This window comes from Streptomyces sp. NPDC048142 (assembly GCF_043202835.1).
Classification (GTDB): domain Bacteria; phylum Actinomycetota; class Actinomycetes; order Streptomycetales; family Streptomycetaceae; genus Streptomyces.
In genome coordinates this window covers 137,052-194,722 of record NZ_JBIDBC010000013.1, presented here as the reverse complement: position 1 = coordinate 194,722, position 57,671 = coordinate 137,052, and the positions used below count along the sequence as shown (strand labels likewise).

Annotated in this window: 42 protein-coding genes (1 of these 42 only partly in view); 14 read left to right on the top strand and 28 right to left on the bottom strand. The window is 72.8% G+C overall.

All coding sequences use genetic code 11. The annotated features are described in order from the left end of the window. On the bottom strand, window positions 1-445 hold the 5' portion of the coding sequence (locus ACGF2Y_RS19100; RefSeq protein ID WP_392948616.1) for a hypothetical protein. Its footprint begins 11 nt before the window's first position; the window shows 445 of its 456 coding nt (coding positions 1-445); the start codon lies at window positions 443-445; its stop codon lies beyond the left edge, outside the window. 269 nt (window positions 446-714) lie between these two features. Here ACGF2Y_RS19100 and ACGF2Y_RS19095 point away from each other — a divergent pair, with 269 nt between their 5' ends. Further along, entirely contained in the window at window positions 715-1,692 is a 978-nt protein-coding gene (locus ACGF2Y_RS19095) for a DUF3048 domain-containing protein (protein ID WP_392948613.1), read from the top strand. A 133-nt stretch (window positions 1,693-1,825) separates the two neighbouring features. Here the strand turns inward: ACGF2Y_RS19095 and eno are convergent, their stop codons facing one another. Then, window positions 1,826-3,127 (bottom strand): phosphopyruvate hydratase, encoded by a 1,302-nt coding sequence (gene eno, locus ACGF2Y_RS19090; RefSeq protein ID WP_392948611.1) that lies wholly within the window; start codon window positions 3,125-3,127, stop codon window positions 1,826-1,828. Window positions 3,128-3,366: 239 nt separating this feature from the next. Between eno and ACGF2Y_RS19085 the strand changes: the two genes are divergently transcribed. Then, a complete protein-coding gene (locus ACGF2Y_RS19085) occupies window positions 3,367-3,789 on the top strand; it encodes a MarR family winged helix-turn-helix transcriptional regulator (protein WP_392948609.1) in 423 nt (140 codons plus the stop codon). Between the two features lie 38 nt (window positions 3,790-3,827). Here ACGF2Y_RS19085 and ACGF2Y_RS19080 read toward each other — a convergent pair whose 3' ends face one another. Continuing rightward, on the bottom strand, window positions 3,828-4,046 hold the full coding sequence (locus ACGF2Y_RS19080; protein WP_392948606.1) for an MbtH family protein: 219 nt from the start codon (window positions 4,044-4,046) through the stop codon (window positions 3,828-3,830). 247 nt (window positions 4,047-4,293) lie between these two features. Here ACGF2Y_RS19080 and ACGF2Y_RS19075 point away from each other — a divergent pair, with 247 nt between their 5' ends. Beyond that, a complete protein-coding gene (locus tag ACGF2Y_RS19075; RefSeq protein ID WP_392948604.1) occupies window positions 4,294-5,403 on the top strand; it encodes an alpha/beta hydrolase-fold protein in 1,110 nt (369 codons plus the stop codon). 74 nt (window positions 5,404-5,477) lie between these two features. Here ACGF2Y_RS19075 and ACGF2Y_RS19070 read toward each other — a convergent pair whose 3' ends face one another. From ACGF2Y_RS19070 to ACGF2Y_RS19035, 8 genes are all read right to left on the bottom strand, one after another. Continuing rightward, window positions 5,478-7,178: an ABC transporter ATP-binding protein gene (locus ACGF2Y_RS19070; protein WP_392948601.1), complete on the bottom strand. Its 1,701-nt coding sequence runs from the start codon at window positions 7,176-7,178 to the stop codon at window positions 5,478-5,480. A gap of 5 nt (window positions 7,179-7,183) precedes the next feature. Further along, the gene (locus ACGF2Y_RS19065) at window positions 7,184-18,094 is read right to left on the bottom strand and encodes an amino acid adenylation domain-containing protein (RefSeq protein WP_392948599.1); all 10,911 of its coding nucleotides are present in this window, start codon (window positions 18,092-18,094) and stop codon (window positions 7,184-7,186) included. 59 nt (window positions 18,095-18,153) lie between these two features. Beyond that, window positions 18,154-19,941, bottom strand: coding sequence for an ABC transporter ATP-binding protein (locus ACGF2Y_RS19060; RefSeq protein WP_392948597.1), 1,788 nt, complete (start codon window positions 19,939-19,941; stop codon window positions 18,154-18,156). 46 nt (window positions 19,942-19,987) lie between these two features. Then, window positions 19,988-21,037 carry an iron-siderophore ABC transporter substrate-binding protein gene (locus tag ACGF2Y_RS19055; protein WP_392948594.1) on the bottom strand — a complete coding sequence of 350 codons (1,050 nt, stop codon included), beginning with the start codon at window positions 21,035-21,037 and terminating at the stop codon, window positions 19,988-19,990. A 232-nt stretch (window positions 21,038-21,269) separates the two neighbouring features. Beyond that, a complete protein-coding gene (locus ACGF2Y_RS19050; protein WP_392948591.1) occupies window positions 21,270-22,112 on the bottom strand; it encodes an ABC transporter ATP-binding protein in 843 nt (280 codons plus the stop codon). Between the two features lie 37 nt (window positions 22,113-22,149). Further along, complete coding sequence (locus ACGF2Y_RS19045) at window positions 22,150-23,244, bottom strand: FecCD family ABC transporter permease (RefSeq protein WP_392948588.1); 1,095 nt, start codon at window positions 23,242-23,244, stop codon at window positions 22,150-22,152. After that, complete coding sequence (locus ACGF2Y_RS19040) at window positions 23,241-24,299, bottom strand: FecCD family ABC transporter permease (RefSeq protein ID WP_392948585.1); 1,059 nt, start codon at window positions 24,297-24,299, stop codon at window positions 23,241-23,243. Before ACGF2Y_RS19040 ends, ACGF2Y_RS19045 begins: the two co-directional genes overlap by 4 nt. A 165-nt stretch (window positions 24,300-24,464) precedes the next feature. Beyond that, window positions 24,465-25,811 (bottom strand): lysine N(6)-hydroxylase/L-ornithine N(5)-oxygenase family protein, encoded by a 1,347-nt coding sequence (locus ACGF2Y_RS19035; protein ID WP_392948582.1) that lies wholly within the window; start codon window positions 25,809-25,811, stop codon window positions 24,465-24,467. Window positions 25,812-26,071: 260 nt separating this feature from the next. On the opposite strand from ACGF2Y_RS19035, the gene ACGF2Y_RS19030 reads away from it, so the two are divergent. Both ACGF2Y_RS19030 and ACGF2Y_RS19025 read left to right on the top strand, forming a co-directional pair. Continuing rightward, on the top strand, window positions 26,072-26,236 hold the full coding sequence (locus ACGF2Y_RS19030; protein ID WP_392948579.1) for a hypothetical protein: 165 nt from the start codon (window positions 26,072-26,074) through the stop codon (window positions 26,234-26,236). 87 nt (window positions 26,237-26,323) lie between these two features. Next, window positions 26,324-27,421: an NAD-dependent epimerase/dehydratase family protein gene (locus ACGF2Y_RS19025; RefSeq protein WP_392948577.1), complete on the top strand. Its 1,098-nt coding sequence runs from the start codon at window positions 26,324-26,326 to the stop codon at window positions 27,419-27,421. Here ACGF2Y_RS19025 and ACGF2Y_RS19020 read toward each other — a convergent pair. Further along, window positions 27,402-28,508 (bottom strand): sensor histidine kinase, encoded by a 1,107-nt coding sequence (locus ACGF2Y_RS19020; protein WP_392948575.1) that lies wholly within the window; start codon window positions 28,506-28,508, stop codon window positions 27,402-27,404. The genes ACGF2Y_RS19025 and ACGF2Y_RS19020 overlap by 20 nt on opposite strands. Then, window positions 28,505-29,368: a response regulator transcription factor gene (locus ACGF2Y_RS19015; protein WP_392948572.1), complete on the bottom strand. Its 864-nt coding sequence runs from the start codon at window positions 29,366-29,368 to the stop codon at window positions 28,505-28,507. The genes ACGF2Y_RS19020 and ACGF2Y_RS19015 overlap by 4 nt, the downstream gene beginning before the upstream one ends. Before the next feature lie 125 nt (window positions 29,369-29,493). Here ACGF2Y_RS19015 and ACGF2Y_RS19010 point away from each other — a divergent pair, with 125 nt between their 5' ends. The 3 genes from ACGF2Y_RS19010 (at window position 29,494) to ACGF2Y_RS19000 (ending at window position 31,993) form a co-directional block, all read left to right on the top strand. Continuing rightward, window positions 29,494-30,255, top strand: coding sequence for a glycosyltransferase family 2 protein (locus ACGF2Y_RS19010; RefSeq protein ID WP_392948569.1), 762 nt, complete (start codon window positions 29,494-29,496; stop codon window positions 30,253-30,255). Between the two features lie 170 nt (window positions 30,256-30,425). After that, window positions 30,426-31,049, top strand: coding sequence for a DUF2064 domain-containing protein (locus ACGF2Y_RS19005; protein ID WP_392948567.1), 624 nt, complete (start codon window positions 30,426-30,428; stop codon window positions 31,047-31,049). Next, window positions 31,046-31,993: a class I SAM-dependent methyltransferase gene (locus ACGF2Y_RS19000; RefSeq protein ID WP_392948565.1), complete on the top strand. Its 948-nt coding sequence runs from the start codon at window positions 31,046-31,048 to the stop codon at window positions 31,991-31,993. Before ACGF2Y_RS19005 ends, ACGF2Y_RS19000 begins: the two co-directional genes overlap by 4 nt. A 394-nt stretch (window positions 31,994-32,387) precedes the next feature. On the opposite strand, the gene ACGF2Y_RS18995 is transcribed toward ACGF2Y_RS19000, so the two are convergent. Then, entirely contained in the window at window positions 32,388-33,662 is a 1,275-nt protein-coding gene (locus ACGF2Y_RS18995) for a molybdopterin-dependent oxidoreductase (RefSeq protein ID WP_392948562.1), read from the bottom strand. Between the two features lie 241 nt (window positions 33,663-33,903). Between ACGF2Y_RS18995 and ACGF2Y_RS18990 the strand changes: the two genes are divergently transcribed. Next, the gene (locus ACGF2Y_RS18990; RefSeq protein ID WP_392948560.1) at window positions 33,904-35,346 is read left to right on the top strand and encodes a hypothetical protein; all 1,443 of its coding nucleotides are present in this window, start codon (window positions 33,904-33,906) and stop codon (window positions 35,344-35,346) included. Between the two features lie 59 nt (window positions 35,347-35,405). Here ACGF2Y_RS18990 and kdpC read toward each other — a convergent pair whose 3' ends face one another. The 7 genes from kdpC to ACGF2Y_RS18955 all read right to left on the bottom strand — a co-directional run bounded on the left by kdpC (window position 35,406) and on the right by ACGF2Y_RS18955 (window position 42,962). After that, window positions 35,406-36,023 carry a potassium-transporting ATPase subunit KdpC gene (gene kdpC / locus ACGF2Y_RS18985; protein ID WP_392948558.1) on the bottom strand — a complete coding sequence of 206 codons (618 nt, stop codon included), beginning with the start codon at window positions 36,021-36,023 and terminating at the stop codon, window positions 35,406-35,408. Window positions 36,024-36,029: 6 nt separating this feature from the next. Continuing rightward, window positions 36,030-38,183 carry a potassium-transporting ATPase subunit KdpB gene (gene kdpB / locus ACGF2Y_RS18980; protein WP_392948556.1) on the bottom strand — a complete coding sequence of 718 codons (2,154 nt, stop codon included), beginning with the start codon at window positions 38,181-38,183 and terminating at the stop codon, window positions 36,030-36,032. After that, on the bottom strand, window positions 38,180-39,844 hold the full coding sequence (gene kdpA / locus ACGF2Y_RS18975; protein ID WP_392948553.1) for a potassium-transporting ATPase subunit KdpA: 1,665 nt from the start codon (window positions 39,842-39,844) through the stop codon (window positions 38,180-38,182). The genes kdpB and kdpA overlap by 4 nt, the downstream gene beginning before the upstream one ends. A gap of 8 nt (window positions 39,845-39,852) precedes the next feature. Further along, a complete protein-coding gene (gene kdpF, locus ACGF2Y_RS18970; protein ID WP_392948550.1) occupies window positions 39,853-39,942 on the bottom strand; it encodes a K(+)-transporting ATPase subunit F in 90 nt (29 codons plus the stop codon). Then, window positions 39,939-40,112: a hypothetical protein gene (locus ACGF2Y_RS18965; protein ID WP_392948548.1), complete on the bottom strand. Its 174-nt coding sequence runs from the start codon at window positions 40,110-40,112 to the stop codon at window positions 39,939-39,941. The genes kdpF and ACGF2Y_RS18965 overlap by 4 nt, the downstream gene beginning before the upstream one ends. A 214-nt stretch (window positions 40,113-40,326) precedes the next feature. Next, a complete protein-coding gene (locus ACGF2Y_RS18960; RefSeq protein ID WP_392948545.1) occupies window positions 40,327-41,988 on the bottom strand; it encodes an ABC transporter permease in 1,662 nt (553 codons plus the stop codon). Further along, on the bottom strand, window positions 41,985-42,962 hold the full coding sequence (locus tag ACGF2Y_RS18955; RefSeq protein WP_392948543.1) for an ATP-binding cassette domain-containing protein: 978 nt from the start codon (window positions 42,960-42,962) through the stop codon (window positions 41,985-41,987). Before ACGF2Y_RS18955 ends, ACGF2Y_RS18960 begins: the two co-directional genes overlap by 4 nt. Before the next feature lie 140 nt (window positions 42,963-43,102). Between ACGF2Y_RS18955 and ACGF2Y_RS18950 the strand changes: the two genes are divergently transcribed. Beyond that, window positions 43,103-43,612 carry a GbsR/MarR family transcriptional regulator gene (locus tag ACGF2Y_RS18950; protein WP_392948540.1) on the top strand — a complete coding sequence of 170 codons (510 nt, stop codon included), beginning with the start codon at window positions 43,103-43,105 and terminating at the stop codon, window positions 43,610-43,612. Between the two features lie 23 nt (window positions 43,613-43,635). Here the strand turns inward: ACGF2Y_RS18950 and ACGF2Y_RS18945 are convergent, their stop codons facing one another. The 5 genes from ACGF2Y_RS18945 to ACGF2Y_RS18925 form a co-directional block, all read right to left on the bottom strand. Next, window positions 43,636-46,851, bottom strand: a complete 3,216-nt coding sequence (locus ACGF2Y_RS18945; protein ID WP_392948537.1) for an error-prone DNA polymerase — start codon at window positions 46,849-46,851, stop codon at window positions 43,636-43,638. Further along, window positions 46,844-48,352, bottom strand: a complete 1,509-nt coding sequence (locus ACGF2Y_RS18940; protein WP_392948534.1) for a DNA polymerase Y family protein — start codon at window positions 48,350-48,352, stop codon at window positions 46,844-46,846. The genes ACGF2Y_RS18945 and ACGF2Y_RS18940 overlap by 8 nt, the downstream gene beginning before the upstream one ends. Window positions 48,353-48,390: 38 nt before the next feature. Then, window positions 48,391-48,999 carry a hypothetical protein gene (locus tag ACGF2Y_RS18935; protein WP_392948531.1) on the bottom strand — a complete coding sequence of 203 codons (609 nt, stop codon included), beginning with the start codon at window positions 48,997-48,999 and terminating at the stop codon, window positions 48,391-48,393. 174 nt (window positions 49,000-49,173) lie between these two features. Continuing rightward, window positions 49,174-50,283 (bottom strand): trypsin-like serine peptidase, encoded by a 1,110-nt coding sequence (locus ACGF2Y_RS18930; protein WP_392948528.1) that lies wholly within the window; start codon window positions 50,281-50,283, stop codon window positions 49,174-49,176. Window positions 50,284-50,716: 433 nt separating this feature from the next. Further along, entirely contained in the window at window positions 50,717-51,667 is a 951-nt protein-coding gene (locus tag ACGF2Y_RS18925) for a bile acid:sodium symporter (protein WP_392948656.1), read from the bottom strand. 292 nt (window positions 51,668-51,959) lie between these two features. Here ACGF2Y_RS18925 and dhaK point away from each other — a divergent pair, with 292 nt between their 5' ends. The 4 genes from dhaK (at window position 51,960) to ACGF2Y_RS18905 (ending at window position 54,665) form a co-directional block, all read left to right on the top strand. After that, window positions 51,960-52,952 (top strand): dihydroxyacetone kinase subunit DhaK, encoded by a 993-nt coding sequence (dhaK, locus tag ACGF2Y_RS18920; protein ID WP_392948526.1) that lies wholly within the window; start codon window positions 51,960-51,962, stop codon window positions 52,950-52,952. Window positions 52,953-53,062: 110 nt separating this feature from the next. After that, window positions 53,063-53,674, top strand: coding sequence for a dihydroxyacetone kinase subunit DhaL (gene dhaL / locus ACGF2Y_RS18915; RefSeq protein ID WP_392948524.1), 612 nt, complete (start codon window positions 53,063-53,065; stop codon window positions 53,672-53,674). Continuing rightward, window positions 53,671-54,081, top strand: a complete 411-nt coding sequence (locus ACGF2Y_RS18910) for a PTS-dependent dihydroxyacetone kinase phosphotransferase subunit DhaM (protein ID WP_392948521.1) — start codon at window positions 53,671-53,673, stop codon at window positions 54,079-54,081. The genes dhaL and ACGF2Y_RS18910 overlap by 4 nt, the downstream gene beginning before the upstream one ends. A gap of 80 nt (window positions 54,082-54,161) precedes the next feature. Then, a complete protein-coding gene (locus ACGF2Y_RS18905; protein WP_392948518.1) occupies window positions 54,162-54,665 on the top strand; it encodes an NUDIX domain-containing protein in 504 nt (167 codons plus the stop codon). 171 nt (window positions 54,666-54,836) lie between these two features. Here ACGF2Y_RS18905 and ACGF2Y_RS18900 read toward each other — a convergent pair whose 3' ends face one another. After that, on the bottom strand, window positions 54,837-55,982 hold the full coding sequence (locus ACGF2Y_RS18900) for a PP2C family protein-serine/threonine phosphatase (RefSeq protein ID WP_392948516.1): 1,146 nt from the start codon (window positions 55,980-55,982) through the stop codon (window positions 54,837-54,839). Between the two features lie 304 nt (window positions 55,983-56,286). Beyond that, window positions 56,287-57,048 carry a GNAT family N-acetyltransferase gene (locus ACGF2Y_RS18895; protein WP_392948513.1) on the bottom strand — a complete coding sequence of 254 codons (762 nt, stop codon included), beginning with the start codon at window positions 57,046-57,048 and terminating at the stop codon, window positions 56,287-56,289. Between the last annotated feature and the right edge of the window lie 623 nt (window positions 57,049-57,671).

Sequence of the window (57,671 nt, the reverse complement as noted above, 5' to 3'; positions counted from 1 at the left end):
CCGGCCGCTGCTGCGGGGTGTCCGTCGCCCGGCTGTTGAACGTCAGGCCGGTGAACGTCTGCCCCTGGATCACCGGGCCGTGCTGGGTGCCTCCGCCGATGGTGTTGGTGACGGACACCGCGGGACCGGCCGGCCGCTGAGGCGCCAGTTCGTCGAGCAGGCCCCTCAGCTCGTCGGCCGCCTCCGGGTCGGCGCGCAGGGCCCGGCGGAGCCTGGTACGCCACTCCGCCTCGATGTCCGCGGCCGTCTCCTCGTCGGCGTCGGCGCGGGCGGCCGTCAGCTCGGCGCGGGACTCCTCCAGCTCGGCGTCGACCGCCTCGGTGTCCTCACCGCGCGCCAGGATCCGGGCCACCCGCCCGCGCACCTGCGTCCAGGCCTCCGTCGCCATCAGCCCCACGAAGGTCGTCGCACCCGATGCCGCCAGTGCCGTCAACTCGGCTTCCACCGAACCCCCTCTGCCTCACCTGTCGCGTCGTACGGGCGCACAACCCGTCGCTGGTGCAACCGTAGAGAGCGGACAGCCCCTTCGGAAGCGGAATCGGGGGTGCGGCGCGGAGCAGTTCCGGCGATGTCGGGGGCCGTCCGCGCCCGGCACGGCCTCCCGCGTGACTGCGGGCGCACCGGAGGACGTGATGGTGGATGATGGGCGGGGGCCGCGACACGAAGGTGTTCCGCCGGTACCGCCGGCCGGCGCTCCCGGGAAGGGCGTTCGCCATGTCCGCGACCGGAGTGAAGACAACGCTCGCAGCGCTGTTCACCGCGCTCGTGCTGGCCGTGGCCCCGGGATGCGCGGGCGGGGACGGTTCGTCGCCCTCGCCCCGCGACAGCTCTCCCTCCGGTGCGGGCGGGGCCGCCGACGTACTCGCCGTGAAGATCGACAATGTGGCGCCCGCACGCCCCCACACCGGTCTCGAACAGGCCGACATCGTCTACGTCGAGCAGGTGGAGGCCGGTCTGAGCCGGATCCTCGCCGTCTACTCCTCCGATCTGCCGCCGGTCATCGGCCCGGTGCGCAGCGCGCGGGAGACCGATCTGGAGCTGCTGCGGCAGTTCGACCGGCCGACGCTGGCCTTCTCCGGGGCCCAGAGCAGGCTGCTGCCGGTCATCGACCGCGCGCCGCTCGACGCCGTACCGCCCTCGAAGGCGCCGCGGGCGTACTTCCGGGCGCCGGACCGGGCGGCGCCGCACAATCTCTACCTGCGGCCGGAGCGGATCCCGTTCACGGCATCCGGGGTGAACGCCGTCGAGGAGCTGGGGCTCAAGGCCGGCGCGCCGCCGCCCGGCGGGGAGCCGGAGGACAGCCGTACGGTTCGCTATCCGTCCGCGTCGGTGACGTTCACCTGGTCCGCCGAACACGAGCGGTGGCTCGTCTCCCTGGACGGCTCCCCCGCCCGCACGGCCGAGGGCGGGCGGCTCGGGGCCGGTACGGTCCTCGTCCAGGACGTGACCGTACGGCCGTCGGACCTCCGCGACCGGTCCGGGAGCATCAGCCCGTTCACCGAGACCGTGGGGGCGGGAAGCGCGGTGGTCCTGCGGGACGGCCGGGCGTACGAGGCCAGGTGGGCGCGGGCCTCGGCCGACGCGGACACGGTGTTCAGCACCCCTGACGGACGGCGCGTCGATCTCGCCGACGGACCGCTCTGGATCCTGTACGCGCCGCGCGGGGCCGTGGAGACCGAGTCCGCCGGGTAAGGGTTGGCCGGCGTCGCCCGGGGTCACGCCGGGTAGGGACTGGCCGGCGTCACCCGCGGGTCACCACGCTCCCTGGTGCGTGCCGCGAGCCGGGTCGCGGCGGAGGGTCCGGTCTGTCCGGCGCCCAGGGCGGTCAGGAGTGGGACAGCAGGGCCCCGCCCGCGTACCGCGCCGAATCACCCAACTCTTCCTCGATCCTGATGAGTTGGTTGTACTTCGCCGTGCGGTCGGAGCGGGACAGCGAGCCGGTCTTGATCTGGCCGCAGCCCGTCGCCACCGCCAGGTCCGCGATGGTGGTGTCCTCGGTCTCACCGGAGCGGTGGGACATCACGGCACTCCAGCCGGCACGGCGCGCGGTGGCGACGGTGGCGAGGGCTTCGGTCAGGGTGCCGATCTGGTTGACCTTCACCAGGACCGAATTGCCGACGCCGGTGCGGATGCCCTCACGCACCTGCTTCTCGTCGGTGCAGAACACGTCGTCGCCGGTGAGCTGGCAGCGGTGGCCGACACGGGCGGTGAGCTCGCGCCAGCCGTCCATGTCGTCCTCGGCCATCGGGTCCTCGATGGAGACGATCGGATACGCGTCGATCAACTTGGCCAGGTAGTCCGTCTGTTCGGAGGGCGTGCGGCGTACGCCCTCGCCCGCGTACACGTATGCGCCGTCGCGGAAGAACTCCGACGACGCGGGGTCCATGATCAGGCCGATGTCCGTGCCGGGGCGGTACCCGGTGCGCTCGACGGCGCTCATGACGAAGTCGAGCGCCTCCTCCGCGGTGCGCAGCGCGGGCGCGAAGCCGCCCTCGTCGCCGACGCCGGTGGCATGTCCGGCGGCGAGCAGGTCGCGTCGCAGGGTGTGGAAGATCTCGGAGCCCATGCGGACGGCTTCCGCGAAGGTCTCCGCACCCACCGGCGCGATCATGAACTCCTGGAAGTCCAGCGGATTGTCGGCGTGCGCTCCGCCGTTGATGATGTTCATCATCGGCAGCGGGAGAAGGCGTGCGTCGGCCCCGCCGAGGTAGCGGTAGAGCGGCTGGCGGTGGGCCGCCGCGGCGGCCTTCGCGGCGGCGAGGGATACGCCGAGGATCGCGTTCGCACCGAGCCGGGACTTGCCCGGCGTGCCGTCGAGCGCGACGAGTGCGGCGTCCAGGCCCGCCTGGTCGTCCGCGTCGCGGCCGACGACCGCGGCCGCGATCTCCCCGTTGACGTGGGCGACCGCACGGTCGACTCCCTTGCCGTGCCACTGCCCGGCGTCCCCGTCGCGCAGCTCCACGGCCTCCCGGGCACCGGTGGAGGCGCCGGACGGGACCGCCGCGCGGCCGAGGGAGCCGTCGGCGAGGCGGACGTCGGCCTCGACGGTGGGGTTGCCCCGGCTGTCGAGGATCCGGCGGGCGGTGACGGACTGGATGACGGTGGGCTCAACTGCCTTGCTGGCCATGCGAGGTCCTTCCGAAGTCACATGCCGCGGCGCTCTTGCGACAACGCCGGCGCGAGCCGCGACACCCGCAACTCTACAGCAGACCTGTTCAGATTTGCTGTTCAGGCTGACTGTTCAGCTTGGCTGCTTAACTCAGCTGTTCAGGTCCGCTGCCCAGCCCCGCTGCCCAGTCCCGCTGTTCAGTTTCGCTGCGCAGGCCACCTGGCGGAATCACTCACGATCCCGGGTTAAAGTGCCCTATGCCCACCCCGGAGCCCGCCAACGTCGCCGCCGATCTGCGCATCGCCATGGGCAAACTCGCGCGCCGCGTGAAGCAGGAGGACCGGATCCCGCACGGCCAGGTCGCCGTGCTGGGCGTCCTCGACCGGGATGGGGCCATGACCACCAGCGACCTGGCGGCGGACCAGCGCGTGCGCCCCCAGTCGATGGCCCGCGCGGTCGGGCTCCTCATGGACCAGGGCCTCGTCGTCCGCCGGGCCCACCCGACCGACGGCCGTAAGTCCCTCGTCGACCTCTCCGAGGTGGGGCGGGCCGCGCTCGAGGCGGAGCGCGACCGCCGGGCCGACTGGCTCGCCCGAGCCATCGACCTCGAACTCAGCGCAGAGGAGCAGAGGTTGCTCGCGCGCAGTGCCGACCTGATGGAACGGCTCGCCGCGTACTGAAATCCGCGTTCCGCGGTCACGGGGGCGTACGGGTGCGGTCAGCCGGCCGACTCCGCCGGCGACGCCAGCGACTTGGGGCGCAGGTCGGTCCAGTGCGCCTCGACGTACTCCAGGCACGCTTCCCGGGTGTTCTCGTCGAACGCGACCGTCCATCCGCCGGGAACCTCGGAGAAGGAGGGCCAGAGCGAGTGCTGCCCTTCGTCGTTCACCAGGACCAGGAAGCGTCCTTCGGGGTCGTCGAAAGGGTTCGTGCTCATGGGTTCGCGCCTCCATGGGTGGGGTCGGCCTGCCGAGGGGCGGCGGTCCTCGCGGGGATCGCCAACTGCCGTTCAGAACCATTAGGTTAGGCTCCCCTAATGCAGGGCGAGCTTAGCCGCTCCCCTTCCCCTCTCACAAGGAGACGTTCATGCGTCCGGTGACCGAACGGGCATGCAGCGCGGGCGGGACGACAGCTCCTCCGGACACGTCCTCCCGGACCGCGAACGGCCGCCCGGCCCACCGCGCATGACCGCCCCCCACCGCGGCCGGATCGCCGACGACGAGAGCCCCTTCGCCGCCTTCGGGCTGCCTGGCCGCCCCGGCACCGACGCGTTCTGGGCGGCGGCACGGACGCCCGCCCCGATTCCCGCCGACGACGGCTGGCGGACCCTCTTCCTGTGGCGCGGCGCCGAGGCCGTGCTCGACTTCGAGAGCTGGTCGCCGCCCGTCCCGTTGCGCCGCTGGGAGGGTACGGACTGCTGGTTCGCCGATGTGTCCATGCCCGCCCGGCTGCGGGTGACCTACCGCCTCCTCGTCGGGGACGCGGCCCATGCCGATCCGTTCAACCCGGTCGGCGCGGGCGGTGACCGTTCCATCGCCGCGACGCCGGACGCCCCGGCGCAGCCGCACTGGCCCGCCCTCGGCCCGGACGACGTGCTGCCCCTCCCCCGCGCCCGGATCCGCTGGAGCAGCGACCGGCTCGGGGGGCGGCGTACCGTGCGGGTCCACCCGGTGGGCGGCGGCGGTCCGGTGGTGCTGCTGCTCGACGGGGACGACTGGCTGTATCTGCACCCGGCCATGACCGCCTTCGACGCCGCTTTCGCCGCGGGTGACCTGCCGCCGGTCACCCTCGTCTTCCTCCCGGCCAAGGACCGGGAGGCCGAGTTCGGCTGCCGCCCCGGGCTGTGGGAGGCGGTCCGTGACGAACTGCTGCCGCTGGTGGCCGAGTGCGGGGTGCCGGCCGATCCGGACCGGCTGGTGGTCGCCGGGCAGAGCCTGGGCGGGCTCAGCGCGCTGTACGCGGCGCTGGAGTTCCCGGAGCTGGTCTCCCGTATCGCCTGCCAGTCGGGGTCCTTCTGGTGGGCGCCCGGCGCGGAGGCGCTGCCGGATCCGCTGGGCGGGCCGGTCGGCGGCGCGATCGCCGAGCGGCTGCGCCGGGGCGCCGACCTGTCGCGGTTGCGGTGCGCGTTCGACGTGGGGGAGCACGAGCGCCCGATGCTGCCCCACTGCGAGCTGGCCGAGACGCTGACCGAACAGGCCGGCGCCACGGTGCGGGTGTCGCGTTCGGCGGCGGGGCACGACCGGGCGGGCTGGCGGCACGCCCTGCTCAGGGACGTCGCCTGGGCGCTCGGCTGAGGCGACCCCGGGCAGGGTCCGTACCGGCTCCTCCCGGGACGTACACGGACCTGCTCCGGGAGCCGCCCGGCGGTTCACCTGGCCACGGCCAGGCAGTAGGCCTCGTCGCCGGCGAGCAGGTTGCGGTGGGTGTCCTCGGCGGTGATGACGCCCCCGTCCAGGACGAGCACCCGGTCCGCCGCGTCCAGCAGCGCCGGACTGCTGGTCATCACGAGCGTGGTGCGGCCGCGCCGCAGCTTCGCGACGTTGCGCGCGATGAGCTGTTCGGTGACCGCGTCGACGGCCGTCGTCGGATCGTGCAGCACCAGCACCTCGGTGTCGGCGGCCAGCGCACGGGCCAGGGAGAGCCGTTGGCGCTGGCCGCCGGAGAGGTTCGCGCCCCGGTCGCGGACCGCGTGGTCGAGCCCCTCGCGGTGGAGGGCGACGACGTCGGTGAGCATGGACGCCTCCACGGCCTCCGCGATCGACCGGCCGGTGCCCGACGGGTCGATGTTCGTCCGGAGGGTGCCGGCGAAGATCTCCCCGTCGTACGGGTTCACCAGCAGGTGTTCGCGGACCGCCTCGATCGACAGGTCGCCGATCTCCCGGCCGCCGACCCGCACCACCCCCCCGTACGTGTGGGGGGCGACGTTCACCGCGAGGACGGCGGCGAGTTCGGCCGCCGCGCGCGGCTGGTAGGCGGCGATCGCCACGAACTCACCGGCCGCGACCGAGAACTTGACCCCCTGGAGCGTCCCGTGGTGCACGCCGTCGACCTCCAGGTTCCCGCCGGGCTCCGGGCGCTCGGGCCCCGGTGTCGTCACGGGTGGCGCGGTCAGCACCAGAGCCATCCGCTCCGCCGAAGCGCGGGCCATCATCACGTACTTGGGCATCTCGGAGAACATCTTGAGCGGTTCCATGATGAACTGCGCGAGGCCCACGGCCATGACGAGTTCGCCGATGGTGATCCGGCCCTCGAATGCCAGCCGGCCGGCCGTCAGGGAGACCGCCGCGGCGAGGACCGCGTTGAGGGCCAGCGCGGTGCCCGCGTACGTGCCGTTCACCCGGGCGACGGTGATCGCCTGGCGCTTCGCGTCCGTGCTGACCTTGCGGTAGGCCCCGAAGGCGGCGTGGTTGCCGCCGAAGCCGTGCAGCGGGCGCAGCCCGATGATCAGGTCGGCGACCTTGGCGCCCGCCCTGGCCACCCGGGCCTGCTGTTCCTGCGTACTGGCCCCGATGCGCCTGGACATCACGGCGAGGACCGACAGGATCGCGACGGTCCCCACGATCACCAGCAGACCGAGCCGGAGGTCGGCGAGGCTCAGCGCGACCGCCGCGACGGTCACCGCGACCAGTGAGCTGATCAGCAGCGGCACCACCTCGACGATGTCGGCGGTCTGGTCGGCGTCCTCGGTGGCGATGGTCAGGATCTCGCCGGACTTGAGGTCCACGTCCCTGGCCACCGGCTGGAGCCCGCAGGCCGCCACCTGGACCCGCCAGCGGTGTGCCTCGGTGGTGTTGGCCTTCTGCAGCACGCGCATGCCGAACCGCCACGACAGGGACACCGTCGTGATGATCACGGCCAGCGAGCCGATCGAGACGCCGAGCGAGCCGAGGCTGCGGTCCTGCATCGTGTGCTCGACGATCAGTCCGAGCGCGATGGGGAACGCGGTCTCCGCCGCCTGGTAGAGGCCCATGAGGACGGTGCCCGCGACCATGGCGCCGATGTTGCGGCGCAGTGCCGTCCGCAGGATGGCGGCCCCCGGGCGGGGCCGCTCGGTGTCAGGAGTCTTCATCAGGGTCAGGAGTTCTCATCAAGGTGGCGGGCCATCGCTTCCGGGGTTCGCAGGGTGAACAGATCGCGGATGGTGATCACAGGACCGTACTCGCGGCGGAGCAGCCCGATCAGCCGCACCGCCAGCATGGAGTGCCCGCCGAGGGACACGAAGTCGCTGACCGCGCTGACCTCGTCGTCGTCGAGGTCGAGTGCCTCGGCGAAGAACTCACAGACCACGGTCTCGGTCTCGGTCTCCGGGCCGCGCTCGCCCGCCGTGGTCAGCGCGCCGAGCGGCCTGGCCTCGGGCAGCGCCTTGGTGTCGGCCTTCCCGTTCACGGTCAGCGGGATGCCCTCGACCTGGGCGAAGTGCGTCGGGCGCAGGAAGTCCGGCAGCCCGGCGCCCACCTCGCCCGCGACCTGCGCGAGGTCGGCGGAGGCCGCCAGGACGAGATAGGCGGCCAGCCGGTACGCGCCGTCGACTCCCGGGTCGGGCTGGGCGACCGCGGCGACGAAGCGGACCGCCGGGTGGGCGGCGAAGGCGGCCTCGACCTCGCCGGGTTCGACCCGGTGGCCGCGGATCTTGACCTGCTGGTCGGTGCGGCCCAGATAGGCGATGTTCCCGTCGGGCCGGCGGATCACCAGGTCTCCGGTGCGGTACATGCGCTCCCCCGGTACGCCGAAGGGGCAGGCGACGAAGCGGTGCGCGGTCTGGGCGCTCTGGCCCAGGTAGCCGCGGGCGATGCCGACGCCCGCCACGTACAGCTCGCCGGGGACCCCGTCGGGCAGCGGGCGCAGCCACGGGTCCAGGACGTACACCTCGGTGTTGTCGATCGCCACGCCGACGACCGGGTCCTGGCACTCGAAGGTGCCGACGCCGAGGGTGTTGATGGTGTACTCGGTGGGCCCGTACAGGTTGTAGCCGACGGTGCCCTCGGTCTCGGCGAGCCGCTGCCACAGCGCCGGGGTGACGGCCTCGCCGCCCAGCAGCACCAGTGCGGGCCGTCGTTCGGGGTCCTTCAGCAGTCCTTCGGCCACCAACTGCTGGGCGTAGGTGGGCGTCACGTTGACGACGTCGATGCGGTGCTCGGCGCAGTACTCGGCCAGCCGGGGTGCGTCGCGGCGCAACTCCTCGTCACAGATGTGGACTTCGTGGCCGTCGGCGAGCCACAGCAGCTCCTCCCACGACATGTCGAACGCGAAGGACACTGTGTGCGCGATCCGGAAGACCCGGTGGTCGTGCTCGGCGAGGACCGGCTCGAAGATGCGGCGCTGATGGTTGATCAGCATGTTGGTGAGCCCGGCGTATTCGGTCACCACGCCCTTGGGCTTCCCGGTCGATCCGGAGGTGTAGATCGTGTACGCGGGGTGGCGCAGCCGGCCCGGGTCCTTTGGCGCGAACGTCGTGTACGGGTCCGCGTCCGGCAACGGGCGGTCCAGTTCGATGAGTTCGCCGCTCAGCCGGGGTGCCACCGTACTCACGGTGAGGATCACCTCGGGCCGGGCGTCCTCGACGATCGCCCTGATCCGCTCGTCGGGGTGGTCCAGCTCCAGCGGCACGTAGGCGGCGCCGACGCGCAGCACCGCGAGCAGCGCGGCGATCCAGTCGGGGGAGCGCGGGATCGCCAGGCCCACGGTCGTCTCGGGTCCGATGCCCCGTCCGGCGAGGACGCCCGCCACAGCCCGGCTGCGGTCCCGGAGTTCGGCGAAGGTCATGGTCGCGCCGTCGGCGACGAGGGCGACCCGCTCGGGATCGCGGTCGGCCGCGAGATCGAAGCGGTCGACGACGGTGTCCGTGCCGACCTCGGTGCGCCCGGCGGGTCCGGGGTACGGTCCCAGGCCGCGCAGCGCGCCCATCGGGCCGGTCGCCCTCGCCACGTCCTCCAGGACGCGCAGGTAGTCGTCGAGGAGAGCGCGGGCGCTGTCGGGGTCGCCGTGGCGGTGCTCCAGCTTGACCGTGAGCCGGTCGCCGGGCGTGACGACCCAGGTGTACGGGTAGTGGGTGGAGTCGTCGGCCTGCACGGAGGCGATGCCGTGGCGGGCGTTCATCTCGGCGAACGCGTCCAGGTCCAGGAAGTTCTGGAGCACGAACAGGTTGTCGAACAGGGTGTCGTGCCCGCTGGCCCGCTGGATCTCGCCGAGCCCCAGGTGCTCGTGCTCCATCGCCGCCACCCGTGCCGCCTGTACGGCCGACAGGTATGCCTCGACCGGCTCCTCCGGCCGGGCCCGCGTCCACATCGGCACGGTGTTGAGCAGGACGCCGACGATGTCGCCGTGCCCTTCGCCCTCGCGGCCCGAGACGGTGACGCCGAACACGGCGTCGCTGCGGCCCGTGCGGGCTCCGAGGAGGAGGCCGAAGGCGCCGGTCAGTACCGAGTTCAGTGTGACGCCCCGGTCCCGGGCCGTTTCGCGCAGCAGCTCGGAGAGGCCGGCGGACAGGGTGCGCACGAGCGGCTGCGGCAGCTCCTCGATGAGGTCCGGGGCCGGTCCGGCGAGCAGCGTGGGTCCCGGCAGGCCCGCCAGGTGTTCCGCCCAGAAGCGCTCCGACACGGCCGGATCCTTGGCGGCGAGGGTCGTGGCGTACTCCTCGAAGCCCGGCACGGCAGGAGTGGCGTCCCACGGCTCGCCCGCGACGACGGCCTCGTACGCGTCGAACAGGTCGCGCAGCAGGATCTCGCGGGACCAGCCGTCCCAGAGCAGCAGGTGGTAGCTGAGCAGCAGTCCGTCGCGGCCGTCGGGCCGCCGTACCACGGTCATCCGGACGAGCGGCGGCTCCCCCGGGTCGAAGCCGCGCTCGCGGTCCCGGGTGCGCAGGGCCTCGGCCTCGGCCTCCGTGGTCAGTGCGACGGTGTGGACGGGGACCCGCCGGCCCGCCTTGAGGACCTGGACCGGGTTTCCGTCGTCGTCGGTGGTGAAGCCCGCGCCGACGACGGGGTGGCGGGCGATGACGTACGCCATGGCCTCGGCCAGCGCTTCGGTGTCCAGGCGCCGGTCGAAGGTGAACCAGCTCTGCGCGACGTAGTGCCCGGCCGTGCCCGTGCCTGCCGTGCCCGTGCCTGCCATCTGGGCCTGGAAGTACAGGCCGCGCTGGAGCGGGGTGACCGGTGCCGTGCGCTCGGCCCTCGCGGACACGTCCCCGATCTGTTCCAGGGCGGCCAGCCAGTGTTCGGTGATCGCGTCGGGTATGCCCTCGGCGAGGGTGAAGGCCGCGTGGAGGGAGCCGGTGGCCTCGTCGGTCCAGGCGTTGACCTCGACGGCGTACGGGCTGCCGTCCCGGTCGCCGCCGGTGATCCGCAGGGCCTCCGATTCGCCGCCCCGGCCGAGGTAGTTGAACAGGACCTGCGGCCGGGCGGTCAGCATCGGGGCGGTCTGCGCGTTGAGGTACCTGAGCCGGCCGTAGGCGACGTGCCCGTCCTCGTCCGGCTGCCGTTCGGCGATCTCGCGCGCCGCGGCGACGGGGTCGGTGTGGGCGGTGAGGCGTACGGGGGCGATGGAGGTGAACCAGCCGACGGTACGGGAGTAGTCGTGGTGGTCCCGGGCCGGGATCCGGCCGTGCCGCTCCAGTTCGACGGCGAGGTCGGTGGGCGCGGGCTGGACCTGCGTCAGCGCGGTGCGCAGGGCGCCGCACAGCAGCTCGGTGAGGCCGAGGCCGAGTGCTCCGGGCGCACTGCGCGTCACCCGGTCGCTCGCCCCGGGCGGCAGCACGGCCGTCCGCTCGCGAAGGCCCTGGACCGTGGGCAGCAGGGGCGGGGCCTTCAGGGTGGTGATCCAGTGGCCGAGGTCCCCGGCCGACTCCGCCGACCGGACGGCCAGCGCTTCGGCGTACGCGGCGTAGGAGGTGGTCGGCGGTGGCAGGGCGGCCCCGCTCAGGGCGGCGGCCAGGTCGTCGAGGACGATCAGCCAGGACACCGCGTCCACGGCGAGGTGGTGGGCGGTGACGACGAGGGTGCGGCTCGCCGCGAGCCAGGAGAACGCGATGACGTCCCCGGCCCCGGGGTCGAGCCGTCCGGCGGCCTCGTTGGCGGCGGCCGTCGCGTCGGCCGTGCTCGTCGCTACGACGGCGGCCTCGCGGGCGGGTTCGGTGCGCAGGGCCCACACGCCGTGCTCGACGTGCAGCCGCAGGCGCAACGCGGGATGCGCGGCCACCACGGCGTTCGCCGCGCGCCGGACGTCGGCGAGGCCGGTGCCCTCGGCGACGGTCAGCGCCCTGGCCTGGGCGAACCGGGCCAGTGAGCCGCCCAGTTCGCGTTGGCGCAGGATGATCGGCGTGAGGGGCAGGGGGCCGTCCTCGCGGCGGGATGGCGTCGTCGGCGCGGGTTGCGGGGTGCGCGTCGAGAGGTGGCCGGCCAGCGCGCGCGGCGTCTTGAACAGGAACACGTCCCGGGGCGCGATCGGCAGGCCGAGCGCGCGGGCCCGGTTGATCACGGTGATCGCGACGATGCTGTCGCCCCCGGCGCCGAAGAAGTCGGTGTCGGCATCGACTGTCGCGCCGGGCAGGGCCTCCGTGAAGATGCCGATGAGAGCGGCAAGGGCGTCGGACCTGCCCGTGGCCGCCGGAGTGTCCCGCTGCGCGGCCCGCTCGGTCAGCGCCCTGCGGTCCAGTTTGCCGTTGACCGTCAGCGGCAGCGCGTCGACCGGCAGCACCCGGCCGGGCACCATGTGCACGGGGAGCTTGGCGGAGAGCAGGGCGGTGAGGTTGGCGGGCGGCTCGCCGACGACGTGGGCGACGAGGTGGTCGCCGCTGTCCGCCACGGTGACGGCCACATCGACGACACCGTTCACCTCCCTTATCGCGCCCTCGACTTCGCCCAGCTCGATGCGGAATCCCTTGAGCTGCACCTGGTCGTCCGCGCGGCCCTCGAACACCAGCTCGCCGTCGAGCGTGCGGCGGGCGAGGTCGCCCGTGTGGTACATCCGGGAGCCGTCGGCCGCGAACGGGTTCGCCACGAACCGTCCGGCGGTGAGCCCGGGGCGGCCGAGGTAGCCGAGGGACACCTGGTCGCCCGCGACGTAGATGGCGCCCACCCGGCCGGGCGGCACCGGCCGCAGCCGGTCGTCGAGCAGATAGGTGGTCAGGCCGGGGATCGGGCGGCCGATGGGGCCGGCGTCGCCGACGCGGGCGAAGTCCTCCTCCCTCAGCACCCGGTGGGTCACGTGGACGGTGGTCTCGGTGATGCCGTACATGTTGACCAGCTCGGGCGCGGTGCTGCCGTGCCGCTCGACCCAGCCGCGCAGCCGTCCGAGGTCGAGGGCCTCGCCGCCGAAGATGACGCGGCGCAGTGCTCCGACCGGTTCGCCGGTGCGCAGGTCGGCCTCGATGAACTGGTAGAAGGCGGACGGGGTCTGGTTGAGGACGGTCACGCCGCGTTCCCGGACCAGCCGGTGGAAGTCGACCGGCGAGCGGGTCAGCCCGTATTCCGGCACGAGCAGTTCGCCGCCGTGCGCGAGCGCGCCCCACAGCTCCCAGACGGCGAAGTCGAAGGAGAAGGAGTGGAACTGGACCCATACGTCGTCGGGGCCGAACTCCATGTCCGGCCGGGTGTTGGCGAGGAGCGTCGTCACGGCGGAGTGCGGGACGACGACGCCCTTGGGCCGGCCGGTCGAGCCGGAGGTGTGGATGACGTACGCGGGGTCCCCCGGGCGGACGTCGGGGAGGTCGGTGGCCTGCGGGTGCGGGTCGCCCTGGACGAGGACGCGGGCCGGCACGCCCGCCCGGTCCAGCAGCCGGGTGAAGCGGTCCCGTTGCTCCCGTTCCACGAGGACGACCTGCGGGGCGGCGTCGGCGAGGATGTACTCCAGCCGTTCGTCCGGATACGCCAGGTCCAGCGGTACGTACGCGCCCCCGGCGGTGACGACGGCGACCAGGGCGACGACCTGTTCCAGAGAGCGGGGGACGGCGACGGCGACCCGCTGTCCGGGCCCGACCCCGGCGGCGCGCAGCACGGCCGCCAGCGCGCGCTTCTCGGCGGCCAGTTCGCCGTACGTGAGGGAGCGGGCGCCGCCGTCCAGCGCGCACTGGGTGACGGCGGTGGCCGCCGGGTCGCGGTGTGCGGCGGCGTCGAACAGCTCGCCGAGGGTCGACGGGGCCACCTGTGCCGGGGCGCTGCCGGTCGCGGGGACCAGCTCGTCGACCGGGGCATGAGGGCGGCCGAGGAGCTCGGTGAGGGTCCTGGTGAAGGTGTGCAGGATCGCCTCGGCGCTCGCGGGGCGCAGGAGTTCACCGTCGTAGATCAGGTTGAAGCGCGGGCGGCCGTCCTTGGTGCGCTCGACCACGAGCGTCAACGGGTAGTGCGGGGCACCCTCGTTGACGATGTCGGTGATGACGAGGGTGTCGTCCGGCCGGCGCAGGGCGTCCACGTCGGTGGCGACGTCGAACACCACCAGAGTGTCGAAGAGGGTGCCCGTGCCGTGCTGCCGGCCGATGCGTGCCAATGAGACGTGCTGGTGCGCCAGCACCGTGCCCTGGTGCCGCTTCACAGCGTCGAGCAGCCCGCCGGCGGCCCCTTCCGGGGACCAACGGGCGCGTACCGGGATGGTGTTGATGAAGAGGCCCACCATGTCGCGGATGCCGGGAACCTCCGCGTCGCGTCCGGAGACGGTGGACCCGAAGACGACGTCCCTGCTGTGCAGGAGGCCGCCCAGGGTGGCCGCCCACGCGCTGTGCACGGCCACGCTCAAGGACACGCCGGCCGAGCGTGCGGCCACGTCGATGTCGTCGGCGGGCCCGACCGCGATGTCCGCGAACCGCTCGGAGGGGGTGTGGCCCTCGGCGACCAGCGAGGGGCCGGGCAGCCCGGCGAGTTCCTCGCGCCACACCCGGTCGCTCTCGTCCTGGTCCCTTCCGGCGAGCCAGTCCACGTAGTCGCGGTAGCCGCCGAGCGGGTACACGGATCCCGGCGTGTGGTATTCGGTCAGCAGCGTGCGGAGCATCGGCGGCACCGACCAGCCGTCCGCGATGATGTGGTGCACGGTCTGCACCAGGACGGAGCGGCCCGAGCCGGCGCGGATGAGCGTGTAGCGCATCAGGGGCCCGGTGGCGAGGTCGAACCCGGCCCGGCGGTCCCGCTCGGCGAGGTCGCGGATCTCCTGGTCGGTGAGGCCGGGGCGCTCCAGCGTGGTGAAGGGCGCGTTCTTGCCGCTCTCGACGACGGAGACGACTCGTCCGTCCGCGAGGGCCGTGAACCGGGCGGCGAGGTTGGGGTAGAGCGTGAGCAGCCGGGTGGCCGCGGCCGCCAGCCGGTCGGCGTCCACCTCGCCGTCCAGGGTCAGGAGCTGCTGCTCGACATAGCTGCCCGTGGCGTCGTCGTCGAAGACCGAGTGGAAGTAGAGGCCCTCCTGCAAGGGGGTGAGCGGCAGGATGTCGTGCAGCGCCGGTCCGTCCAGGGCGTCGACGTCGGCCTGGGTCAGCGGCACGAGCGGGAAGTCGCTGGGCGTGTGGCCGCCCTCTTCGAGCGCGGCGAGTGCGGTGAGGGCCGAGCTGAAGTGATCGCCGAGGGTGGTGATGTCCTCCTCGGTGAACACGCCCTCGGGCCAGGAGATGGTGGTGACCAGTTCGTACGCGCCGCTCGCGTCGGGTTCGGCGATGGCGTTGAACTCCAGGGCGCGCGGCAGCCGCATCCGGGGGTCACGCTTCTCACCCAACTGCCCTGTCGTTCCCGCGAGCTGCCAGTCTCCCTCGCCGCCCGCGTCGAAGCGGCCCAGGTAGTTGAAGAGCACCTGCGGAGCGGGCCCGGCCGGCCCGTCGCCGCTCAGGTAGCGCAGGGCGCCGTAGGAGAGACCGTTGCCCGGTACGCGGGCGAGGTCCTCCTTGACCGCCTTGAGGGCGGCGGCGAGCGAGCCGGGCGCGGTGGGGTCGGCCGCCGACCCGGGGTCCACGGTCACCGGGAAGAGGGTGGTGAACCAGCCGACCGTACGGGAGAGTTCGGGTTCGAATCCGGCCGCGCCCGCGACGAAGCGTCCCTCGCGGCCGTGTCCCTCCAGTTCGATGTGGGCGAACGTCTGGTCCTGTCCCCGGTCGCGGCGCCACCGGGCGAGGGCGACGGCGAGGGCGGTCAACAGGACGCCGTTGACGCCCGCGTGGAACTTCGCGGGGATCTCACCGAGCAGTGCGGCCGTGGTTACGGGTCCGACGGAGATGGTCCGGGTCCGCTCCCGTGCCACGGTGTCGGCCTCGGTGAGGGCGCGCCGGCCGATCGGCGCGTCGGCGGCGGGCAGCGGCGTCGCGTAGTGCGTACGGTCCGTGTCGAACGGCGTACGGCCCAGCAGTTGGGTCCAGCGCCTGAACGACGTGCCCACCGGGGGCAGGTCGACGGGTGCGCCCGAGGAGTGCTGACGCCAGGCCGTGGCCAGGTCGTCCGTCAGGATGCGCCAGGAAACGCCGTCGATCACCATGTGGTGGGCGACCAGGACCAGTTGCCGTGCCGCGCGGCGCCAGACGGCCCGTAGCATGACGCCGTCGTCCGGGTCGAGCGCGTCGGTGGCGAGGGCGACGCACTCGGCCGGCGGGGCGTCGCTCTCCTCCCAGCAGGGGGCGGTCGGCCGGGCCGGGGGGATGTCGAAGCCCCAGCGCTCGCCGCGTACCAGCCTGGCGCGGAGCATGTCGTGCCGGTCGAGCACGGCGGCGAGGATGTCGTCGAGGGCGTCGGAGGTCAGCTCCGCCGGGGTGGTGAGGACGACCGACTGCACGAAGCCGTCGATCGCGTCCGTGGTCTCGCCGAGCCACTGCACGATGGGCGACCCGACGACGGAGCCGACGGCGACGTCGCCGTGGTCCACGGCGGCGACGGACTCCCGGCTCGCCACGGCCGCCAGGGCGCCCACGACGGTGTTGGTGAAGATCTGGCGTGCGCTCACATGGAGGCCGACCTCGCGCAGGGCGCTGAGCAGGGAGATCGCCAGGATGCTGTCCCCGCCGAGCTGGAAGAAGTCCTGGTCCACGCCGACGTCGTCCAGCCGCAGGACCGCCGCGACGGCCTCGCACACCAGGCGCTCGTTCTCGGTGGCGGGCGCCACGACGGCTCCGGCGTCCACGGAGGGTTCCGGGAGCGCGTTGCGGTCGACCTTGCCGTTCGCGGTGAGCGGGAACTCCGTCAGCACGACGAGGTGGGCGGGCACCATGTACTCGACCATGTGGGCCGCGGCCCACGCCTTGACCTCGTCCGCGCTCAGGTCCCGGTCGCCGCCGGACGGGATGACGTAGCCGACCAGGTAGGTGCCGCCGGCGGTGTTCGTCTTCGCGACGACGCAGGTGTGCCGTACGCCGGGGTGCTCGGCGAGCCCGGCCTCGACGTCCTCGATCTCCAGCCGCATGCCGCGGATCTTGATCTGGTTGTCGGCGCGGCCGAGGAAGTCCAGCGATCCGTCCGGGGCGTACCGCGCGAGGTCGCCGGTGCGGTACAGCCTGGATCCGTCCGAGGCGAAGGGGTTGGCCACGAAGCGGGAGGCGGTGAGGCCGGGAGCGCCCACGTATCCGCGTCCCAGGAGGAGTCCTCCGGCGTACAGTTCGCCGCCGACGCCGACCGGGACGGGGCGCAGTTCGTCGTCGAGGACGTAGAGCTGGGTGTTGGGGTTGGCCCTGCCGATCGAGGTCGACAGGCGTTCGGCGGCGCCGCGGTAGATGACGTGGGAGACGCCGATGGTCGTCTCGGCGGGGCCGTAGCCGTGGTACAGCGGGATGTCCAGGCGGGCGCGGAACCGTTCGTACAGCTCCGGGGTGAGGACCTCGCCGCCGCACCAGACGTGCCGCAGGCTGTCGAGGCGGCCGGAGTCGCCGGCGATCTCCAGGAGTACGTCCAGCATGGACGACACCAGGTAGGTGAAGGTGACGCGCTGCTCGGCGATGACGCCGAGCAGGTGGTGCGGGTCGCGTTCGCCGCCGGGCCGCAGGATCACGAGCCGGCCGCCGGTGACGAGCGGCAGGAAGATCTCGTTGATGGAGATGTCGAAGGAGAGCGGGGCCTTGAAGAGCGAGGCGTCGTCGTGGCCGAAGTGGAGGATCTCGCCGGACTGCCACAGCAGGCGCTCGCTGATCGCCTCGTGCCGGATCATGGCTCCCTTGGGCCGTCCGGTCGAGCCGGACGTGAAGATCACGTAGGCCAGGGAGGCGCCGGGGACGGTCGCGTCGGGCGCGTCCACCGGGTGGGCCGCGTACTTCCAGTCGCCGAGGTCGACGGCGACGGCGTCCGGTTCCCCGGCGTCGGCCTTGCCGGTGGCGTTGAGCTGCAGCACGGCCCCGGCGTCCTCGACGACGACGGCCCGGCGGGCGGCGGGCCACAGCGGGTCGAGGGGGACGAACGCGCCCCCGGCCCGGAGCACGGCGAGGAGGCCGATGACCATCTCGGCGGAGCGGCCGAGCGAGATGCCGACGATCTGTTCGGGACGCAGCCCGCGTTCGGTGAGGTGGTGGGCCAACTGGGCGGAGAGCCGGTCCGTTTCGCGGTACGTGAGTGAGCGGTGCTCGTCGACGATCGCGACGGCGTCCGGCCGCAGGCGCGCCTGCTCGCGGAACATCTCCATGATGGCCGGGCGGTCCCGGTCGGCCCGGGTGTCGTTCCACCGGGCCAGCTCCTTCGCCCTCGCCCGGGGGCCGGACGGGCCTATGGTGCCGACGGGCCGGTCCGGGAAGTCGGCCAGGTCGTCCAGCGCCCGCTGCGCGTCGGCATGGTCGACGCCGGGCGGCACGGTGATGTGGAGGCTTTCCGCGTCGGTCTCCCATCCTCCGGCCCCGCCCGTGCCGTTGTGGACCCATCCGAGGAGGTCGGGGAAGGGCGTGGCGGGGGTGAGGTCCATGCCGTCCGGGCCGGTGCCGGTCGCCCAGTAGGCGAGGCCGGCGGCGCACGCCTCGACGACGGTCCGGTCGCTGTAGTCGCCGATCCGTCGGCGTACGGCGGCCAGCCGGGTGGGGGAAAGCAGTACGCGCGTAGCGCTCGGTTCCGTCATCGACGTCCCAGCATCCTTCCGGGGTATGCGAGTTGACCTGGCCCGGGGCCCGGTTCTGTCTAACTGCCTTCGCGCCAGGCGCGCCACAGCCGGGCGTACTGGCCGCCCAGCTCGACCAGTTCGCTGTGCGTTCCCTCCTCCACCACGCGTCCCTCGTCCAGCACGGCGATCCGGTCCGCGGTCATCGCCTGGGTGAGGCGGTGGGCCACGAACAGCGTGGTCCGGCCGGAGCAGGCGGTCAGCACGGCGCGTTCCAGCTCGGCGGCGCCCTCGCTGCCCGCCTCCGCGGTCGACTCGTCGAGCACGACCACCGGTGCCCGGCCGAGCACCAGCCGGGCCAGGGCGATCTGGGCGACCTTGGTGACGTCCAGGCGCTCACCGCCCTCGCCGACCACGGTGTCCAGTCCTTCGGTGAGCAGTTCGGCCCACCCTCCGGCGCCGACCGTGCGCAGTGCGTCCTTCAGCTCGTCGTCGCTCGCGTCGGGTGCGGCGAGCCGCAGGTCGTCGGCGAGCGGGCCGGAGAACACATGGGTCTCCTGGGTCAGGATGCTGACCAGGGCACGTGCTCCGGCCTCGTCCATGGTCGCGAGGTCGTGCGTCCCGATGCGCACCGACCCGGCCTGCGGTCTTCCGATGCCGGCGATGAGCGCGGCCAGGGTCGACTTGCCGGCGCCCGTCGCGCCGACCAGGGCGAGCGAACCCCCGGCCGGGATGGACAGGGACACCTCCCGCAGCACCGGCTCCTCGGCTCCGGGGTAGCTGAAGGTCAGCCCCGCCACCGTGACCGGGTACGGCGCGACGTCGGCGGGCAGGACGGAACCGTCGCCCACCAGCCGCTCCTCGGAGGGTTCCTGGAACACTCCGACCAGGCGGGTGAGGCTCGCGCCGGATTTCTGCGCCTCGTCGAAGGTGAACATGATGGCGCCCAGCGGGGTGAACAGGCGGTGGAACATCAGCGGGGCGGCCGAGACCTCGCCCAGGGTGGCGGCGTCCGCCTCCAGGAGGGCGTAGCCGACGAGCAGGATGAGGACGAGGCCGATGAACTCCGCCCGGTTCTCCCGGCCGACGAACCGCCCGAAGAAGCGGAACACCTCGACGCCGAGATTGCGCACCCGCCACGACTCGCCGGTGACCTTCTCGCGTACGGCGTCCTCCAGCCGGTACGCCCGGACCGTGTCGATTCCGTTGAGTCCGCTGATCAGCGCCTGGGCGCGGTCGGCCTGGGCCACCCGCTGCGTGCGGTAGAGGGGCGCCGAGCGGGGCAGGTACCAGCGCAGCGCCAGTGCGTACGCGGGCAGGGCGCAGGCTCCGGCCAGGCCGAGGCGCCAGTCGAGGCCGAACATGCCGATCGTCGCGATGACGACCAGGACGCCCGCCGAGAACACGGTGGGGATGGCCGTCCGGATGCCCTTGGAGATCACGGCCACGTCGTCGCCGACGCGGGACAGCACGTCGCCCCGGCCGACCTCTTCCACGCGCGAGCTGGGCATGCCCAGGACGGCGCGGACGGCTGACTCGCGGAGCCGCGCGAGCAGTTCGGCCCCGAGCTTCCCGATCAGGAAGGTGGAGGCCGCGGTGGCTGCCGCGCCGGACAGCGCGGCGGCCACCATCAGCACCCCGACCGTGAGCAGTATCGAGCGTGACGCGCCGCCGACCACTCCGTCGACGACCCGGCCGAGCAGCAGCACCGGGAGCACTTGGAGCGCGGCCCCGGCCACCGTGGTGAGGACGGTGGAGGCCGTCAGCCACGGGGCCTGCCGGCAGTGCTCGGCCACCCAGCGGGCGGCCTCGCCTCCGGTCGCCGTGCGCAGGGTCGTGGGGGCGGGGCGGGTGTCGGTGGCAGTCACACGGACACCGGGTCTCGCCGGGGAGCGGGGCGGCGGGTCGTCATCTCTACTCGACCGACTTGACGAGCTCGTCGATCGCGTACGGCAGGGAGAGCAGGGTGCCCTGGGACATCGCCGCCCCGATCGCGGGGCCCTCGCTGTCCAGCAGGTAGGAGACGTTGCCGTTCTTGACGGCGGGCAGGTTGTTGAACAGCTCGAACTTCTTGAGCGCGTCCGTGTCCGCCTTGTCGTTGACGACGAAGATGCGGTCGACGTCGATCAGGTCGATGCGCTCGGGCGAGAGCTCGGTGGAGAAGTTGCCGTCCGCGACCTTGTCGATCTCGGTCTGGTAGGTGAATCCGGTGCCCGTCACGAGCCGGCCGCGTACATCGGTGGAGGTGAACGCCGAGATCGAGTCCTTGTACCAGGACAGCGCGACGGCGGTCTTGCCGCCGAACTCGGGGTGGGCCTTCTTGGCGGCGTCCAGCTTGCCCTGGATGCCCTTCACCAGTTCGGCGCCCTCCTTCTCCTTGCCGAGCGCCTTGGCGATGTGCACCGCGTTGTCCTGCCACGGGGCGCTGAAGAGCTCCTTCTCGCCCTTGGTGCGGCCCACGGTCGGGGCGATCTTGGAGAGCTTCTCGTAGGCCGCCTCGTCGACCTCGGAGTAGACCGCGATGATCAGGTCCGGCCGCAGGGAGGCGATCTTCTCGAAGTTGGGGCCCGCGTCCCCGTTCTTCATGACGACGTCGGGGCGGGTGTCGCCCCACTGGTCCTTCACCCAGGGCCACTGCGTGTTGATGTCGGGCGTCTGGCCTACGGGGTTCGGGTACTGGTCGACCATGCCGACCGGCTTGATGCCGAACGCCAGGACGGCCTGGTCGTCGGTGTAGCCGACGGTGACGACCCGCTCGGGGGCCTCGGCGACCTCGGTGGATCCGAACGCGTGCTCCACGGTGACCGGGAACGCGCCGTCGGCCGCGGCCGGGGCGTCGTCGTTCTTCTTGTCCGCCGAGTCGTCCCCGCATCCCGCGAGGAGACCGACGCCGAGCGTGGCAGCGGACACCACCGCGGCCAGCCGCCGCCACGGCTTCACATGCGTCGTTCGATGAAGAGGCATCCGGAATCCCTTGCTTTCGCACTGTCCACTGCGCCCCGGTATGAGGGCATCCAGACTGTACCCCGAGCAAGTGAGGTCAGCCTAGCCTTACTGGATAACTTTCCGCCGGTCAGGACGACTTGGGCCGCGACCGGTGATTCGACGGACCGTCAGGCCTGTCCGCCCCTGTCGGCCGGGGCCGGTCGGGGACTGTCGGTGACGGTCCGTCAGGGACTGTCGTGGGGTGCCCGGTCTACGGTTCGATCCGGACGTGCGTCCGGCCGATCGGCACGATGAGCGGCCGGTCGCCCACCGGGTCGTCGATCACCTTGGCCTGCAGTCCGAACGCCTCGTGCAGCAGCTCGGCGGTGATCACGTCCCGGGGGTGCCCCTGCGCCAGAACGGCTCCCGCCCGCATGACGACGAGGTTGTCGCTGTAGCGCGTGGCCAGATTGAGATCGTGCAGCACCATGACCACGGTGCGGCCCGACTCGTGCAGATCGTCGACCAGGTCGAGTACGTCGATCGCGTGGGCGAGGTCCAGATAGGTGGTCGGCTCGTCCAGCAGCAGCAGATCGGTGCCCTGGGCCAGGGTCATCGATATCCATACGCGCTGGCGCTGCCCGCCGGACAGCGAGTCGACGGGCCGGTCGGCCAGGTCCGCCACGCCGGTCATGGCCAGCGCCCGCCGCACCACGTCGGCGTCGTCCGACGACCACTGCCGCAGCCAGCTCTGGTGCGGGTGGCGTCCGCGGGCGACCAGGTCGGCCACGGTCAGCCCTTCCGGGGCGACCGGCGCCTGCGGCAGCAGTCCGAGCTTCTTCGCCACGTCCCTGGTCCGGAGCCTGCCGATGTCCTCGCCGTCCAGCACGACGGTGCCGCCGGCCGGTTTGAGCAACCGGGTCAGGGTCCGCAACAGGGTCGACTTGCCACAGCCGTTGGGGCCGATGATCGTGGTGATCACCCCGGTCGGAATGGCCACGTCGAGCTCGTCGATGACCGTCCGGTCGCCGTACCCGACGGTGATGCCCCTGGCTGCCAGCCGTGGGACGTCCTGGACGTCCGCATCGGGCCGGGCGGTGAACTGAGCGGCCACAAGCCCCCCTTGTTGAGGTCAGCCTTACTTCTACCATCTACCGGAGGTTCGCCCGCACCAACAGGTAGACGAGGAACGGGCCGCCGATCACGGCGGTGACCACGCCGACCGGCAGACCGATCGGCAGCGCCGCGCGGGCCACCAGGTCCGAGCCGATCAGCAGCAGTGCGCCCACCAGGCCGGAGGCGATGACCGGTGGCGTCGGCCACCTCGCCAGGCGCATCGCCACCTGGGGCGCCACCAGCGCGACGAACGGGACCGGCCCCGCCGCGCTCACCCCCACGGCGGCCAGCAGCACCGCGCAGAGCAGCAGGACGGCCCGCACCCGGCCGAACCGCACGCCCAGCCCGGCGGCGACGTCGTCGCCGAGGTGCATCGGCTTGAACGGGAAGGCCACGACCGCCACGACGGCGAGCAGGACCAGCGTGCACCAGAACGCCACCCGGACCTCGTCCCAGGACCGGTTGTCCAGCGAGCCCACCAGCCACACCTGGGCGCGCGCCACGTCCCGGATGTCGGCCGAGACCAGCAGCCAGGTCGTGATCGCCTGCATCATGGCGGTCACCGAGATGCCGATGAGGATGAGCCGGAAGCCGTCGACGCCGCGCCGCCAGGCCAGGAAGTACACGAGCAGCCCCGTGCCGAGACCGCCCAGGAGGGCCGCCGCGGGCAGCCCGACCGAACCGGTGATCGCCGCGGCGGTCCCGCCCGTCGCCGTCACCAGGAACACCGCGACGGTGCCGGCTCCGGCGGTGATCCCCAGAATGTCCGGACTGGCGAGCGGGTTGCGTGCCACGGACTGGGTGATCGCCCCGGACATGCCCAGGGCGATCCCCACGATGAGGCCGGCCAGCGCCCGGGGCATCCGCAGGTCCATCACCACGAACGCGTCGACCTGTTCGCCCTGGCCGAAGATGGTGGCGATGACCCGGGAGAGGCCGATGGGGAAGTCCCCGATGCTGATGGAGAGGCAGAAGACCAGGAAGGCCGCCGCCGCGAGCACCAGCGTGACCAGCACGAGCCAGGGCCGCCAGACGAACGACACCTGGCCGAGCCGCACACCCGGCGCCATCGACGGTGTCGCTCCGGTCCCGTTCAAGGGCTCCCGCATGGGCTTCCGCGTTACGTTCATGCGCTCCTGAACTTCCCTCGCCACACCAGGACCGCGAAGAAGGGGGCCCCGAGGAGGGCGACCACGACGCCCGACTCCAGCTCGCCCGGCCGCACGACCAGCCGGCCCACGATGTCGCAGACCAGCAGGACACCGGAGCCGAGCAGACCCGCGTACGGCACCAGCCAGCGGTAGTCGGGGCCGGTCAGATAGCGGGCCACGTGAGCCACCATCAGCCCGAGGAAGGCGATGGGGCCGCAGGCCGCCGTGGCGGCTCCCGCCAGCAGCGTGATGGCGACGATGCCGATCGTACGGCTCACCGCGATGTTCACGCCCAGCCCGCGCGCCACGTCGTCGCCCAGGTTGAGCAGGTTGAGGGCGGGCAGCGTGATCAGCGCCAGGACCAGGCCGACGGCTATGAACCCCGTCACCGGCCGGATGACGTCGAATCCGACACCGGCGACGGAGCCCGCGTTCCAGAACCGCAGCGCGTTGAGCGACTTCTGGTCGGACAGCGCCACCGCCGTGGTCATCGCCGCGAGGAACACCGTGACGCCCTGCCCGGCCAGGGCGAGGGTCAGCGGGTTGCCCGCTCCCCTGCCGACGCTCGCCAGGCCGAAGACGACCACACCGGCGACGCCCGCGCCCGCGAAGGCGAACCAGACGTACTGGAACGGGTCGGTGAACCCGAACAGGGCGATGACCGAGACCACGGCGAAGGAAGCCCCGGCATTCACTCCCAGCAGTCCCGTGTCGGCTATGGGGTTGCGCGTGTAGCCCTGGATCAGCGCGCCGCCGACCCCCAGGGCCAGGCCCGCCACGATGGCGAGAACCGTCCGGGGCACCCGCACGGTCTGCACGATGAGCCGGATCTCGGTGAGCTTCTGGTCGGGCTCGGGCTCCGCGAACAGCCCGTGCCAGACCTCGCCGGGGCTCAACGCACGTGCCCCGACGGCCAACGACACGGTTGCCGCGATCACCAGAGTCACCGTGATGACGCCCAGCCCCACGACCCGCCGCCTGCGGGTGCCCGTCGTCCCCTCTGGTACGGGGCGCTCCACTGCGGTGGTGATCATGTCGACGAACGATATCCCCTTGATCGGATCGGTTGCGCCCGGCCCGCCCGGCAGGCCACCGGGCGGGCCAAGTGTGGAACTCGCCGCGGGCCGACGGCACTTGTCGCCCCGCGGGCGCCCAGAAGACGTGTCGGGGCCGTCCCGCACTTCCCGGCGGGAGGGCCCTCAGCCGCCGGCGCCCTCGGTGACCGGCCGGGACTCGTCGGAGGTGGATTTGACCCGGCGGTCGAGCAGCGAGTCCAGGATCTCGCCGACCCGTATCGCGGTGTTGGAGAGCAGCGAGGTGGTGATGCCGTGCGTGTGCTCCGTACCGCCCTGGAGGTAGATGCCGCAGCGCAGAGCGGGGTCGGTCGCGATCCGGTAGTCGCGCTCCACGCGGACGCGGCCCGCGTCGTCGCGCAGGCAGCGCTCGCCGACCCCGCCGAGGAGGCCGAGCGGATCGGCGGGGCTGTAGCCGGTGGCGAACACCACGACGTCGGCGTCCAGTTCCGACTCCTCGTCGGTCACCAGGGACTTCACGGTGGCGCGGACGCTGTCGGGCTTCTCCTCCACTGCGGTGACCCGGGACACGTTGAGGAAGCGCAGCCGTTCGGTGCCGAGGACCTTCTCCCGGTACATCTGCCGGTAGAGGTCGTCGATCAGGTCGATGTCCACGACGGAGTAGTTGGTGTTGCCGTGGTAGGCCATCAGACGGCTCTTGACCTCCTCGGGGGCGGCGAAGTAGTCGTCGACCGCGTCGGGGTCGAAGATCCGGTTGGCGAAGCTGCTGTCGTCGGCGGGGCTGTAGCCGTAGCGGGAGAAGACCGCGCAGACCTCGGCGTCGGGGAACCGGCGGTACAGGTAGGCGACGTTCTCGGCGGCGCTCTGACCGGCGCCCACGACGACGATGCGCGAGGGCGAGGCGCTCGCCAGGCCGTCGACCTTCCGCAGCAGGTCGGAGTTGTGCCAGACCCGGTCGCCGCGCTCCACGCCTTCCGGCATGAGGGGGCGCAGGCCGGTTCCGATGACGAGGTTGCGGGCCCGGTGGACCGCGAGTCCTTCGCCGGAGCGGACGGTCACGTCCAGGTACTCCACGGTCCCGTCGTGGAGATACGGCGTGACGGCGACGACTTCGTGGCCATAGGAGACCAGGTCGTCGACCTTGGCCGCGGCCCACTCGAAGTAGTCGTGGAACTCCACCCGCAGCGGGAAGAGGTTCTTGTGGTTGATGAAGTCGATCAGCCGGCCCTTGCTCTGCAGATAGCAGAGGAAGCTGAACTCGCTGGACGGGTTCCGGAGCGTCACCAGGTCCTTGAGGAAGGACACCTGCATGGTCGCGTCGTCGATGAGCATGCCGCGGTGCCAGCCGAAGCTCGACTGCTGCTCGAAGAAGTGGGCGGTGACCGAATCCTGCCTGCCGACCTTGCTGTTGTGCTCGCTGAGCGCGATCGCCATGGCCACATTGGACGGGCCGAAGCCGATGCCGATGAGGTCGTGGACCAGTGGTGTGTCGCCAGGAAGAACCTGTGACATGTCACTCCCATCGTCTGGGAAAGCCGCCTGTCGGGCGTGGGGACGGTACGGAGGGCGGGCACGCCGACGGACTCACCCACCTGAACTTAGGTGAGCCTAAGCTCACCAACCCGCCTTGTCGATAGGGCAAATGGGACGACTCGCTATTGACGGTCCGTCAATTGTGTCTGGAACCAGGCGCTGTTGCCGAGGTCGGCCGTTCGGACGACGGGGTCGGCGCGAGGGCTTCGACGCGTCGGGGCGGACCAGCCGGTGCCCCCTTGAGCTGCGCGCTTCTCCCCGAGGCCGCCGGAGGCCGGGCCCGCCGGCTGTGCGCCTTCATGGGTTTCGACGTCGCCGACGGCAGCGCGGACTCCTACCGGCGGGCCGGCCGCCGCATCCCCTTCGTACGGCTCGACGCGGCTCCCGGCCGGCACCCGCGCTGACCGGACCGTCGCGCACATCCTTACGGACCCGTGACGTGTGCGCGCCGCGCCCGGTCCGGGGGATCGCCGGGCCCTAGCGTGGCGGTCATGCGCGTACTGGTCACCGGCGGAGCCGGGTTCATCGGGTCACATGTCGTCACCGCCCTCGCCGCGGCCGGGCACGAGAGTGTGGTGCTGGACGCCCTGCTGCCCTCGGCCCATCCCGGCGGCACGCCCCCGCAGCTGCCGGGCGAACGCGTGGTCGTCGGGGACGTCCGGGACCGGGAGGCGGTGGCGGACGCGCTGGCCGGGGTGGACGCCGTGTGCCACCAGGCCGCCATGGTCGGGCTCGGAAAGGACTTCGCGGACGCCCCGCTGTACGTCGGGTGCAACGACCTCGGTACGGCGGTGCTGCTGGCGGAGATGGCCGCGGCCGGGGTGCGCGACCTGGTGCTGGCCGGGTCGATGGTGGTCTACGGCGAGGGCCGCTACGACTGCCCGCGCCACGGCACGGTCCGCCCCGGGCCGCGCGCGGAGGCCGATCTGCGGGCGGGACGCTTCGAGCCGCGCTGCCCGGACTGCGCAGCGGTGCTCTCACCGGGCCTGGTGGCCGAGGACGCGCCGGTGGACCCGCGCAATGTGTACGCGTCGACCAAGCTGACCCAGGAGCACCTGGCCGCCGCGTGGGCACGGGCGACGGGCGGCCGGGCGGTGTCCCTGCGCTACCACAACGTGTACGGGCCGGGCATGCCGCGCGACACCCCGTACGCCGGTGTCGCCTCGTTCTTCCGCTCGGCCCTGGCCCGCGGTGAGGCCCCCCGGGTCTACGAGGACGGGGGCCAGCGGCGCGACTTCGTCCATGTCCACGATGTGGCGGCGGCGAACGCGGTGGCCCTGGCGGCGGTGCGGGAGCGGCGGCCCGCGTCCTTCGCCGCGTACAACACCGGCAGCGGCGAGCCGCACACCATCGGCGAGATGGCCGCCGCGCTGGCCGGCGCGCACGGCGGGCCGGACCCGGTGGTGACCGGGGAGTACCGCCTGGGCGACGTACGCCATGTCACGGCGGACTCGCGGGCGCTGCGCGAGGAGCTGGGCTGGCGGCCCCGGGTGTCCTTCGCCGAGGGGATGGCGGACTTCGCGGCGGCCCCGCTGCGCGGTTCGGGGGGCCGCCGGGGGGAAGGCGCCGTCACGCTGTCGGGAGCGTGACCGAGAAGCAGCAGCCGCCCTGGACGTTGCGGACCTCGGCCCGTCCGGCGTGCGCCTCGACGATACCGCGCACGATGGCGAGACCGAGGCCCGCCCCGGCCGGCGGGGTGCGGGCGTGACTGCCGCGCCAGCCGGTGTCGAAGACCCGGGGCAGGTCCTCCTCCGGGATGCCGCCGCAGCCGTCGGTCACCGACAGCACGACGCCCCCGTCCGAGCGGTGTGCCGCGACGGCCACGGTGCCGTCGGGCGGGGTGCGGCGGATGGCGTTGATCAGGAGATTGCCCAGGACCCGGCTCATCTCCTTGCCGTCGACCTCCACCGGCACCTCGTCGATCCGGTCGCCGACCAGCCGCACCCCGTGCTCGCGGGCCAGCGGGTCCACCCCGGCCAGCGCGTCGCCGACCAGGTCGTAGAGGGAGATCCGGGCCGTCGCCAGGGTGAGCGAACCGGCCTGGATCCGGGAGAGTTCGAAGAGGTCACCGACCATGCCGTTCATCCGCTCGACCTCGGTCCTGATCTGCCGCAGATAGCGTCCGGAGTCGGCGGCCATGCCGTCCTCCAGCGCCTCGGCCATCGCCCGCAGCCCGGCGAGCGGGGTGCGCAGATCGTGCGAGATCCATGCGACGAGTTCGCGCCGCGAGGCCTCCAGCGCACGTTCGCGCACCCGGGAGCTGTCCAGTTTGGCACTGGTGGCGGCCAGCTCGCGGGCGAGCTCGGCCAGCTCGGCGGTGGGCTGCCCGGCGGGCGCGGCGAAGGTGCCGCCGTCCCCGAACGACCTTGCGGCAAGGGTCAGTTCACGGCTCTGGGCGGCCACCCAGCGGCCCAGCAGGATGGCGGTGGCCAGGGAGACCAGGGCGGCCATGGCGACGACGGTCGTGACGACGTAGAGGTCATGGGACGAGAGGAACATCGCCCAGGCGACCGTCAGCGTCCCGGCGAGCATCGCCGTGACGGCCACCCCGGCGACGACACTCAGCGAGACCACCAGCGAACGGTGACGCAGCAGACGCAGGACGCCCGCTCCGAGGATTCCGGCGGCCGCCGCTCCCAGAAAGGCGAAGAGCGCGATGAGCAGGACGTCGTTCACAGCGACCGCCCCCCGGGCGGCTCGACGGGGACGGCGGCCGGGCCGGTTCCCGGGCTGTCGGGGCCGACTTCCGTGCGGCCCGCTTCCGTGCGGCCCGCTTCCGTGCGGCCCGCTTCCGTGCGGCCCGCTTCCAGGTCCAGGCGGTACCCCACGCCCCACACGGTGCGGATCAGCCGGGGGCTGGCCGGATCCTTCTCGACCTTGCCGCGCAGCCTGCGGATATGAACGGTGACCGTGGACAGATCACCGAAGTCCCACCCCCAGACCTCCCGCATCAGCTCCTCCCGCCCGAACGCCCTGCCAGGATGCCGGAGCAGAAAGGCGAGCAGGTCGAACTCCCGCAGTGTCAGGGCGAGTCCGCGCCCGTCGCGGTAGGCCTGCCGGGCCGCCGGGTCGAGGCTCAGCCCGGCACCGGACAGCGGGCCCGACTCGTCCGCCGGGGCGGCGGCCCGCGCGCGGCGCAGCACGGAATCGACCCGCAGGACCAGTTCGCGCGGGCTGAACGGCTTGGTGACGTAGTCGTCGGCGCCGGTCTCCAGGCCGAGGATGCGGTCCTCCTCGTCGCCGCGGGCGGTGAGCATGATGACGGGGACCGGCCCGTACGCGCGCATCCGGCGGCAGACCTCGAATCCGTCCATGGCGGGGAGCATCAGGTCCAGGACGACGAGGTCGGGCCGGCAGGCCGCGAACCGTCGCAGCGCGTCGGGTCCGTCGCCGGCCTGCTCGACGGCGTAACCGGCGCGGTGCAGATAGCCGACGACGACCTCGGCGACGGTCGGGTCGTCGTCCACGACGAGGACCCGGCCGCGCGTCCCCTCGGGGGCGGGCTCCGGCTGCCGGGCGGGCGGGGTGTTCTCCATGGCCCCCACTGTGGCACCCCCCTCCCGGCGCGTCGGGGGCCGGACCACCCCCATCCGGCCGATGTCCATGTTTCGTAAGAACCTGATGACTGAAATGCCGGAGTTGTCTCCGTAGGGTGAGGCGGGTGACCGATTCTTCTGCCGCTGTTCCGTTCCCGCCCGCCCCGCACACCGGCCTCCCGAAGGCCGACATCGTTCTGCCCTGTCTCGACGAGGCGGCCGCACTGCCCTGGGTGCTCGGCCGCATCCCCGACGGCTGGCGCGCGATCGTGGTCGACAACGGCTCGACCGACGGTTCGGCCGAACTCGCCCGCTCCCTCGGCGCGAGCGTCGTCACGGAGGAACGGCGGGGGTTCGGCGCGGCCTGTCACGCCGGGCTGCTCGCCGCCGAGGCCGAGTTCGTCTGCTTCTGCGACTGCGACGGCTCGCTGGACCCCGCGCTGCTGGCCGGATTCGTGCGGCGGATCGCGGACGGTGAGTGCGATCTGCTGCTCGGCCGCCGCCGCCCCGAGGGCCGGGGCGCCTGGCCGCCGCACGCCCGCGCGGGCAATCTGGCGCTGGCCCGGATGCTGCGCCGCCGCACCGGCCTGCGCCTGCACGACCTCGGCCCGCTGCGGGCTGCCCGCCGCAGCGACCTGCTCGCCCTGGACCTCACCGACCGGCGCAGCGGCTATCCGCTCCAGATGGTGGTCCGGGCCTCGGACGCCGGGCTGCGGGTCACCGAGAGCGACGTCCCCTACCGGCCGCGCACCGGCAGGTCGAAGGTGACCGGCACCTGGCGCGGGACCTGGCAGGCGGTGCGCGACATGCGGGGCGTCCTGCGGGAGCCACCGGCGGACCGCGCGCCCGGCCGGGCCGCACGCGCGGAGACAGGGACCGCCCGATGAGCGCGCCCGGAGACGGGGGACGTTCGACGAGCACGCCCGGAGACAGGGACCGCCCGACGAGCGCGCCAAGAGACGGGGGACGTTCGACGAGCACGCCCGGAGACAGGGGCCGCCCGACGAGCGCGCCAAGAGACGGGGGTCGTTCGTCGAGCGCGTCCGGACCCACGGAGTTGCTGGTCATCGCGAAGGAACCGGTGGCCGGACGGGTCAAGACCCGGCTCTGCCCGCCCTTCTCCCCCGCCGAGGCCGCCGAGCTGGCCGCCGCCTCCCTCGCCGACACCCTGGAGGCCGTGCTCGCCCTCCCCGCCCGGCGGCGCGTCCTGGTCCTCGACGGGCGGCCGGGCCCCTGGGTGCCGCCGGGGTTCGAGGTGGTGCCGCAGAGCGCGGGCGGCCTCGACGAGCGGCTCGCGGCGGCCTTCGGCGGGTGTACGGGGCCGGCCCTCCTGGTCGGCATGGACACCCCGCAGATCACAGCCGCGCTGCTCGCCCCCGCTCTCGCGCCGGACGCCTGGGAGGGCGCCGGGGCCTGGTTCGGTCCGGCCGAGGACGGTGGCTTCTGGGCCCTGGGCCTCGCGGAACCCGATCCCGCCCTGTTGCGCGGGGTGCCGATGTCCGTCCCGGAGACCGGCGCGGTGCAGCGGCGCAGGCTGGTGGAGGCGGGGCTCGTGGTGCGCGATCTGCCGGTCCTGACCGACGTGGACACCGCGGCCGACGCCCACCGGGTCGCGTCGGCCGCGCCGGGCGGCCGGTTCGCCGCAGCGCTCGGCCGGCTGACCGGGGCGGGGGTGCGATGAGTACGACCGTGCCCTCCTCCGGGTTCACCGCACCGGCCCCCGCCGACTCCGCCGAAGCCCCCGACACGCACAAGGCGCACGAGGCGCACAGGGCACATGAGGTGTACGAGGCGTCCGACACGCACGAGGCGGCCGCCGGCGGCGCGTACGCCTCCGCCAAGTCGGCCCGGTCGGGCGCGGACCGCACCGCCCCCTGGGGCGCCGACCCGTACGCCAACGCCCTGCGCACCGGCCGGGGTCCGCTGTTCCTGCGCCGCAGCGACGGCTGGCTGCTGCCCCTGGACGTGGAGCGCTGGTGCTCGGGGGCGGGCTCCGCCGACCTGTCCGCCCTGCACCGGTGCGAGGGGCCGGTGCTGGACATCGGCTGCGGGCCGGGGCGACTGGTCGCGGAGCTGGCCTCACTCGGACACCGGGCGCTGGGCATCGACGTCAGCGAGGCGGCGGTGGCCCGTACGCGCGGTCTTGGCGGCGCGGCGCTGCTCCGCAGCGTGTTCGAACCACTGCCCGGGGAGGGCCGTTGGGGCACCCTCCTGCTCCTCGACGGCAATATCGGCATCGGGGGCGACCCGGCCGCCCTGCTGGACCGGGCGACCGATCTGCTGGGCGCCGGCGGGCTGCTGATCGCCGAGACCGCCCCCGTCGACGTGGACGAACGGGTCCGGGTCCGTCTCGACGACGGCCGGGGCGGGCCGGACGGAAGGACCGCCCCCGCAACCGGGCACGACGGCGACGCCGAGCCGTTCCCCTGGGCGCGGATCGGGACGCCGGCGCTGCTGCGGTACGCCCGCGCGGGCGGCTGGCGTACGGCCGATCAGTGGGGTGCGCAGGGGCGGACCTTCGTCTCGTTGCGCCGGCCCGTACGGGAGCGGAGCGCCCGGACCAGCAGCCAGAGCGCGGAGAGCGCGAACAGCGCGCCGGTGATCAGCAGCCAGTTGCCGAAGTAGACGTCCGGGGAGGTGCCGGCGGCGGCCTCGTACCGCCGTTCGGTCCGCCGGGTGATCAGCGGGAACCAGATCAGCAGGAGCAGCCCGGAGAGGAACGCCGGCACCCGTACGAAGTTCACCAGGGCCCGCCGGGGGCCGAGCGCGGCGCACAGCGCCCGGTCGGCCCCGGCGTACACCGGCAGCAGCACCAGGTCGTGCAGAACGGCCGACCCGGCGAACCAGAGCAGCACGCCGACGGTGTCCCCGTCCAGCAGCCGTACGCCCGCGTAGCCGGCCAGGCAGAACGTGGCGGCGAGCAGGAGCAGATGGAGCGGGCCCTCCCCGTAGAGCCGGCGCGGCGAGAAACGCGGGCGGCGGGGTGCGGCGGACAGGGGCGGTACGGCTCGGGTGGACATCACAGCTCTCCGAACGTCAGGGTCTCGACCCACTTGGTGTTCAGCACCCCGGGCGCGGCGGGGACGATGATCCGGGCCGGGTAGCCGTGGTCGGGTGACAGCGGCGCGCCGTTCACCTCCAGTGCGAGCAGCGAGCGGCCGTCGCGGACCTGGTTGTCGCGCAGCGCGGCCATGCGGAAGGAACCCCTGCGCTGGAGCGACTCGACGAAGACGCCCGGCGGCCGGTCCGGGTAGCCGGCGAGTGCCGCCAGGTCGAAGAGCCGCACCCCGCGCCAGAGCTGGTCCGAGGTCGACCAGCCCTCCACACAGGCGATCGGGAGCGCCGCACTGTGCTGTTCCATGGCCAGCAGTTCGGCCCGGGAGAAGCGGAACTCCCCGGCCGGCCCCCGTACCGTCAGCCGCCAGCGCTCACCGGTGTCCACGGGCGTGATCCCTATGGCGGCGGCGGTCTTGTTGATCTGGAAGGCGTTCGGGCCCGGCCCCGGGTCGGTGCCGCCGCGCGGGGTGAGGAGCGCGATGCTGCGCAGTGGCCCGTCGAAGCTGCGACCGGCCGAGGTGACCAGCAGAAGGAGCGAACCGGCCCCCACCATGGCCAGCGCGCCGCGCCGGGACAGGGTGGCCGGCAGCGGGTCGGGGGCGGCGAGGGTGTCCGGTTCGCCGCGCGGGATGCCGTTGCGCAACACCCGTACGGCCTGGGGAAGCTTGAGGGCCACATGGGTGACGAAGCCGGCGAGGAAGACCCAGGCCCCGTAGAAGTGCAGGGGATAGAAGGACCCGGGGAAGACGTAGTCAAGCTGGATGTTGAGCAGTCCCGTAAGGAATTCGAACAGCGCCCCGCCCACGAGCAGCAGCAGCGAGATCCGCTCCAGGGCGTGGCCCACGGAACGGGCGGGCGGCAGCGCGAACAGCCGGGGAATCACCGACCACAGCTTGGCGAGCAGGACGGGCACGAGCACGATGCCGACGGTGACGTGCAGGCCCTGGGTCAGCCGGTAGAGCCAGTGCGGGCCGGTCGGCCAGGAGAACAGGTAGAAGCCGAGCCACCCCTTGCCCGGGGTCTTGTCGTTGACCCGGTTCAGGTCCGGGTTGTAGGCGGCGTACGAGAGCAGACCGGTGACGAACAGCAGCGTGAGTCCGACGAGCAGGACGACGCCGAGCACGGCGGTGAAGCGCACCCCGCGCACGGGGCTGCGCCAGAATCCCGGGTCGGCGGGCGTGCGCGGGGCGCGGAGGGAGTCGGGGAGGGAGCGGATCATCCGGCGGCGTTCGGGCATGGGGCCGACGCTAAGCGGGGAACACCGCCGGCGGGCGGACGTGGCTGCTGACGAAATTCTGACGTCGCGGCCTGGATGCCTGGGGAAATCTGCCCTGGGGCACTCTGACGTCGCGGCCTGGAGAGAGGACCGGTGTCGCGGTCTGGAGGGAACCGGTGTCCCGGCGGGAGGAATCTGACGGTTCGGTGACGCGGCCCTGCCGGACCGCCCGATTGCCGCCCGGTGTGCATAGCGTGCCAGCGTGAAGACCGAGGACGCCACACCCACGGACATCGCCGGCGGCACGGGGCACGGCCCGCCCGCACCGCCGGACCGCAACGACGACCGCGCCCGGCGCGCGGGGCGGTCGGACCTGATCGCCGCCACCGCGGGCGTGCTGCTGATCGCGGCCGCGGTGGTCGTCGGCCATGTCATCCAGAACCGGGACGGGAGTCTGCGCGCCCAGTGGCCGCCGCTGCTGGCCTCCTGGGACCCGCATCTGGGTCCGGGCACTCCGGCCGCCCTGATCATGGCGGTCCTGGTGGTCTCCTACGGCCCGCCGCTCGCCGCCCGGCTGCCCTGGCGCGGGCTGCTGGCGGCGTCCTGGGCCGGGTCGACGGCCTGGGTCTTCTCGATGGCGCTGATCGACGGCTGGCACCGGGGCGTCGCGAAGCGGCTCACCACGAAGCACGAGTATCTGCGGGTCATCGACCGCTTCGAGGACATCCCCGCCACCCTGCGCGACTTCACGAACCACATCGTGATCGGCGAGCCGGGCAACTGGCCCGCCCATGTCGCCGGGCACCCGCCGGGCGCGACGCTGACCTTCGTGTGGCTGGACCGCATCGGTCTCGGCGGCGGCGGCTGGGCGGCGCTCTGGTGTGTCGTGGTGGGCAGTTCGGCGGCGCTGGCCGTCCTGATCACCGTGCGCGTGCTGGCCGACGAGCGCCTGGCCCGCCGCGCCGCGCCCTTCCTCGTCCTCGCCCCGGCGGCCGTCTGGGCGGGCGTGTCGGCCGACGGCTACTTCACGGCGGTCGCCGCCTGGTCGGTGGCGCTGCTCGCCCTGGCCGCCACCCGCCGGGTCCGCTTCCCGGCCGTGGCTGCGCTCGGCGGGGGTCTGCTGTTCGGGTGGACCTGCTACCTCAGTTACGGGCTGGGGCTGATGGCGGCTGTGCTGCTGGCCGTGCTGGTGCTCACCCGCACCGCCCGCCCGGTGCCGCTGTTCCTGCTCGGCGCGCTGGTGGTCCCGGTGGCCTTCACGCTCGCCGGGTTCAACTGGTGGACCGCCTACCACCTGCTGGTCGAGCGCTACTACCAGGGCGCGGGCGGTGTCCGCCCGTACGGCTACTGGGTCTGGGCCAACCTGGCCTGCGCGACCCTCGCGGCCGGGCTCGCCGCCGTCGCCGGGCTGCGCCGGAGCGCGGTGGCCGCTCCCGGTGCCGTACGGGCACTGCGGAGCGGCCCCGTGACGGCGGCCTCCCCGGAAGGGCGACTGGCGTTGCTCGTGCTGGCGGCGCTGGCGGCGCTGATCGCCGCGGATCTCTCCGGCATGAGCAAGGCGGAGACCGAGCGCATCTGGCAGCCGTTCCTGCTGTGGCTGCTGCCCGCTGCGGCGCTGCTCCCCCGCCGGCGCGTGCGGTACTGGCTGGTCGCGTCGGCCGTTCCGGCTCTGCTGATCAACCACCTCCTGTGGACGGGCTGGTGAGCGGCGCCCCACCGCGGCACCCCACGCGGGGCACCCCACGTGGGGCGCCGCTGTGGGTCTCAGCCGGTGGCCGCGGCCAGGTCCTTCAGCGCGAGGTTGAGCCGGAGGACGTTGACGTGGGGTTGCCCGAGGAATCCGGCGGTGCGCCCCTCGGTGTGCCGCTCGACCAGCGCGGTGACCTGCCGGACGGTCAGACCGTTGGCCTCGGCGACCCGTTTCACCTGGAGACGCGCGTACGCGGGTGAGATGTGCGGGTCGATCGCGGAGCCCGATCCGGTCACCGCGTCCTTGGGGACGTCCGACTCCGGCACTCCGTTGAAGGCGGCGACCGCCTTCTTCGTGTCCGCGACGGTCCGGGTCAGCGTGGCGTCGGAGGCTCCGAGCTGGCCGGAGCCCGTGGCCAGGGGGTCGTAGCCGCTGTTCGACGGCCGTGGCTGGAACCAGGCGGGGTCGGGCTTCTCCGTCCCGTCGATGTTCCAGGTCTGTCCGATGAGGGCGGACCCGACGTCCTTCCCGCCGGCCCGCACGATCGAACCGTTGGCCTGGTCGTGGAAGAGTCCCTGGGCGATGCCCGTGACGGCGAGCGGGTAGGCGATGCCGGTGACGGCCGTGAGCACGAGCAGCATGCGCAGCGCGGCTCCGACCAGACGTCCCGTGTTCACTACGGAGTTGTTCATGATCAGTCAGCCGATTCCGGGTATGAGGGAGATGAGCAGGTCGATGATCTTGATGCCGATGAACGGGGCGATCAGGCCGCCGAGTCCGTAGACGGCGAGGTTGCGGCGCAGCATCCGGTCGGCGCCGGCCGGCCGGTACCGCACTCCTCGCAGAGCGAGGGGGACCAGCACGACGATGATCAGGGCGTTGAAGATGACGGCCGACAGGATCGCGGACCGGGGCGAGGCCAGCGCCATGATGTTCAGCCTGTCCAGCGACGGGTACGCCACGGCGAACATGGCGGGGATGATCGCGAAGTACTTCGCGACGTCGTTGGCGATGGAGAAGGTGGTCAGCGCGCCCCGGGTGATGAGGAGTTGCTTGCCGATCTCGACGATCTCGATCAGCTTGGTGGGGTCGGAGTCGAGGTCCACCATGTTCCCGGCCTCCTTGGCGGCCGAGGTTCCGGTGTTCATCGCGACGCCGACGTCCGCCTGCGCCAGTGCCGGTGCGTCGTTGGTGCCGTCGCCGGTCATCGCGACGAGCTTGCCGCCCGCCTGCTCCCGCTTGATGAGGGCCATCTTGTCCTCGGGCGTCGCCTCGGCCAGGAAGTCGTCGACCCCGGCCTCCTCGGCGATGGCCTTGGCGGTCAGCTGGTTGTCACCGGTGATCATGACCGTACGGATGCCCATGCGGCGCAGCTCGTCGAACCGCTCCCGCATGCCCTCCTTCACCACGTCCTTGAGGTGGATGACGCCCAGGACCCGTGCACCGCCGCCGTCGTCGACGGCCACCAGCAACGGGGTTCCGCCGGCCCGGGAGATCCGGTCGGTGAGCGCCCTGGTGTCCTCATGGACGCTTCCGCCCCGCTCCTCCACCCAGGCGACAACGGACCCGGCCGCCCCCTTGCGGACCCTGCGCCGGGTGCCTCCCTCCACGAGGTCGACGCCGGACATCCGGGTCTGTGCCGTGAACGCGACCCACTCGGTGTCGGCCGGTTCGCCCCGGTGGCGTTCGCGCAGTCCGTACGTCTGCTGCGCCAGGACCACGATGGAGCGACCCTCGGGCGTCTCGTCGGCCAGTGAGGACAGCTGCGCGGCGGCGGCCAGCTCCGCTTCCGTCGTGCCCCTGACCGGAACGAACTCGGCCGCCTGCCGGTCGCCCAGGGTGATGGTGCCGGTCTTGTCCAGGAGCAGGGTCGACACATCGCCGGCGGCCTCCACCGCACGGCCCGACACGGCCAGCACATTGCGCTGGACCAGCCGGTCCATGCCGGCGATGCCGATCGCGGAGAGCAGCGCGCCGATCGTCGTCGGGATCAGACAGACCAGGAGCGCCGTCAGAACGATCATCGAGGTCTGCTGGTCGGCGCCCGCGTAGACCGCGAAGGGCTTCAGTGTCACGACCGCGAGCAGGAAGACGATGGTGAGGGCCGCCAGCAGGATGTTGAGGGCGATCTCGTTGGGGGTCTTCTGCCGGGCCGCACCCTCGACCAGGTTGATCATCCGGTCGATGAAGGTCTCGCCCGGCTTCGTCGTGATCCTGATGACGACGCGGTCGGACAGCACCTTCGTACCGCCGGTGACGGCCGAGCGGTCGCCGCCGGACTCGCGGATGACGGGGGCCGATTCGCCGGTGATCGCGGACTCGTCGACGCTGGCGACCCCTTCGACGACATCGCCGTCGCCGGGAATGACGTCACCGGCCTCGCACACGACGAGGTCGTCGATCCGCAGTTCGGTGCCGGGTATCCGCTCCTCGCCGCTCGCGGTGACGCGGCGGGCGACCGTGTCGGTCCTGGCCCTGCGGAGAGTGTCGGCCTGGGCCTTGCCCCGGCCCTCGGCCACGGCCTCGGCGAGGTTGGCGAAGACCGTGGTGAGCCAGAGCCAGCCGACGATGGCCCAGCCGAAGAGGTCGGTCGGGTCCTTGACCGCCAGCCCGGTGCTGACCACCGAGCCGACGAGCACCACGAACATGACGGGCGACGTGATCATCACGCGCGGGTCGAGCTTGCGCAGGGCGTCGGGGAGGGAGCTGAGCAGCAGCTTCGGGTCGAAGATCCCTCCCCCGACGCGCCCGGCCGGCCGGGGCCCGGACGGTGCGTCCGGGTGCGGGGCGATGGTGGTTGCGGCCGTGGTCGTCGGGGACACAGCATCCTGCTTCGTTACGTGGGTGGTCATGCCGCGAGCCCTTCGGCGAGCGGTCCCAGCGCGAGTGCCGGGAAGAACGTGAGACCGGTGATGATCATGATCGTGCCGACCAGGAGGCCGGTGAACAGCGGCTTCTCGGTCCGCAGCGTGCCCGCGGTGGCGGGGACCGGTCGCTGCTCGGCGAGCGAGCCGGCCAGCGCCAGGACGAACACCATCGGCAGGAACCGGCCCAGGGCCATGCACAGGCCGAGCGCGGTGTTGTGGTACCCCGTGTCGGCGGCGAAGCCGGCGAACGCGGAGCCGTTGTTGTTGGACGCGGAGGTGTAGGCGTAGAGGACCTCGGAGAAGCCGTGCGCGCCGATGTTGGTCATGGACGACTCGCCGTTGCCGGTGGCCATCGCGAGAGCGGTGCCGGTCAGGACGAGCGCCGGGGTGACGAGGAGGGAGCAGGCGGCGAGCTTGATCTCGCGGGTGCCGATCTTCTTGCCGAGGTACTCGGGCGTACGGCCGACCATCAGTCCGGCGACGAACACCGCGATGACCGCCATGATCAGCATGCCGTAGAGGCCGGAGCCGACACCGCCGGGCGCGAGCTCACCGAGCATCATGCCGAGCAGCAGGACACCGCCGGACAGCCCGCTGAAGGAGTCGTGGAACGCGTTGACCGAGCCGGTCGAGGTCATCGTGGTGGAGACGGCGAACAGCGAGGAGGAACCCTCGCCGAACCGCTGTTCCTTGCCCTCCATCGCGCCGCCCGCGAGCTGCGAGGCGCTACCGGGGTGGGCGTACTCGATCCAGGTCACCAGGATCACTCCGACGAACCAGATCGATGCCATGGCGGCGACGATCGCGTAGCCCTGCCTGACCGAACCGGCCATCCTGCCGAAGGTCCGGGGCAGCGAGAACGGGATCACGAGCAGCAGGAAGATCGTCAGCAGGTTCGAGAAGCCGTTCGGGTTCTCGAAGGGGTGCGAGGAGTTCGCGTTGAAGTAGCCGCCGCCGTTCGTCCCCAGGTTCTTGATCGCCTCCTGAGAGGCGACCGCACCCGGCGAGATGGACTGCGGCTGCCCCGTCGACGTCGTGATCTCGTGGACACCGGCGAAGTTCTGGATCGCGCCGGCGGCGACCAGCAGGACGGCCGCGATCACCGAGACCGGGATGAGGATGCGTACGACAACGCGCACCAGGTCGGCCCAGAAGTTGCCCAGTTCACCGGTACGGGACCGGACGAAGCCGCGTACGAGCGCGATGGCCACGGCGATGCCGACGGCCGCCGAGACGAAGTTCTGCACGGCCAGGCCGCCGGTCTGGGTGATGTGGCTCATCGCCGACTCACCCGCGTACGACTGCCAGTTGGTATTGGACGTGAAGGACACGGCCGTATTGAAAGCCTGGTCGGGCGCTATCGCGTCGAATCCGAGCGACAACGGCAAGGTGTCCTGCACCCGCATGAGCAGGTAAAGGAAGAGGACGCTCACCGCCGAGAACGCGAGCACGGCCCGCATATAGGCGGTCCAGCGCATATCCGCGTTCGGGTTCGCCCCGACCGCGCGGTAGATCCACCTCTCCACGCGGAGATGCTTTTCGGAGGAGAAGACGGCGGCCATATAGTCGCCGAGAGGCCGGTGCACCAGCGCGAGTGCGACGACCAGCGCGGACACTTGGAGCACGTCAGCAAGAACGGGACTCATATCCGTACTCAGAACCTCTCCGGGCGGAGAAGGGCGAGGACGAGATATCCCACCAGGGCGGCGGCGACGATCAGCCCGACGATGTTTTCGGAAGTCACAGCTTCGCCACCCCCTTGGCTATGAGGGCCACGAGCGCGAATATCGCGACGGTGGTGACGACGAAGGCCAGATCGGCCATCGCATGCTCCTGGAAGAGTTCGGGAACGAACGGACTCCACGAGGAAACCCCACGCCCGGCGGAAAGCGGCTGTCCCTTGACAGCGCCCATACGCGGCAGGCGGCATCCTTGACGCCGCCCATACGACATGAGGCGCGGGAGCATGGAGAACGGGACGGGGGCGCACACTCCGCGTCCCGTACGAGGGCGGGGAGCGCACTCACTCACACTTCCCGTGCGAGGGCGGGAGCGCACGCTTCGCGTCCCGTACGAGGGCGGGGAGCGCGCGCTCACGCTTCCCGGCGCCGCCCGTCTCCCCCGTTCGTCACTTGGTGTCCAGGTCCCTCCGGCGAAAGCCCGTCAGCCCCAGCAGGATCAGTCCGGCGGCGACGACGGTCAGGGCGAGCAGCGGGGTCCAGCTCATCCCGGCGGCCGGGAGCTGGGGCACATGGCCGAAGGGCGACAGGTTCTTCATCCAGTCCGGGAGCTGGAGGATCGGCCCCAGGTACCCGACGAGGAACGCGTACACGGGCACGGTCCAGGCCGCCGCCCCCGCACGCGGGAACCAGCCGAAGAGCAGGACGGCCACGCCGACGGTCACCCACAGCGCCGGGGCGTACGCGGCGGCGGCTCCGACGAGTTCGGGAACCAGGCCCGCGTCCCCTGTCGACGCCGCGCCCGAGAGGCCGAAGCCCAGCCCGGCGAGGACCAGCAGCGCGGTGCCGCCGGCCAGTGCGACGGCGACATGGCTCCCGAGCCAGCGGTTCCGGGAGAGGCCGGTGGCCAGGAGCGGTTCGGCGCGGCCGGCGTTCTCCTCGGCCCGCGGTCGCAGCGCGGCCATCACCACGTACACGGCGGCGACGACCGCGACGACCACCATCACCATGGACGCGAACGACTCGGCCACGGTGCTGCCGCCGATCCTCTCCAGCGCCTCCTGGACCTGGTCGATGTCCTTCACCAGGTCGGCGGCCTCGCCGAGGATCGAGCCGTACATGACGCCCATCAGGCACAGCCCGGCGCCGAAGCCCAGCATGGTCGCCCGGTGCAGGCGCAGGGCGAAGCCGAGGGGCCGGGTGAGTGCGTCGGACGCCGTACGCCGGCCGAGCCGCGCGGAGCGCAGGCCCGCGCCGACGTCGCGCCGGGTGCTCAGCGCGAAGCCGTACGCCGCGGTCAGCGCGGCGAGGACCAGGCAGAGGGCCGGCGGCCACCACCGGTTGTCGACGAAGACGTAGGTGCGCTGGATCCAGCCGATCGGGCTCAGCCAGGACAGTGCGTCGTTGCCCACGTCGCCGGAGGCCCGCAGCACATAGGCGATGCCGATCGCCGCGAGCGCCATGCCCGAGGCGCCCCGGGTGTGCGCCGTGATCTGCGCGGTGACGGCGGCGACCCCGGCGAGGACGAGCCCGATGGCGGCGTGCGTGAGGCCGTACAACAGGGCCCCGTCCGGACCGATTCCGTCGATGCCCATCGCGGTGAGCCCCAGGGCCAGCAGCAGGGCGAGCGCGAGGTTGGCGACGGCGGCGACCGCCAGCGCGGAGGCGAGTTGCGCGTGGTGTCCGACGACGGTGGAGCGGACCAGTTCGGCGCGGCCGGTCTCCTCCTCGTCACGGGTGTGCCGGGTGACGATCAGGACGCTCATCAGGCCGACGAGGATCGCCGTGAAGCCGAGCAGTTGGTGACCCAGCATCGCCCCGACGGTGTAGTCGGACAGATAGTGACGAGGGCCGGTCATGGCGAGTGCGGCCGGGCTGTCCATGGAGCTGACGGCCGCCGCGCGTTCTTCGGGGGTGGAGTACAGCGTCTTGTACTGGGCCGCCGTGACCAGCGTGCCCAGGGTGAGGGCGAGCAGCCATACGGACACGCGGACGCGGTCCCGGCGCAGGCCGAACCTGAGGAGGGTCCCGGTGCCGGTGAAGGCGTCGGGAACGATCCCGGCGGGCGCGGACCTTCCGGAGGCGTCGAGCGGCGCGGGGGCGCTGGTCATCGGGCAGCGCCCCCGTTCGCGCCGGAGGAACCGGTGCCGCCCGCACCCGAGGAGCCGTTGTCGCCTTGTCCCGCACGGCCGTTGGACGCGAGTTCGTCGCCGTAATGACGCAGCATCAGCTCTTCGAGCGTCGGTGGATGGCTGGTCAGGCTCCGGATGCCGAACTCGCCGAGCCTGCGGATCGCGGCGTCGAGGTGTGCTCCGTCCACGGCGAAGTTCACCCTCCGGTCCGTCACCCGCAGTTCGTGAACTCCGGGCACGGCGTCGAGTCCGGTGGCCGGGCGCTCGGTCTCGGCCTCGACGTTCGTGCGCGTGAGGTGGCGCATCTCGCCGAGCGTTCCCGACTGCACGGTGCGGCCCTGGCGGACGATGCTGACGCGGTCGCAGAGCTTTTCCACCTGGGCCAGGATGTGGCTGGAGAGCAGCACGGTCCTCCCTGCGGCCTTCGCCTGAAGGATGACGTCCTGGAAGACCACTTCCATCAAGGGGTCGAGGCCCGCCGTGGGTTCGTCCAGGAGCAGCAGTTCGGCGTCGGAGGCGAGCGCGGCGACGATGGCGACCTTCTGCCGGTTGCCCTTGGAGTAGGCGCGGCCCTTCTTGACCGGATCGAGGTCGAACCGGTCGATGAGTTCGTCGCGCCGCCGCCGGTCGAGGCCGCCGCGCAGCTTCGCCAGCAGGTCGATGGCCTCTCCTCCGGTGAGGTTCGGCCACAGTTCCACGTCCCCGGGGACGTAGGCGAGCCGCCGGTGCAGCTCGACCGCGTCTCTCCACGGGTCCTTCCCGAGAAGTTGGACGGCGCCGGAGTCGGCGCGCAGCAGTCCGAGCAGGACCCGGATCGTCGTGGATTTACCCGCTCCGTTGGGTCCGAGGAAGCCATGGACCTCACCGGCTTCGACGGCGAGGTCGAGGCCGTCCAGGGCGTGCGTCCGACCGAACGACTTGTGCAGTCCGGCGACAGTGATTGCCTTCTTCATGTTCTGAACGTACGCTCTCTTCAGAAATATGTGAAGTTAAGAAAGCATATAAATCCTGGATAGACTGGCCGAGTGCGCGGGCTGCACACGGGGCGCGGGCGTCACACGGGCGTCAGGAACCACAGGGACCGGAGTCGGACATGGATGAGCGGCGGGAAGAGAGCCGCGCGGGCGGCAGTGACGACGACGCGGCCGCCTCCCGGTTCGTGGAGCGCTTCGCCGCCCAGCTGGTCCAGGCGGGTATGGCGCGCATGCCGGCCAGAGTCTTCGCCGCCCTGCTGTGCTCGGAGCGAGGCGCTCTCACCTCCGCCGAACTGAGCGAGCGGCTGAAGATCAGCCCGGCGGCCGTATCGGGAGCCGTCCGCTATCTCGCCCAGGTCAACATGGTCAGCCGCGAGCGGGAGCCGGGGTCCCGGCGTGAGCGCTACCGCGTACAGGGCGACCAGTGGTACAACGCGCTGCTGGAGCGGGACACCGTCCTGAAGAACTGGCAGGCCACCATGCGGGAGGGCGTGGACCACTTCGGCCTCGACACCCCGCAAGGACGCCGGATCAACAACACCCTGGAGTTCTTCCGGTTCCTGGAGAAGGAGCTCGGTTCACTGATGGAGCGCTGGGCCGCGCATCGGGCCGAACTCCTCGACGACTGAGAAAGCGCCCGCAGAAGCGGAAGTCACTGCCGTCCGCCGGGTGGGATCGGACGACGGCCCCCCGCCGGGCGCGGGACGGGCGGGGCCACGGTGACCGCCTCCACCCGGCCGACGGCGACGTTGACCGTGCCGTCGCAGCGCTCGACCCGGCCGGTGACGAGGACGGCGGGGGCGTCCAGGAGGGTGCGGTGGCAGCGGTCCCAGACGTGCGGGGCGAAGACGAGGTTGATCATGCCGGTCTCGTCCTCGATCGCGCCGAAGGCCACGCCGTGCGCGGTCGGGGGGCGTTGGAGGTACTTCGGCAGCCCGCCGATCCGGACCGGGGCCCTGTCGGGGAGGGTACGGGCGGTGGCCGTGGGGAGCGTGCCGAGGCGGTCCAGGTGGGGGCGGATGTGCTGGACGGGGTGGGCGGTGGCGCTGGCGCCGGTCGCGGTGATGTCGGCGGTGGTCTCCTCCGCGGTGGTCATGGAGGTGAGTTCGGGCGCGGTCGCGGGGGTGGCGAGTCCGGGGAGCGGGGGCTGGCGGGTGCGGCCGGGTGCGGTGCCGGCGCTCCACAGGGCGGTACGACGGTGCCCGCCCAGACCGTCGAACGCGCCCGCGGTGGCCAACTGCTCCAGGATCCGGGGCGGCAGGCGGGTGCGGGCGGCGAAGTCGTCCAGGTCCGCGAACGGCCGCTCCGTGCGGAGGCCGACGATCTCCTCGGCGGCCTGTTCACCGAGGCCGGTGACGCTGGTCAGGCCGCGGCGGATCGCCGGGCGCCCCGCGCCGGGCATCGGGCCGGGTGTCACCGCGGGTGTCACCCCGGGCATCGGACCGGGCATCGCGCCGGGTTCGAGGGTGGCGTGGACCTGGGAGGTCCGGACGGCGGGTCCGCGGACGGTGATGCCGTGGCGTTCCGCGTCGCCGATGAGGGTCTGGGTGTCGTAGAAGCCCATCGGCTGGTGCGCCATGATCGCCGCGATGAGCGCGGCGGGGTGGTGGTACTTGATCCAGGCGCTGGCGTAGATGAGCCCGGCCATCGACTGGGCGTGGGACTGCGGGAACCCGTAGTCGGAGAAGGCTTCGATCATCGAGGCGATCTTCTCGGCGGCGGCCGGGGGGATGCCGCGCCCCGCCATGCCGGTCAGCAGGCGGTCGCGCATCGCGGCGACCTTCTCCGGGGCGTGCTTGGCCGCCATCGCCTTCCTGAGCCGGTCGGCCTCACCAGGGCTGAACCCCGCGCAGTCGATCGCGAGTTGCATGGCCTGCTCCTGCCAGAGGGCGACGCCGAGGGTCGGCTCCAGCGCGGCCTTCGCGAGCGGGTGGGGGTACGTCACCGCCTCCTCGCCGCGCCGTCGGCGGAGCAGGGGGTGTTTGCTGCCGGCCTGGATGGGGCCGGGGCGGATGATGGACGCGGCGACGGCCAGGTCCTCGAACCTCGTCGGCCGCAGTTGGGGAAGGGTGGAGATCTGGGCACGGGACTCGACCTGGAAGACGCCGATGGTGTCCCCGTTCGCGATCATCCCGTAGACGTCCGGGTCGTCCTGGGGGATCGACGTGAGGTCGTAGCGGACGCCGTGGTACGCGTGGATGAGGTCGCAGGCGGTGTGGAGGGCGGACAGCATGCCGAGACCCAGCAGGTCGATCTTGACGAGTCCGGCGGCGGCGACGTCGTCCTTGTCGCCCTGGAGGACGCTGCGGCCCTCGGCGGTAGCCCACTCCACGGGCATGATCTCGCCGATGGGCTGCCGGGTGAGGACCATGCCGCCCGAGTGCACCCCGAGGTGCCTCGGGAGGGTGTGGAGCTGGGCGGCGAGGTCGCGGACGTCGTCGGGGAGGCCGGTGTCCGGGCCGGGTGGGGTGTGGTGGATGTGCCGGGTCATCTCCCGGGTCTGCGCTTCCGGGTAACCGAGGACGCGGGCGGCGTCGCGGACCGCGAGCCGCGGTCGGTAGGTGATCATGTTGGCGACCTGGGCGGCGTGCCGGCGGCCGTAGCGGGTGTAGACGTACTGGATGACTTCCTCGCGGCGCCCGGACTCCATGTCGAGGTCGATGTCCGGCGGGCCCGCCTTCTCCAGGGACAGGAACCGCTCGAAGAGCAGGCCGTGCCGGAGCGGGTCGACGGCGGTGATGCCGAGGACGTAGCAGATCACGCTGCTGGCGGCCGAGCCCCGGCCCTGGCACCAGATCCCCCGTTCGGCGGCGTGCCGGACGATGTCGTGGACGATCAGGAAGTAGCCCGCGAGCCCGAGTCCGGCGACGAGGTCCAGTTCGTGGTCGAGCTGCCGCCATGCCGCCCCGGCCCCCGGGTCGGCGCGGGGGCCGTAGCGGTCGGCGCAGGCGGCCTCGGCGCGGTCCCGCAGCCACGAGTCCTGCGTATGCCCTGCGGGCACGGCGAACTCCGGGAGTTCGGGGCGCAGTTCGCCGAGGTCGATCTCGCAGGCGCGGCCCAGGGCGACGGTGGCGTCCGCGACGCCGGGGTACCGCGACAGGAATGCCGCCCGCTCGGCCCGGGGGCGCAGATGAGCGGTCGGGGCAGCCATCAGATGTCCGGCGGCCCGGTCCAGGGTCTCGCGGCGGCGCAGCGCGGTGAGCGCCTGTGCCACGCGGGCCTGGCGGGGGGCCGCGTAGTGCACGGCGCCGGTGGCCACCACGGGAACCCCGACCCGGCGGGCGGCCACCCACATCGCGTCGGCGGCGACCGAGTCCTCCGGGAGCCGGTGGTCGACCAGTTCGGCGTGCGTGCCGCTCGTACCGAAGACGTCGGTCAGCCGGGCGAGCCGGAGGGCGACGGCGGCGACGTCGCACCGGTCCGTGCCCGGCGGCGGGCAGCCGGGCAGGACGGCCCAGTGCCCCGCGGCCGCCGCGCGGGCCACCGCGTCCAGGTCGTAGACCGGGGAGTTCTTCGACCCGGCGAGCTGCGCGGCGGAGATCACCGCCGACAGCAGCCGGAACCCCTCCACGGTGCGGGCGAGCACCACCGGCGTTCCCAGTACGGGGTCGCCGAGGGTGAGTTCGGCGCCGTGGACGGCGCCGATCCCGTGCTCGCGGGCGGCGGCGTGCAGGCGGCGCGCGGCGTGGAGGCCGTCCACGTCCGTCACCGCCAGCACGCCGATGCCGAGCCGGGCGGCCTCGGCGACCAGGTCCTCCGGACCGCTCGCCCCCCGGAGGAAGGAGAACGCGCTGTGCGCGTGCAGCTCGGCCCAGCCGTCCCCCTCCGCCGGGCGGTCGGCGGTGGGGAGGCGCAGGAGGTCACCCATAGTGGGCCTCCACCCACCACCGGCCCCGGTCGACGAGCAGCAGCCATGCGTGCCCGTCATCGGTGGTGACCTGCATCCGGGCGATCCGCCGGCCACCGTCCCGTGCCCACCACTGCTCCAGTACCGGCCACGGCCCGGCCCACCCGTTCACCCCGGCCGGGCGCCGCCCGTCGACCGAGAGGAACGCGGGCTCGGCCGACAGCTCCAGCCGGCCGGCCACGCCGATCAGCGCGCCGCCGGTCCCGGTCAGCCGGGCCGGACGCCGTACCGGATAGACCGCGGCCGGGTGCGGAGCGGGCAGCCGTCCCGGCCACGGACCGCCCGCGGCATCCGCACCGTCGTCGGGGACGTCGCCGACCGGAACGAGCCGGATCCGGTCGCCCGGCCCCCGGCCGCCGGTCTCGATGATCCGGGTGACCGCCCGGTGCCCGAGCACCGCCTGCACCCGGGCGGCGGCCCGCTCCACCTCCACCGGAGTGTCCCGCTCCCCGTCGAACGCGCCCTGCGAGCCGGTGTCCGGAGAGATCCCGTCGGGGCGCAGGGCCAGGCGGCGGATCCCCGGCTCCCCGCCGCCGGCGTCCAGCAGGCCCGTCTCGGACCAGGCGGCCAGCACCCCGCGTACGCGCTCGGCCACCGCCCGGGAGGACAGCCGCCCCTCGTGCCGGAAGATCCGGGTCAGCATCCGCCCGCCGGCCGTCTCGACCACGGCCTCCAGCCGCGCGCACACCACCCCTGCCGCCGCCAGGCGTTCGTGCAGCTCGTCCGCGAGCGCGACCGCCACGAACACGATCGCGTCCGCCCGCTCCTCGGCGGCCTCGAACAGCCGCTGCACCGTGTGGTCCTGGGCAGCGGTCCGTACGGACACCGGCCGGGCCGGGCCCCCGCGGGCGACGCGGTGGGCGCCGGTCCCCTCCGTGCCGAGCCGCTCCGCGACCCGGCCCGCCGGCAGCCGCGCGAAGTCCCCGACGGTACGGATGCCGAGCTGCTTCAGCAGTTCGGCCAGGCCGGGCACGCCCAGCACGCCCACCGGGTACGGGGACAGGAACGCGGCGTTCCCGTCCGCCGGGACGACCACTCCGTCGCCACGACGGGCCGCGAGCGCCGCCACGAAGGTGCTGTCGGCGATCCCGACGCGGGCGGGCAGCCCCAGTCCGGCGACGGTGCCGGCCAACCGTACGGACAGCTGCGGCTCGCCGCCCCAGTACCGCGCGGCCCCACGTGCCGGGGCCGCGAGCAGCCCGGGGCGGATCACCTCCAGCCGCGGTACCACCTCGGCTTCCACCCGGTGCACCACCTGCTCGAACATCCGCACCTCGGCGGCGAGGTCCCGCTCGACGACCCGCAGCCCGGGGCACCGGGCCTGCGCGGACCGCAGCCGCATGCGCCGCCTGACCCCGGCCGCCCGCGCGGAAGCGGAGCACGCCACCACCGCGCCCCGGTGCACCACCGCCACCGGCACACCGTCCTGCGCACCGCACGCCAGCACCGGGAAATCGGGCACCCAGACCACAACCACCCGCACGGAATCGGATGCCCCGGTCATCCGACGACGCGGAGGTCCGCCCGCGCCCCGCTCCGCACGGCCTCCGCCGCCCCCCGTTCCACCCTGCCCACCAGACCGTCCGGACCGGGCAGCCACAGCTCCGCGCTCCGCGGCGCGGCGGCCGCGCCGCGCCCGCCCGCCGTCACCGTCACCCGGCGGCCGCGCAACAGCCCGTGCCCCCGGCCCACCCCGGCCCAGCCCACCGGCACCACCCGGAGCTGTACGTCGGCCCCCGGCCACCGGCCCGCCGCCAGCAGCACCGCTCCGCTGCGCCGCATCACCGCCCGCAGCCGCCGCACCGCCCGCTCCGGCACCCGTACCGAGGCGCCGACGAGCACCACCGGCACCGACTCCAGCAGCACGGCGAGCACCTGGGCGGCGCGCGACCCGGGATCGCTCACCACCAAGCCGGTGGCCAGATCCAGACCCGCCTGCGCCGCAGCCAGCCCGCCCAGCTCGGGCACCCCCACCGCCGCCCATGCCACCGACTCCGCTGCCGCCAGAGCGGCCAGCGCCAGCAGCAGCGGCAGATCCCCGCCCGCACCTACCGCCGTACCAGGGCGAATACCTCCTCCCGGCAGCAGGCCGGAAAGCGGCGACGGCACCGCACCGGCTCCCGCGCCACGCTCCTCGACTACCTGCTGACCTGTCCACACCCTTCGATATTCGCTCGAACGTTCGAATAATTCAAGCCAGGCATATACGTGGTGGCGCCACCATCGTCCTGTCGCATTCGGGCGTCGGCCGTCACTGTCCCCTCCGGGTCGGCTCGACGCGCCCTAACGCGACTGCGCCCAGTCGTAGAGGCGGTGAGCGCTGTCACCGAAGCGGGTGGCGTAGAGCGTGGGGCTCTGCCCGCCCGCGAGTTCCTCGTCGGTGGTGGTGACGCCCACGACGGTGCCGGTGCCGGTGCGGGTATCGAAGCGGGCCAGGTGGGGACCACCGCTCGACCCGGATGACATGTCGCAGGTCTCACCCCACAGCAAGGGGGCCTTGGGGCCGGGGTGGCTCGTGCCCGCGCAGTGGATCATGCGGGATCCGACGTACTTGTCCCCGGGATCGTTGAGTCCGTGCTTCGGGTACCCGAAGGCATGGACGAACGCGTCCTCGACGGGTTTGCCGAACCCGATGCGCTGGCTTCCGGTGACGTCCGCGATCGGGTGCCCCCCGGCAGCGGGATGCATCACGAGGAGTCCCGTGTCGTAGCCGGCGGCAGCCAGATCCGACGATTTCATGGTGTCCGGGTCGGCGTCCCAGCGGGAAGAGGTGGCCATGGCCCTGACACTGAATCCGCCGAGCGGTTTCGTTCCGTTGCGATAGCCGGGCACGAAGTAGATGTTGCGGTTCCAGGTGTCGTCGGCGGAAGGCGACCCGACGCCTCTCAGGCAGTGTGCTGCCGTGATGACGGTACTGCGGTTGGCGCTGGTGACGACCGTCGCGGTGCAACTGCCGTCGTAGCCGTCGGAGAAGGTGAAGAACAGCCGGCCTACGTTCTTCTTCACCGCCCCGCCATGTGTCCACACGGCCCCGGAGTCCGGTGTGTTCACGGGAAGCGGCCGCGGGTCGTCCGGCGTGTTGTCGTCCTCGGGCACGGGGGTGATCTCGGGGATCAGAGCGCCTGCCAGCTTCATCCGCTCGGGGGTCCAGTAGGCGTTGATCCGGTCGCGCTCCTGTGCGGTCGTGGCGCCGGCGTGGGTGGTTGTGGTGTCCGGTCCCGCCGCGCTGCCGCTGGTGGACGACGGGTCGTGGGGCGCGGCGTCGGCGGCCGCGGGGGGCGTGACCAGCGCGAGGACGGCCGCCGATGCCGCGACGGTGACGCCGATCGCGTGCCGGAGGGTCCTGCGGGTGGTGTTCTGGTGACCGCATGAGCGGTAGGGAGGAGTTCGCATGCGCGGGACAGTAGCCATGCGATGTCAGAAAACGGTCAGAAGAGCATGAAGACGGTGTCCGCACGGCCGCGCCCGCCCACGGCCCGATGCCTCATCGCGCCGGAACGGCCGGAACAGCCGGAACGGCCGGAACAGCCAGAACGGCCGGAACAGCCAGAACGGCCGGAACAGCCGGAACGGCTGCGAGGCAACCCCACGGCCTGCGGATCGAAGTCCATCAGGATCGCGTGATCACGTTCCAGCCACGACTCGGACCACCATCCCCGTCCCGGACGGCGGCGGCCAGATCCCGTGAGCCGAGTACCGACCGCCCGGTCCGGGGTCCGGGGTCCGGGGTGCACTGCCCGGCCCGGGGCGCCGGGCGTCCACCGGCTGCCCGACCCCGACCCCGACCCCGGGCTGCCCGACCCCGGGCGCCGGGCGCCACCGCGGATCAGCCCCGGAGCGGCAGCAGCCGGGGTACGGCCCGTACGTAGACCACCATGCCGATCACCTCGACCAGGGTCTGGGTCACCACGACCACCGCGGCGACGGCCAGCGCGTCCGGCAGCGCCAGGGCGAGGGGCAGGACGACCAGGGAGTTGCGGGTCGCGCCGGTGAACACGATCGCCCTCCCGTCGCGGGCGGCCAGGCGGAACAGGCGGGCGACGCCGAGCCCGGCGAACGCCATCACGACGAGGAACGCGACGTAGAACGGCACGACACGGCCCACGTCCCCCAAATCGCCGGCGTCGCCGAGCTTCGGCACCTGGGAGGCGACCACGGTGAACAGAACGGCGGCCATCAGCGGCACCATGGCCGTGCCCATCGCGTCGGCGGCCCGCTGTCCGGCAGGGCGGCGTGCCGCCCATGCCTGGGTGAGCCAGGCCAGCGTGAGCGGGATGACGATCAGCACGCCGAACGCCTCGACGAACGGTCCTGCCTCCACCACGTCGGCCAGGTCCGGGCCCATGAACAGGAACAGGTAGACCGGCAGCAGCACCATCTGGGCGAGGAGCAGCAGCGGGGTGGCGGCGAGCAGGCGTTCGCTGCTGCCACCGGCGAGCCCGCTGAAGACGATCACGTAGTCGATGCACGGGGCCAGGAGGACCAGCAGTACGCCGAGGCGGACCGCTCGGTCGTCCGGGAGGAGGCCGAACATCGCGGCGACCACCAGCGGCACCACGACGAAGTTCACCACCAGCGTCGCGGCCAGGAACCGGCCCGCCCGCACCGAGCGGACCAGATCAGCGGCGGGTACGTGCAGGAACGTCACGTACAGCAGCGCGGCCAGCACCGGGTTGATCGCGTACTCCAGGCCCGGCCCCGCACCGGGTGCGGTCCGGCCGGCCAGGGCCCCGGCGGCCAGGGCCCCCACATAGACGGCGACCTGGTGGCGTTCCATGCCCGCGACCGGGCCGGACGGTGACGACAACGTACATACTCCTTGCGTTCGGTCACCGATGGTACGACCGGCTGTCCGGTGTCATCGGACTTCGACCGCGTGCAGCCGCCGGGCGGTCTGTCCGGTCCGACCGGACGGACCGGACAGACCGGCGAGGAAACGGGTCTCCTCGGCAATCGCGCCGCACCCGCCTGCGCCGTCATACGATCGGGCCAGTCACCCCACGCTCCGACGTGCCCCAGGGAAGACGCAGCTCGCGAAGCCCTCTGCCAGGCCCACCAGGAGGACAGACATGAAAATGCTGATCAACGTTCCCGAGACCGTGGTCGCCGATGCCCTGCGGGGCATCGCGGCCGCGCACCCCGAGCTGACCGTCGATGTGGAGAGCCGGGTCGTCGCCCGGCGGGACGCGCCCGTGGCGGGAAAGGTGGGTCTGGTCTCCGGGGGCGGTTCCGGGCATGAGCCACTGCACGCCGGGTTCGTCGGGCCCGGGATGCTGTCGGCGGCCTGTCCCGGGGAGGTGTTCACCTCCCCCGTGCCGGACCAGATGGTACGGGCGGCGGCGGCCGTCGACAGTGGGGCGGGGGTGCTGTTCGTCGTCAAGAACTACACCGGTGACGTGCTCAACTTCGAGATGGCCGCCGAACTCGCCGAGGACGAGGGGATCCAGGTCGCCCGGGTGGTGGTGGACGACGACGTGGCCGTGAGCGACAGTACGTTCACCGCCGGGCGGCGCGGTACGGGAGCGACGCTGTTCGTCGAGAAGATCGCCGGAGCTCTGGCGGACGAGGGCGCTCCGTTGGAGCGGGTGGCCGCGGTCGCGCGGCAGGTGAACGGGGCCTCGCGCAGTTTCGGGGTGGCGCTCGGCGCCGTCACCACTCCGGCCAAGGGCAGCCCCACCTTCGATCTGCCTTCCGGAGAGCTGGAGTTGGGCATCGGGATCCATGGCGAGCCGGGGCGTGAGCGGCGGCCGATGATGACGTCCGGGGAGATCGCCGACTTCGCCGTGAACGCGGTGCTGGAGGACCTGCGCCCCACCGGCCCGGTGCTGGCGCTGGTGAACGGCATGGGGGCGACACCGCTGCTGGAGCTGTACGGGTTCAACGCCGAGGTCCACCGGGTCCTGTCCGAGCGGGGCGTCCCGGTGGCTCGTACGCTCGTGGGGAACTACGTGACGTCGCTCGACATGGCAGGCTGCTCGGTGACGCTCTGCCAGGTCGACGAGGAGCTGCTGCGGCTGTGGGACGCCCCCGTGCGGACGGCCGCGCTCCGCTGGGGCTGCTGAGTCGCCCGGCAGGATCCCGTGACCGGGTACGCGACCCCGGTGCGGGCCGGCCGTACGGCCCGTGCCGCCGGGACGATCCGTTCCGGCGGCACCGAGGAACAGGAGATCATGTGCTCGACACCGACTTCTTCCGCCGCTGGATGACCGCTGTCGCGGCGTCCGTGGAACGCGAGGCGGACCATCTGACCGAGCTGGACTCGGCGATCGGGGACGCCGATCACGGCAGCAACCTCCAGCGCGGCTTCACAGCGGTGACGGCGGTGCTGGAGAAGGACGCGCCCGCCACTCCCGGCGCGGTGCTCACCCTGACCGGACGGCAGCTCATCTCCACGGTCGGCGGGGCGTCCGGCCCGCTGTACGGGACGTTGCTGCGTCGTACGGGCAAGGCTCTGGGGGACGACGACGAGGTGACGCGGGAGCAGTTCGCCCAGGCGTTCGCGGCGGGGGTCGCCGCGGTGGGACAGCTGGGAGGCGCCCAGGCCGGGGACAAGACGATGCTCGACGCGCTGCTGCCTGCGGCGGAGGCCCTCGCCACCTCGTTCGACGGCGCCGCGAACGCGGCCCGTGCGGGCGCTGTGGCGACGGTGCCGTTGCAGGCGCGCAAGGGCAGGGCCAGCTATCTCGGCGAGCGCAGCATCGGGCATCAGGACCCGGGCGCGACCTCGGCGGCACTGCTGGTCGAGGCCCTGGCGGCGACCGCGGCGGACGGAGCGGGCGCGTGAGCGGCGAGCGGCAGGTGGGCATCGTGCTGGTCTCCCACAGCGGTCCGGTCGCCGAGTCGGTCGCCGAGCTGGCCCGGGGCCTCGCCGCCGGAGGGGTGACCGCGCCGGTCGCCCCGGCCGGCGGGCTGCCGAACGGCGGGCTCGGGACGAGCGCGGAGCTGATCGGCCGGGCCGCCGCCTCGGTGGACCGGGGCGCGGGCGTAGCGGTCCTGGTGGATCTGGGGAGCGCGGTCCTCACCGTGAAGGCCATGCTCGCCGAGGGCGACGAACTGCCCGAGAACACCCGGCTCGTGGACGCGCCGTTCGTGGAGGGCGCGGTGGCCGCCGTGGTGACCGCCTCGGCGGGCGGCGACCTCGCGGCGGTGGAGGCGGCGGCCTCGGAGGCGTACGGCTACCGGAAGACGTAGCGCCCCGGTGCCGCCCCGCGTAGCGCCCCGCGTGCCGCCCCGCGTGGCGCTCCGTGCTTCTCCGCAGCAGACTTGACGCCATGTCGACCGGCGGGCGCAGTGCGGGGCTTCTTCTCTTCCGGGTCACGGACGTCGGGGGCGAACGGGATGTCGAGGTGCTGATCGGGCACATGGGCGGGCCGTTCTGGGCGAGGCGGGAAGCGGCCGCCTGGTCGGTGCCCAAGGGGGAGTACGGGCCTCAGGAAGGCGCGGAGGCGGCTGCCCGCCGGGAGTTCACGGAGGAGCTGGGGGTGCCGGTCCCACCGGGTGACTGGATCGCCCTGGGCGAGTCACGGCAGCGTGGCGGCAAGACGGTGACCGTATGGGCCCTGGAGGCGGAGCTGGACGTGGTGTCCGTCGTGCCGGGGACGTTCACGATGGAGTGGCCGCGCGGGTCCGGCGTGCGGCAGGAGTTCCCGGAGATGGACCGGTTCGCCTGGTGCACGCCGGAGCAGGCCGCCGAACGGCTGGTCGCCGGTCAGCGGGTGTTCGTCGAACGGCTGCGCGCCCGGGTACGCGGGACGGCGGCCTCCCCCGACGCGTAGGCCGGTGCCGCATCCGCCGGGCGGCCGTCATGGCGCGCGCAGCGGCTGGATCGCGACTGCGCGACTGCGGGCCGCGTCCTCGCGGGCGGGGGCGCAGACCGCGAGGGCGCGGCACGCACGCAGACCACAGGAGTGCGGCGCGCGCTCAGACCACAGGAGTGCGGCGCGCGCTCAGACCGTGAGGACGCGGCGCAGGGCGAGCGCGGCGACGTCGTCGCGCCGGACGCCGCCGGAGAAGTCCTCCAGATCGACGTGGAGCGCGTCGAGCAGTTCACGGGGCCCGTGCCCGGCCCAGGCCCCGACCCGCTCGTCCAGCGGGTAGAAGGCGCCGGTGGCGTCGCGGGCCTCGGTCACCCCGTCGGTGACGACGAGGAGCGTCGCGCCCTGCGGGAAGTCGAAGGACTCGGTCGTACGGGCCTCCCGGCTGAGTCCGGCGAGGCCGAGGGGGACGTACGTCCGGTGGAGCGTGACGGCCGAGGTCCGGCCCTCGTGCAGCAGGCGCGGCGGCAGGTGGCCGCAGTTCACGGCCTCCACCCGGCCGCCCTCGTCGAATCCGAGCACGAGCGCGGTCACGAAGCGTTCGGCCTCACCGGTCTGGGCGGAGAACACGTTGTGCCGGACGACGGCGTCCTCCAGCGCCTCCACCACGCCGGTGAGCGTGGTTTCGCGGATGGCCGCCTCGCGGAACGCGGCGATGGCCGCGAAGCCGGCGCCGATGGCCGCGAGCCCCTTGCCCTGGACGTCCCCGATGATCACCCGGGTCCCGTAGGGCGACTCGACGACCTCGTAGATGTCTCCGCCGACGAAGCGGTCCTCCTCGATCGGCTCGTAGAGCCCGTACGCGAAGACGTGGTCGGTCACGACGGGCAGCGGCCGCAGGATCTGGCGCTGCAGGATGACGGCGGCGGACCGCAGCCGCGCCATCTCGGTGGCGTGCCGGATGCGCGCCGCGCAGGCGGCGACCCCGAGGGCGCAGGCCAGTACGGCGAAGCCGATGCCGAAGACGAAGTCCCAGAAGGTGCCGTCCGCGCCGGCCCGGAAGCCGACGACGACCGTGGTGATCCCCACCGCGACCCAGATCGTCTGGCGGAGGCTGCAGTACACGGAGGCGAGCGCCGGGACGACCACGAGCAGCGGCACGACCCGCAGGTCGTTGCCCGTCGTGGCGTCGAGGAACACGACCAGCGCCGTCAGCAGCGCAAGACCGCAGGCCAGCACTCCGTTGCCGATCCGGCTCCGGGACACCGCCGCGATGCCCGCGTCCGGGCCGGGCGCGGCACCGCTCCGGTGCCGCGCCCCGCTCTGCTTCTGTGCCATGTCCAGCAACCTCATGGGCACGGCCTGTCCTCCCGCTGGTCTCTCGGCGCCGCCCGCGGTTTTCGGCCGGTCCCTTCCAGTTGACCGGGGCGCGGGCGTCCGCGCAGGAGGGCTTAGGGCCCCGAGCGGGTGCCGAAGGTCCCGCTCGGGACTTCCGGCCCGGGACCTCCGCCCCCTTGCCGGGGTGCCTCAGGTCCCGTCCTGCGAGTACAGGCGCCGGCCCGGCGGCGGACACCCGGGGCCGGGCCACCGGGACCGGGCCGCCGGGACCATGCCGGCCCGGTACCCGCTTCCGGCAGCCCGGTCAGCGCAGCGAGGGCCTGACGCTCCCGTCGGCCGGCGGGAGCGTGGCGGGGACGAGGGCGGAGAGGAATTCCGTACGCCGGCGGAGCCGGAAGCCGAGGGACTCGTAGAGCCGTACGGCTGCGGTAGGGGAGGCGGAAGCATGCAGGAACGGCGTCTCGCCGCGCTCTCGGATGCCGTGCGCGACCGCCAGGACCAGTCGGCTCGCCAGCCCCTGCCCCCGTACCGGCTCATCCGTGCAGACACCGCTGATCTCGGTCCACCCGGGCGGGTGCAGCCGCTCCCCCGCCATCGCCACCAGGGTGCCGCCCCGGCGGATGCCGAGATACGTGCCCAGCTCGACCGTGCGCGGCAGGAAGGGGCCGGGGCGGGTACGCGCCACCAGGTCCAGCATCTCCGGCACGTCCCGCGGGCCCAGTGGGACCGCCTCCGGGTCGGGTGCGGCGTCCACCGCCGCGTCGACCAGCTGGACGCCGTCGGCCCGGAAGACGATCTCCCATTCCGCCGGCGGCGGTGCCTGGAACGCGGCCAGGGCGACGGAGCCGCCCGGCCCGGCGAGCGCCGCGACATCCGCCCAGTCCTGGGCGTCCGGAGCGTCGGGGAGCGCGATCCAGGGGGTGACGTCGACGGGATAGCGCAGGATCCGCCCACGGCTCTCGGCGAAGTGGGCGTGCGGACCGGTGAGCGAGGACCGGGCGGGGTTGTCCAGCGGGTGGAGCCGGGATGGGGCGTCGGCCCGGGGCCGGGTGCCGTTCTGGGGCATGGTCTTCCTCGTTCCGTCCTTCGCGTCGCGCGGTTCCTCGACGGCGGGTGCTCGGCGCCGGGAGCGAGGCGCCCGCCAGGAACGGAAAGCCGGTGGACCCGGCAGGTATTCCGCGAGGAGAGCCCGTTTCATGACACCGCACCCAGTACCGCACTCAGTGCCGCACTCCATGGGGCGCGAACCGATGCACGGGCGTGCGCCCGCGTGGGCGAGCGGCGAAATCGACTCATCCGTAGGCCAATACGCGCCGGTCCGGTCCCAACGGCCGTCTGCCTGTGGCACCCTGGTGGCGACCGCCCCACCGGGCTCCCCCGTACCGGTGGGGCGGTTCTTTGCGTCCCCATGGCCGGCGTCTTCGCCCGCAGCCCTCAGATGACGGTAACTCAGAGCCGAACCAGGGACCGGGGAGCGCGAAGCGGGAGCGGGCAGTGACATGACCGTGCACCATGCGGCGGAGCCACCCGTCGGGGCAGCGGACAGCAGACAGCGGGCAGGGAGGGTGTTGTGGGGGGGGGGGGGGGGGGGGGGTGGGGGACCACCACCCCCCCCCCCCCCCGCGGGCACGCCCCCCGGGTGGTTGGTTTTTTAAAAAAGTAAGGAGTGGGTGGGGTGGAGAAGGAGCC

Bases quoted from the DNA above. Each gene is read 5' to 3' on its own strand.
- ACGF2Y_RS19055 (WP_392948594.1), bottom strand. From the start codon at position 21,037: ATGCCTCTTCATCGAACGACGCATGTGAAGCCGTGGCGGCGGCTGGCC.
- ACGF2Y_RS18905 (WP_392948518.1), top strand. From the start codon at position 54,162: ATGTCGACCGGCGGGCGCAGTGCGGGGCTTCTTCTCTTCCGGGTCACG.
- kdpB (WP_392948556.1), bottom strand. From the start codon at position 38,183: ATGACCACCCACGTAACGAAGCAGGATGCTGTGTCCCCGACGACCACG.
- ACGF2Y_RS18930 (WP_392948528.1), bottom strand. From the start codon at position 50,283: ATGCGAACTCCTCCCTACCGCTCATGCGGTCACCAGAACACCACCCGC.
- dhaK (WP_392948526.1), top strand. From the start codon at position 51,960: ATGAAAATGCTGATCAACGTTCCCGAGACCGTGGTCGCCGATGCCCTG.
- ACGF2Y_RS18895 (WP_392948513.1), bottom strand. From the start codon at position 57,048: ATGCCCCAGAACGGCACCCGGCCCCGGGCCGACGCCCCATCCCGGCTC.
- ACGF2Y_RS18925 (WP_392948656.1), bottom strand. From the start codon at position 51,667: ATGGAACGCCACCAGGTCGCCGTCTATGTGGGGGCCCTGGCCGCCGGG.
- ACGF2Y_RS18960 (WP_392948545.1), bottom strand. From the start codon at position 41,988: ATGACCAGCGCCCCCGCGCCGCTCGACGCCTCCGGAAGGTCCGCGCCC.
- ACGF2Y_RS18995 (WP_392948562.1), bottom strand. From the start codon at position 33,662: ATGCCCGAACGCCGCCGGATGATCCGCTCCCTCCCCGACTCCCTCCGC.
- ACGF2Y_RS19025 (WP_392948577.1), top strand. From the start codon at position 26,324: ATGCGCGTACTGGTCACCGGCGGAGCCGGGTTCATCGGGTCACATGTC.
- ACGF2Y_RS18950 (WP_392948540.1), top strand. From the start codon at position 43,103: ATGGATGAGCGGCGGGAAGAGAGCCGCGCGGGCGGCAGTGACGACGAC.
- kdpC (WP_392948558.1), bottom strand. From the start codon at position 36,023: ATGAACAACTCCGTAGTGAACACGGGACGTCTGGTCGGAGCCGCGCTG.
- ACGF2Y_RS19080 (WP_392948606.1), bottom strand. From the start codon at position 4,046: ATGAGCACGAACCCTTTCGACGACCCCGAAGGACGCTTCCTGGTCCTG.
- ACGF2Y_RS18965 (WP_392948548.1), bottom strand. From the start codon at position 40,112: ATGGGCGCTGTCAAGGGACAGCCGCTTTCCGCCGGGCGTGGGGTTTCC.
- ACGF2Y_RS19065 (WP_392948599.1), bottom strand. From the start codon at position 18,094: ATGACGGAACCGAGCGCTACGCGCGTACTGCTTTCCCCCACCCGGCTG.
- ACGF2Y_RS19015 (WP_392948572.1), bottom strand. From the start codon at position 29,368: ATGGAGAACACCCCGCCCGCCCGGCAGCCGGAGCCCGCCCCCGAGGGG.
- eno (WP_392948611.1), bottom strand. From the start codon at position 3,127: ATGGCCAGCAAGGCAGTTGAGCCCACCGTCATCCAGTCCGTCACCGCC.
- ACGF2Y_RS19000 (WP_392948565.1), top strand. From the start codon at position 31,046: ATGAGTACGACCGTGCCCTCCTCCGGGTTCACCGCACCGGCCCCCGCC.
- ACGF2Y_RS19070 (WP_392948601.1), bottom strand. From the start codon at position 7,178: ATGAAGACTCCTGACACCGAGCGGCCCCGCCCGGGGGCCGCCATCCTG.
- ACGF2Y_RS19095 (WP_392948613.1), top strand. From the start codon at position 715: ATGTCCGCGACCGGAGTGAAGACAACGCTCGCAGCGCTGTTCACCGCG.
- kdpA (WP_392948553.1), bottom strand. From the start codon at position 39,844: ATGAGTCCCGTTCTTGCTGACGTGCTCCAAGTGTCCGCGCTGGTCGTC.
- ACGF2Y_RS19085 (WP_392948609.1), top strand. From the start codon at position 3,367: ATGCCCACCCCGGAGCCCGCCAACGTCGCCGCCGATCTGCGCATCGCC.
- ACGF2Y_RS19040 (WP_392948585.1), bottom strand. From the start codon at position 24,299: ATGATCACCACCGCAGTGGAGCGCCCCGTACCAGAGGGGACGACGGGC.
- ACGF2Y_RS19035 (WP_392948582.1), bottom strand. From the start codon at position 25,811: ATGTCACAGGTTCTTCCTGGCGACACACCACTGGTCCACGACCTCATC.
- ACGF2Y_RS18945 (WP_392948537.1), bottom strand. From the start codon at position 46,851: ATGGGTGACCTCCTGCGCCTCCCCACCGCCGACCGCCCGGCGGAGGGG.
- ACGF2Y_RS19045 (WP_392948588.1), bottom strand. From the start codon at position 23,244: ATGAACGTAACGCGGAAGCCCATGCGGGAGCCCTTGAACGGGACCGGA.
- ACGF2Y_RS19075 (WP_392948604.1), top strand. From the start codon at position 4,294: ATGACCGCCCCCCACCGCGGCCGGATCGCCGACGACGAGAGCCCCTTC.
- ACGF2Y_RS18955 (WP_392948543.1), bottom strand. From the start codon at position 42,962: ATGAAGAAGGCAATCACTGTCGCCGGACTGCACAAGTCGTTCGGTCGG.
- ACGF2Y_RS18900 (WP_392948516.1), bottom strand. From the start codon at position 55,982: ATGGCACAGAAGCAGAGCGGGGCGCGGCACCGGAGCGGTGCCGCGCCC.